Source organism: Lysinibacillus sp. NPDC094177 (genome assembly GCF_050279145.1).
Classification (GTDB): domain Bacteria; phylum Bacillota; class Bacilli; order Bacillales_A; family Planococcaceae; genus Lysinibacillus.
The window spans coordinates 160,306-217,976 of record NZ_JBNNTW010000001.1; the positions used below are offsets into that span (position 1 = coordinate 160,306).

The 57,671-nt window shown below is 36.6% G+C and carries 49 protein-coding genes and 2 pseudogenes (1 of these 51 running past the window's edge); 17 read left to right on the plus strand and 34 right to left on the minus strand.

Annotated elements, in window-relative coordinates; all coding sequences use genetic code 11:
- The 5 genes from ACQKNC_RS00790 to ACQKNC_RS00810 all read right to left on the minus strand — a co-directional run.
- Positions 1 to 298: hypothetical protein (locus ACQKNC_RS00790; protein WP_427423008.1), on the minus strand; the 298-nt coding region annotated here is incomplete at its 3' end.
- 326 nt (positions 299 to 624) lie between these two features.
- Complete coding sequence (locus tag ACQKNC_RS00795; protein ID WP_427423009.1) at positions 625 to 2,055, minus strand: PLP-dependent aminotransferase family protein; 1,431 nt, start codon at positions 2,053 to 2,055, stop codon at positions 625 to 627.
- A 406-nt stretch (positions 2,056 to 2,461) separates the two neighbouring features.
- Positions 2,462 to 3,253: a putative hydro-lyase gene (locus ACQKNC_RS00800; protein ID WP_427423010.1), complete on the minus strand. Its 792-nt coding sequence runs from the start codon at positions 3,251 to 3,253 to the stop codon at positions 2,462 to 2,464.
- 65 nt (positions 3,254 to 3,318) lie between these two features.
- Positions 3,319 to 4,536: an NRAMP family divalent metal transporter gene (locus tag ACQKNC_RS00805; protein WP_427423496.1), complete on the minus strand. Its 1,218-nt coding sequence runs from the start codon at positions 4,534 to 4,536 to the stop codon at positions 3,319 to 3,321.
- A gap of 40 nt (positions 4,537 to 4,576) precedes the next feature.
- The gene (locus ACQKNC_RS00810) at positions 4,577 to 5,341 is read right to left on the minus strand and encodes a LamB/YcsF family protein (protein WP_427423011.1); all 765 of its coding nucleotides are present in this window, start codon (positions 5,339 to 5,341) and stop codon (positions 4,577 to 4,579) included.
- Between the two features lie 276 nt (positions 5,342 to 5,617).
- Here ACQKNC_RS00810 and pxpB point away from each other — a divergent pair, with 276 nt between their 5' ends.
- Together pxpB and ACQKNC_RS00820 are read left to right on the plus strand one after the other, a co-directional pair.
- Positions 5,618 to 6,358, plus strand: coding sequence for a 5-oxoprolinase subunit PxpB (pxpB, locus tag ACQKNC_RS00815; protein ID WP_427423012.1), 741 nt, complete (start codon positions 5,618 to 5,620; stop codon positions 6,356 to 6,358).
- Complete coding sequence (locus ACQKNC_RS00820) at positions 6,349 to 7,338, plus strand: biotin-dependent carboxyltransferase family protein (RefSeq protein WP_427423013.1); 990 nt, start codon at positions 6,349 to 6,351, stop codon at positions 7,336 to 7,338. The genes pxpB and ACQKNC_RS00820 overlap by 10 nt, the downstream gene beginning before the upstream one ends.
- Before the next feature lie 123 nt (positions 7,339 to 7,461).
- Here the strand turns inward: ACQKNC_RS00820 and ACQKNC_RS00825 are convergent, their stop codons facing one another.
- The 5 genes from ACQKNC_RS00825 to ACQKNC_RS00845 all read right to left on the minus strand — a co-directional run bounded on the left by ACQKNC_RS00825 (position 7,462) and on the right by ACQKNC_RS00845 (position 12,861).
- The gene (locus ACQKNC_RS00825; RefSeq protein WP_427423014.1) at positions 7,462 to 8,220 is read right to left on the minus strand and encodes an IclR family transcriptional regulator; all 759 of its coding nucleotides are present in this window, start codon (positions 8,218 to 8,220) and stop codon (positions 7,462 to 7,464) included.
- A gap of 241 nt (positions 8,221 to 8,461) precedes the next feature.
- A complete protein-coding gene (locus ACQKNC_RS00830; RefSeq protein WP_427423015.1) occupies positions 8,462 to 9,712 on the minus strand; it encodes an MFS transporter in 1,251 nt (416 codons plus the stop codon).
- Between the two features lie 658 nt (positions 9,713 to 10,370).
- A complete protein-coding gene (phaC, locus tag ACQKNC_RS00835; RefSeq protein ID WP_423474251.1) occupies positions 10,371 to 11,459 on the minus strand; it encodes a class III poly(R)-hydroxyalkanoic acid synthase subunit PhaC in 1,089 nt (362 codons plus the stop codon).
- A gap of 64 nt (positions 11,460 to 11,523) precedes the next feature.
- Entirely contained in the window at positions 11,524 to 12,306 is a 783-nt protein-coding gene (gene fabG / locus ACQKNC_RS00840; RefSeq protein WP_368635717.1) for a 3-oxoacyl-[acyl-carrier-protein] reductase, read from the minus strand.
- Between the two features lie 51 nt (positions 12,307 to 12,357).
- Entirely contained in the window at positions 12,358 to 12,861 is a 504-nt protein-coding gene (locus ACQKNC_RS00845) for a polyhydroxyalkanoate biosynthesis repressor PhaR (RefSeq protein ID WP_402984489.1), read from the minus strand.
- Positions 12,862 to 13,562: 701 nt separating this feature from the next.
- Here ACQKNC_RS00845 and phaQ point away from each other — a divergent pair.
- From phaQ to ACQKNC_RS00865, 4 genes and pseudogenes are all read left to right on the plus strand, one after another.
- Positions 13,563 to 13,973 (plus strand): poly-beta-hydroxybutyrate-responsive repressor, encoded by a 411-nt coding sequence (gene phaQ / locus ACQKNC_RS00850; RefSeq protein ID WP_427423016.1) that lies wholly within the window; start codon positions 13,563 to 13,565, stop codon positions 13,971 to 13,973.
- A 79-nt stretch (positions 13,974 to 14,052) separates the two neighbouring features.
- Positions 14,053 to 14,556, plus strand: coding sequence for a hypothetical protein (locus ACQKNC_RS00855; RefSeq protein WP_427423017.1), 504 nt, complete (start codon positions 14,053 to 14,055; stop codon positions 14,554 to 14,556).
- A 55-nt stretch (positions 14,557 to 14,611) separates the two neighbouring features.
- Positions 14,612 to 15,016, plus strand: a complete 405-nt coding sequence (locus ACQKNC_RS00860; protein WP_368635712.1) for a MaoC family dehydratase — start codon at positions 14,612 to 14,614, stop codon at positions 15,014 to 15,016.
- 192 nt (positions 15,017 to 15,208) lie between these two features.
- Positions 15,209 to 15,605, plus strand: a pseudogene (locus tag ACQKNC_RS00865) (IS3 family transposase); the annotation flags it as partial.
- Between the two features lie 103 nt (positions 15,606 to 15,708).
- Here the strand turns inward: ACQKNC_RS00865 and ald are convergent.
- The 9 genes from ald to ACQKNC_RS00910 all read right to left on the minus strand — a co-directional run bounded on the left by ald (position 15,709) and on the right by ACQKNC_RS00910 (position 28,662).
- Positions 15,709 to 16,854 carry an alanine dehydrogenase gene (gene ald, locus ACQKNC_RS00870; protein WP_427423018.1) on the minus strand — a complete coding sequence of 382 codons (1,146 nt, stop codon included), beginning with the start codon at positions 16,852 to 16,854 and terminating at the stop codon, positions 15,709 to 15,711.
- Between the two features lie 26 nt (positions 16,855 to 16,880).
- The gene (locus ACQKNC_RS00875) at positions 16,881 to 18,302 is read right to left on the minus strand and encodes an aldehyde dehydrogenase family protein (protein ID WP_427423019.1); all 1,422 of its coding nucleotides are present in this window, start codon (positions 18,300 to 18,302) and stop codon (positions 16,881 to 16,883) included.
- Between the two features lie 126 nt (positions 18,303 to 18,428).
- The gene (locus ACQKNC_RS00880) at positions 18,429 to 19,682 is read right to left on the minus strand and encodes an ArgE/DapE family deacylase (protein WP_427423020.1); all 1,254 of its coding nucleotides are present in this window, start codon (positions 19,680 to 19,682) and stop codon (positions 18,429 to 18,431) included.
- Between the two features lie 77 nt (positions 19,683 to 19,759).
- A complete protein-coding gene (locus ACQKNC_RS00885) occupies positions 19,760 to 21,148 on the minus strand; it encodes an APC family permease (protein ID WP_427423021.1) in 1,389 nt (462 codons plus the stop codon).
- 13 nt (positions 21,149 to 21,161) lie between these two features.
- A complete protein-coding gene (locus tag ACQKNC_RS00890; RefSeq protein ID WP_427423022.1) occupies positions 21,162 to 22,466 on the minus strand; it encodes an APC family permease in 1,305 nt (434 codons plus the stop codon).
- A 307-nt stretch (positions 22,467 to 22,773) separates the two neighbouring features.
- Complete coding sequence (locus tag ACQKNC_RS00895) at positions 22,774 to 24,408, minus strand: amidohydrolase (protein WP_427423023.1); 1,635 nt, start codon at positions 24,406 to 24,408, stop codon at positions 22,774 to 22,776.
- 157 nt (positions 24,409 to 24,565) lie between these two features.
- On the minus strand, positions 24,566 to 25,222 hold the full coding sequence (locus ACQKNC_RS00900) for a GNAT family N-acetyltransferase (RefSeq protein ID WP_427423024.1): 657 nt from the start codon (positions 25,220 to 25,222) through the stop codon (positions 24,566 to 24,568).
- A 580-nt stretch (positions 25,223 to 25,802) separates the two neighbouring features.
- A complete protein-coding gene (locus tag ACQKNC_RS00905; protein WP_427423025.1) occupies positions 25,803 to 27,224 on the minus strand; it encodes an NAD-dependent succinate-semialdehyde dehydrogenase in 1,422 nt (473 codons plus the stop codon).
- A 61-nt stretch (positions 27,225 to 27,285) separates the two neighbouring features.
- Positions 27,286 to 28,662: an aspartate aminotransferase family protein gene (locus tag ACQKNC_RS00910; RefSeq protein WP_427423026.1), complete on the minus strand. Its 1,377-nt coding sequence runs from the start codon at positions 28,660 to 28,662 to the stop codon at positions 27,286 to 27,288.
- A 210-nt stretch (positions 28,663 to 28,872) separates the two neighbouring features.
- On the opposite strand from ACQKNC_RS00910, the gene ACQKNC_RS00915 reads away from it, so the two are divergent.
- Entirely contained in the window at positions 28,873 to 29,784 is a 912-nt protein-coding gene (locus ACQKNC_RS00915) for a LysR family transcriptional regulator (RefSeq protein ID WP_427423027.1), read from the plus strand.
- A 1,417-nt stretch (positions 29,785 to 31,201) separates the two neighbouring features.
- Here ACQKNC_RS00915 and ACQKNC_RS00920 read toward each other — a convergent pair.
- Positions 31,202 to 31,369 carry an alpha/beta fold hydrolase gene (locus tag ACQKNC_RS00920; RefSeq protein WP_427423028.1) on the minus strand — a complete coding sequence of 56 codons (168 nt, stop codon included), beginning with the start codon at positions 31,367 to 31,369 and terminating at the stop codon, positions 31,202 to 31,204.
- A 436-nt stretch (positions 31,370 to 31,805) separates the two neighbouring features.
- Here ACQKNC_RS00920 and ACQKNC_RS00925 point away from each other — a divergent pair, with 436 nt between their 5' ends.
- Complete coding sequence (locus ACQKNC_RS00925) at positions 31,806 to 33,899, plus strand: hypothetical protein (protein WP_427423029.1); 2,094 nt, start codon at positions 31,806 to 31,808, stop codon at positions 33,897 to 33,899.
- A gap of 138 nt (positions 33,900 to 34,037) precedes the next feature.
- Here the strand turns inward: ACQKNC_RS00925 and ACQKNC_RS00930 are convergent, their stop codons facing one another.
- The 4 genes and pseudogenes from ACQKNC_RS00930 to ACQKNC_RS00945 form a co-directional block, all read right to left on the minus strand.
- On the minus strand, positions 34,038 to 35,276 hold the full coding sequence (locus ACQKNC_RS00930) for a DNA polymerase IV (protein WP_427423030.1): 1,239 nt from the start codon (positions 35,274 to 35,276) through the stop codon (positions 34,038 to 34,040).
- Positions 35,277 to 36,001: 725 nt separating this feature from the next.
- Positions 36,002 to 37,457 (minus strand): annotated as a pseudogene (locus tag ACQKNC_RS00935) (IS1182 family transposase).
- A gap of 336 nt (positions 37,458 to 37,793) precedes the next feature.
- Positions 37,794 to 38,594 (minus strand): hypothetical protein, encoded by an 801-nt coding sequence (locus ACQKNC_RS00940; protein WP_427423031.1) that lies wholly within the window; start codon positions 38,592 to 38,594, stop codon positions 37,794 to 37,796.
- Between the two features lie 455 nt (positions 38,595 to 39,049).
- Complete coding sequence (locus ACQKNC_RS00945; RefSeq protein ID WP_427423032.1) at positions 39,050 to 40,447, minus strand: PLP-dependent aminotransferase family protein; 1,398 nt, start codon at positions 40,445 to 40,447, stop codon at positions 39,050 to 39,052.
- A 133-nt stretch (positions 40,448 to 40,580) separates the two neighbouring features.
- Here ACQKNC_RS00945 and ACQKNC_RS00950 point away from each other — a divergent pair, with 133 nt between their 5' ends.
- A complete protein-coding gene (locus ACQKNC_RS00950; RefSeq protein ID WP_427423033.1) occupies positions 40,581 to 41,744 on the plus strand; it encodes a PLP-dependent aminotransferase family protein in 1,164 nt (387 codons plus the stop codon).
- A gap of 150 nt (positions 41,745 to 41,894) precedes the next feature.
- Here the strand turns inward: ACQKNC_RS00950 and ACQKNC_RS00955 are convergent, their stop codons facing one another.
- From ACQKNC_RS00955 to bioD, 5 genes are all read right to left on the minus strand, one after another.
- Positions 41,895 to 42,017, minus strand: coding sequence for a hypothetical protein (locus tag ACQKNC_RS00955; RefSeq protein ID WP_277815945.1), 123 nt, complete (start codon positions 42,015 to 42,017; stop codon positions 41,895 to 41,897).
- 619 nt (positions 42,018 to 42,636) lie between these two features.
- Entirely contained in the window at positions 42,637 to 43,635 is a 999-nt protein-coding gene (bioB, locus tag ACQKNC_RS00960) for a biotin synthase BioB (protein ID WP_427423034.1), read from the minus strand.
- A gap of 311 nt (positions 43,636 to 43,946) precedes the next feature.
- Entirely contained in the window at positions 43,947 to 44,537 is a 591-nt protein-coding gene (locus ACQKNC_RS00965) for a biotin transporter BioY (RefSeq protein ID WP_427423035.1), read from the minus strand.
- Positions 44,504 to 45,907, minus strand: coding sequence for an adenosylmethionine--8-amino-7-oxononanoate transaminase (bioA, locus tag ACQKNC_RS00970; RefSeq protein WP_427423036.1), 1,404 nt, complete (start codon positions 45,905 to 45,907; stop codon positions 44,504 to 44,506). Before bioA ends, ACQKNC_RS00965 begins: the two co-directional genes overlap by 34 nt.
- Entirely contained in the window at positions 45,888 to 46,592 is a 705-nt protein-coding gene (gene bioD / locus ACQKNC_RS00975; protein ID WP_427423037.1) for a dethiobiotin synthase, read from the minus strand. Before bioD ends, bioA begins: the two co-directional genes overlap by 20 nt.
- Before the next feature lie 572 nt (positions 46,593 to 47,164).
- On the opposite strand from bioD, the gene ACQKNC_RS00980 reads away from it, so the two are divergent.
- The 6 genes from ACQKNC_RS00980 (at position 47,165) to ACQKNC_RS01005 (ending at position 51,400) form a co-directional block, all read left to right on the plus strand.
- A complete protein-coding gene (locus ACQKNC_RS00980) occupies positions 47,165 to 47,563 on the plus strand; it encodes a hypothetical protein (protein ID WP_427423038.1) in 399 nt (132 codons plus the stop codon).
- Between the two features lie 121 nt (positions 47,564 to 47,684).
- Positions 47,685 to 48,071, plus strand: a complete 387-nt coding sequence (locus tag ACQKNC_RS00985; protein ID WP_427423039.1) for a CPBP family glutamic-type intramembrane protease — start codon at positions 47,685 to 47,687, stop codon at positions 48,069 to 48,071.
- Positions 48,072 to 48,301: 230 nt separating this feature from the next.
- Entirely contained in the window at positions 48,302 to 48,766 is a 465-nt protein-coding gene (locus ACQKNC_RS00990) for a hypothetical protein (protein WP_427423040.1), read from the plus strand.
- Positions 48,767 to 49,014: 248 nt separating this feature from the next.
- Positions 49,015 to 49,536 (plus strand): hypothetical protein, encoded by a 522-nt coding sequence (locus tag ACQKNC_RS00995; RefSeq protein ID WP_427423041.1) that lies wholly within the window; start codon positions 49,015 to 49,017, stop codon positions 49,534 to 49,536.
- 60 nt (positions 49,537 to 49,596) lie between these two features.
- Positions 49,597 to 50,295: an ABC transporter ATP-binding protein gene (locus ACQKNC_RS01000; protein WP_427423042.1), complete on the plus strand. Its 699-nt coding sequence runs from the start codon at positions 49,597 to 49,599 to the stop codon at positions 50,293 to 50,295.
- The gene (locus ACQKNC_RS01005) at positions 50,288 to 51,400 is read left to right on the plus strand and encodes an ABC transporter permease (RefSeq protein ID WP_427423043.1); all 1,113 of its coding nucleotides are present in this window, start codon (positions 50,288 to 50,290) and stop codon (positions 51,398 to 51,400) included. Before ACQKNC_RS01000 ends, ACQKNC_RS01005 begins: the two co-directional genes overlap by 8 nt.
- Before the next feature lie 109 nt (positions 51,401 to 51,509).
- Here ACQKNC_RS01005 and ACQKNC_RS01010 read toward each other — a convergent pair whose 3' ends face one another.
- The 4 genes from ACQKNC_RS01010 to ACQKNC_RS01025 form a co-directional block, all read right to left on the minus strand.
- Positions 51,510 to 52,550: a beta-carotene 15,15'-monooxygenase gene (locus tag ACQKNC_RS01010; protein ID WP_427423044.1), complete on the minus strand. Its 1,041-nt coding sequence runs from the start codon at positions 52,548 to 52,550 to the stop codon at positions 51,510 to 51,512.
- A 16-nt stretch (positions 52,551 to 52,566) separates the two neighbouring features.
- Positions 52,567 to 53,046 (minus strand): MarR family winged helix-turn-helix transcriptional regulator, encoded by a 480-nt coding sequence (locus ACQKNC_RS01015; protein ID WP_427423045.1) that lies wholly within the window; start codon positions 53,044 to 53,046, stop codon positions 52,567 to 52,569.
- A gap of 246 nt (positions 53,047 to 53,292) precedes the next feature.
- Positions 53,293 to 53,691: a hypothetical protein gene (locus ACQKNC_RS01020; protein ID WP_427423046.1), complete on the minus strand. Its 399-nt coding sequence runs from the start codon at positions 53,689 to 53,691 to the stop codon at positions 53,293 to 53,295.
- Between the two features lie 251 nt (positions 53,692 to 53,942).
- Entirely contained in the window at positions 53,943 to 54,830 is an 888-nt protein-coding gene (locus ACQKNC_RS01025; RefSeq protein WP_427423047.1) for an AraC family transcriptional regulator, read from the minus strand.
- Between the two features lie 111 nt (positions 54,831 to 54,941).
- Between ACQKNC_RS01025 and ACQKNC_RS01030 the strand changes: the two genes are divergently transcribed.
- Complete coding sequence (locus ACQKNC_RS01030; RefSeq protein ID WP_427423048.1) at positions 54,942 to 55,859, plus strand: EamA family transporter; 918 nt, start codon at positions 54,942 to 54,944, stop codon at positions 55,857 to 55,859.
- A 163-nt stretch (positions 55,860 to 56,022) separates the two neighbouring features.
- Positions 56,023 to 57,069, plus strand: a complete 1,047-nt coding sequence (locus tag ACQKNC_RS01035; RefSeq protein WP_427423049.1) for a Cj0069 family protein — start codon at positions 56,023 to 56,025, stop codon at positions 57,067 to 57,069.
- 81 nt (positions 57,070 to 57,150) lie between these two features.
- Here the strand turns inward: ACQKNC_RS01035 and ACQKNC_RS01040 are convergent, their stop codons facing one another.
- A protein-coding gene (locus ACQKNC_RS01040) for a LysE family transporter (RefSeq protein WP_427423497.1) crosses the window boundary here: on the minus strand, positions 57,151 to 57,671 show its 3' portion. It continues 112 nt past the right edge of the window; the window shows 521 of its 633 coding nt (coding positions 113-633); its start codon lies off the right edge, out of view — the gene reads right to left on this strand; the stop codon is at positions 57,151 to 57,153.

The following is a 57,671-nucleotide window of genomic DNA, read 5'->3' on the forward strand; positions in this document are numbered from 1 at the left end:
CACAGATAAAACATTTGTTGCTGTCGCTTCGCTTTCGCACAGATAAAACATTTGTCGCTGACGCTTCGCTTTCGCACAGATAAAACATTTGTTGCTGTCGCTTCGCTTTCGCACAGATAAAACATTTGTCGCTGACGCTTCGCTTTCGCACAGATAAAACATTTGTTGCTGACGCTTCGCTTTCGCGCAGAGCAAGTCTTCCTGCGGGCGAGCGTCGAGCCGCTTCCTCCGCTAGTGTTGTTGCTGTCGTTGCACTTTCGCACAGATAAAACATTGCTGCCGCTACGTTAGCACTCACGCTTTCGCACAGAAAACATCCGCTCCGTGCAGGGTCTCGTCTGTCTCGCTTTCCCGCGGGAGTCGAGTAGCCCTACGCTACAATCAGTTAAAGTGGGAATATAATAGCAAAATAGCAACAAAAAAATCCTTTTTTTCGCTCAATAATAAACCTATTTTTTCCTAATCAACACTCCTCATAAAAAATAATTAGTAATTAGGCTATATCGATGTTTTATCATCCACCTCTCAATGATAAGGGATTTATATTTTTTATAACCATCCACTTGGATGCTTTTTTGACCATCCATTTATCTTAAGAATAAATATTTTTAACCATCCAATTGTCTATATACTATTAAGTGCTTCTGCAAACCTTTTGATTCCTTCATCTATTGAATCTTCATCTTCCTTTGCGAAAGTAAAACGAACAAAACCATCTTTGGATCCCAGTGTAGAACCAGGAGCAAAAATGACGCCTCTTTTAATGGATTCTTCAAGCAATTGGGTTTCATTATAATTTTTAAGTATTTTACACCATATATGAATACCACCTTGAGGAATTGAATATTCCACCTGATCTTTTAAATAAGTATCAAGGCTTTTTACAATTTTATCTCTCCTTTTTTCTAATTCCTTAATTAAACTCTTTATATGAATATGAAAATTTTCTGATTCTAAAAAATCATTCGCTATCCATTGTGTAAAGCTAGAATGACCGAAGTCGATTTGTTGTTTCGCATCGGATAATCTTTCAATCACTGATGTTGGGCCAATAATCCACCCTATTCTTAATCCTGATGCAACAATTTTGGACAAAGAACTAATGTATAATACGTTCCCATTCCTATCCATTGATTTAAGGGTAGAGATTTTATCACCTGAAAAAGCTGTTAAACTATAAGGATCATCTTCTACTACTGGAATTCCAAGCTTTGAGGAGATGTCTAAAATCGTTTCTTTTTTCTTTTTATTCAATAAGGAGCCCGTTGGATTTTGAAAATATGGATTTAAAAAAATCATTTTTATTCGGTGTTTTTTATATAATGACTGCAAATCTTCTGGGTTCATTCCATCCTTATCGACAGGTAAATAATGTACTTGTATACCTACTGATTTGAAAATTGGAAGATTATAATTGTAAGAAGGATCTTCTATTGCTATTGCATCACCAGGCTTTAACAAACATTGTACAATTAAATGTAGTGCTTGTTGCGCTCCTGATGTTATCAGTATTGAAGAAGGATTTGTTTCGATTCCCCGACATTTTTTCACGTGTTTTGTAATGGTATTTCTAAGGATTTCATTCCCCTGTGGATGATCGTATCCTAGGCTTCCAATATAAGAACGTGTTGACGTTATCTCGCTTAAAAAACGTTTTGGGAAAAGTTCTTCTGACAATTCACCGGAAGCTAAATTTATTAATTTATGTTCAACTGCTTCCTTTCTTATTTTTTGCGTTACAGGTTGACTAGGTAAAAAAGAACCCGCCTCAATATACCTATTCCAGCTAGGAATCCGTTTTTTTGTTAAACCCCATATATCTTTACTAATAGTAGTACCACTTCCTCTATTTCTTTCAATTAACCCCATCGATTCTAATTCGTTATATGCATTAACGACAGTACTTCTGTTTAAATTTAAAGCACTAGCTAAATATCTCTCTGAAGGCAATGGTTTATCAGGTGGAAATGTACCATCAGCAATTCCCCTTTCAATATATTCTGCGAGTTGTTTATAGATAGCTTTTTTCGCTTTTCTATCAGGTTTCCAATCCATATATACGCACCTCATTATGTCCTTCAAACTTGCTTAAAATCTTTCTTCTTATAGCAGTGTTATTCCTAGTAAAAGATTATATATTAATATTATTTCAATTGTAATTAACCATCCACTTCATTGCTATTTTAGCCATCCACTAAAAAAATCAATCCTCATTTTCTATTTTATAACCAATGTTACAATAATTGTGAAATCAATTATCCCTCGGCATAATTGCGTCTATTTCTTTACCCTCAAGATCCATGAATTGAACGACACCCTGGCGCTTTTGAAAAAAATCAAAGCTGGTGAAATTTTACGACGAGTAAAATTTCACCAGCTTTTTAGATTTCAGAAATTGGTTCTGACCCAACCTCTTGACGCTTACTTATGAAGAAAATAAATAGATGTCTTCGAACATACCTTAAAGTATACTCAAGCTTGTTTCCTTTATATCAGTGATTAGCATATGACCAGGTGCATGGGTAATTATAATAGAAGGTTTACTTTCCATTGCTACTGCCTGAGGGGTTACGCCACAAGCCCAAAATACTGGTATTTCGCCTGGCTTAATGGACACGGCATCACCGAAATCTGGTTTTGAAATATCCGTAATACCTATTTGTTCTGGGCTACCAATATGAATTGGTGCACCGTGTACATTTGGAAAACGCGAAGTAATTTGGATTGCACGAATCGCATCCTCTGGTGTCATAGGGCGCATACTGACAACAGTTGGTCCTTCAAACACACCTGCTTTTTCACACGCGATATTTGTTTTATACATTGGCACATTACAGTTTTCTTGAATATGTCTTATTGGAATACCTGCTTCAAGAAGAGGTGTTTCAAATGTAAAGCTACACCCTATTAAAAAACCTACCATATCCTCTTCCCAATAATCTGTAATATCTAATACTTCTTCAGTTAAAATACCATCCCGATAAATACGATATTTCGGAATGTCCTTGCGAATATCTGCATTTTTAGCAATTTTTGAAGGTATAAATGATCCAGGTTCTGTCACGTCTAATAATGGGCATGGCTTTGGATTTCGCTGACAAAATAATAGAAAGTCAAAGGCATGCTCCTTCTTCAAAATCACTAAATTTGCTTGTGTAAACCCAATCGACATGCCAGAAGTTGGTTCAGAGATTTCTTGATTGCGAATAAGTTTACGGATTTCATTCGGCTCTAAAGCACTATATGTTGTCATCATCAATTCACTCCTAATAAATTAACCATCCATGAAAAGATGCTCATGGATGGTTGGATGTTAGATTAACTAAAAATTTTTGGAATTTCTTCAATAAATGTATTAATGCTGAGATATCCCATAATAACAACTACAATTGCTCCAGTTACAGTTAACCAACGTGGATGCTTATATGTACCTACAATATCCTTTTTGTGTGCAGCGACTAACATAATGCCAAGTGATAATGGTAAAATCAGTGCATTTAATGCACCTACCAAAATTAACACATTAACAGGCTTTCCAACCAAGGTAAAAGTTAATGTTGAAATGACGATAAATGCTATAATTACCCAATTGTGATATTTCTCAATGTTAGGGTGGAATGAACGAATAAATGAAACGGATGTATAAGCTGCACCTACAACAGAAGTAATCGCTGCAGCCCACATAATCATACCAAACATGCGATAACCAATATTACCGGCAGCTAGTTGGAAAACAGATGCAGGTGGATTGGCAGGATCAATAACTAAACCTTTTGAAACAACACCAAGAACCGCTAAAAATAAAGCAATACGCATTACGCCAGTAATCAAAATCCCTGTCACAGAGCTTTTTGTTACTTCTGGCAAGGATTCTTGTCCTTTGATGCCAGCGTCCAAAAGTCGGTGACCACCAGCAAAAGTAATGTAACCTCCAACTGATCCACCTACCAAAGTTACAATAGCAAACCAACTAATTTCTTTAGGCCAAACGGTGTTCACAATTGCTTCTCCTACAGGTGGTGAAGTTTTAAAAGCAACGAATAGCATGAGTAAAATCATGACACCGCCAGCAATTTGCGCAACCTTGTCCATTGCCTTCCCTGCTTCTTTATAGATAAATATGAAAATTGCAAAAAGTGCACTTATAATGGCACCCATAATTGGATCTACGCCAAGCATTGCATTTAACCCTAATCCAGCTCCAGCAACGTTACCAATATTGAATGCTAAACCACCTATAACAATCATAATTGCAAGGAGAACACCTAATCCAGGTAACACCTTATTGGCAATTTCTTGCCCTCGCAAGCCAGAAACAGCAATGATTCGCCAAACGTTTACCTGTGCGACAATATCTAGAATTAATGAAATTAAAATGACAAATCCAAAGCTAGCCGCTAATTGTTGTGTAAATACTGTCGTTTGCGTTAAAAAACCTGGTCCGATAGATGAGGTTGCCATTAAAAAGGCTGCTCCTATTAACACACTCTTACTTGCTGTTTTCTTAACAAATTTACCTTTTTTCTCTTGCTCGATCGCTACTTCACTAACTTCCGTTTTTTTTGCTACCATTGACTTACCCCTCCTTGATTGCACGTACTGATATTTGATGTTCTGCTAATTTTGAATGAATATATTTTGCAAACTCTACAGCATGTTCCCCGTCCCCATGAATACAAATACTATTTGCCTGTAATGGGATTTCGATTTGCTGTTGTGACAGCACAATTCCCTCTTTCACCATTCTCACAACCTGATTTACAGCTTGTTCCTTATCGGTAATCAATGCATCAGGTTGTTTACGAGATGTTAAAGAACCATCCTTTTGATAGGTACGATCTGCAAACACTTCATGGGCTGTTTGAAGCCCTATTTTTTCTCCGGCTTTTGTTAATTCACTACCTGAGAGACCGAATAACACAAGTGAAGGTGAAATATCATAAATGGCTTGTGCGATTGCCTCAGCAATCGCTGGATTTTTAGCAGCCATATTATAAAGTGCCCCATGTGGCTTAACATGCTGCATGGTTTCATTGTAAGTCGTTAGAAAACCTTGCAATGCTCCAACTTGATAAATAACCATATCATAGGCTTCCTGTGGTGTGATGTTCATCTCACGTCGTCCAAAGCCATTTAAATCCGGTAATCCTGGATGTGCCCCGATTTTCACACCATTAGCAATGGCTAGCTTAACTGTCTCTCGCATGACTGTTGGATCTCCAGCATGGAATCCACAAGCAATATTAGCTGAGGTTACATATTTTAAGATTTCTTCTTGCTCTCCAAGTCGATAACGACCAAAACTTTCCCCTAAATCACAGTTTAAATCAACTCGAAACATCTTCTTCCCCCGTTTTCTTCCCACTAAAGTAGTTATAATGAATACGTTTACAAATAATTTGTACCGATATTCGGAACTTAAGTTTTGAAATTTAAAAAAATCTTAACATATTTTATAATTACTGAAAAGTATAAATTTAAAATTTTGAGAAAGAATATTTTTTTAAAAATTTTCATTTAAATTAAACTTGTTTTCGTTTATTGTTTAAATATAATATTAATAATCCGTTATTTAAAACTGTTATACCGAATTACGAAACTTCAGGAGATGATTTTTATGCTGAATTTAAAAGAGAATGTACATATAAGACCTTTGAGCGATTCTGCACTAGTCATACATGTAGGTGAAGGAATCAGTGAGGCAATTCACAACAAAGTTAAAAATATATTGAATTTATTAGAGAGACATCCATTTGAAGGATTCATCGAGGTTGTGCCTGCCTATAATAATGTGACAGTTTATTACAATCCGATTGAAGTATACTTTTCAAATATAGAAAAAGGAGGCGAAATGCCTTACGAAAAGGTGAAAGCAACCATTCTTTCTTTAATGAACCAATCTTACATAGTTGAAACAACAAAGGAACGTGTCGTAAAAATCCCTGTAGTATATGGTGGTGAAATGGGACCAGATCTAGAATTTGTAGCCTCTTATCATGGTTTAACACCTAATGAAGTCATTAAAATTCACTCTTCTGTAGAATATCTTGTGTACATGATAGGCTTTGCTCCAGGTTTTCCATTTATGGGAGGAATGGATAGACAAATTGCAACACCTCGTAAAGAAACTCCACGGCTATCGATTACTCCGGGATCTGTTGGAATTGCGGGAAATCAAACAGGAATTTACCCATTAGAAACTCCAGGTGGATGGCAAATCATCGGACGAACTCCTTCTCGTTTGTTTCTACCTGAACAATCTCCTCCAACCTTATTACAATCGGGTGATCGAATTCAGTTTGTACCAATTTCGATGGAAGAATATAAGAGTGATTGGGAGATGGAAACATGGGCATAAAGGTATTACAGCCAGGTATGCTGGCAACCATTCAAGACCTAGGAAGATATGGGCTACAAAAGTTTGGTGTAATCGTCGGAGGAGCAATGGATTCAATTTCCTTACGAATTGCGAATTTACTTGTTGGAAATTCGGAAGGAGAAGGCGCTCTAGAGGTGACACTTTATGGAACAGCCCTTTTATTTGAAACTGATGAACTGATCGCCATTACAGGTGGCAATTTACAGCCTACAATAGACGGAAAAGAAGCACCAATGTGGCGACCACTTTTAATTCAAAAAGGCTCTGTTTTAAAATTTAATACTGCGATTAGTGGTTGCCGAGCCTACGTATCGTTTAGTGGCGGAATTCAAGTGCCCAAAGTGATGAGCAGTAAAAGCACCTACATACGTGCTGGAATTGGAGGATTTCAAGGAAGAAAATTGCTGAAGAATGATGTCTTTGAATTAGATAGCCGATCAGAGTTAGGAGAGGATCTTTTTAAACAATTAAAAAAAGAACCAACGCACCTTTCTTGGTCCGCTGATTACACATCCTTTGTTACATTAAAAAAAACGCAAACAATCCGCTTCATAAGAGGCTCTGAATATCAGTATTTCGATGAGGAGAGTATAAAAAAATTCCTTTCAACGCCTTACACTATCACAACACACTCAGATCGAATGGGCTATCGATTAGAAGGAGAGGTTATTCAATTAAAAGAGCCATTTGAATTATTATCCGAAGGGGTTACATTTGGAACGATTCAAGTGCCCTCCAATGGGCAACCTATTATTTTAATGGCAGATCGTCAAACAACTGGTGGATATCCTAAAATAGCTCAAGTGATTTCTGCCGATTTACCATCATTAGCACAAATGCAAGCAAATGGTCGAGTCTATTTTAAAGAGGTCACTCTTGAAGAAGCTCAATTGGCATTAATACATCAAGAAAAGAAACGAAATGAATTAGCATTTGGGCTCCGTTTAAAAAGGTTATAGAAGAGTTAGAAGCTATTCAATTGTCCATAATCCGATTATTTATGTAGTAATATTTTCTAAAAAAGTTGACAAATTTCAGCGCAAAATGGGTAATCTCAAATGACTTTTGAGACTACCCATTTTTTAAAGCTGTTCATACCCCAATTGTTTAGAAATCTCTGCGGTAGCCTTCTTAAGTTTATCGACGAAGATTTCAACGTTTTCCCCTCGATAATTGGTTTCTAGTCCCGCAATACTCATTGCTGCAACGACTTCACCTTTATGATCGTAAATCGGTGCTGCAACAGCAGATGTATAATCTTCTAATTCTGAATGGCTGATTGTATAACCAAGTTCTCTAGCCTGCACAATCGTTTCAAAAAGCCTTTCCTTTTCTGTAATCGTCCCCATTGCAAATGATTTAAGTTCTACCGATTCGAGATATTCCTTTATGTCTGCATCCGGTAAAAAGGATAATACAGCACGAGGGCATGCCCCTGCATAAAGAGGACTTTTTCTACCAATTGCAGTATAGAGTCGAACTTTTTGCTTCGTATCTATTTTCTCAATATAAACAGCATCGTCACCATCACGAACGATTAAATTAATTGCTTCTTTTACATCATTATGTAACTCATTCATAATTGGAGCTGCTATTTTTCGCACATCTAAGCGCATTGATACTAGATGTCCAAATTTAAGGAAGAGAATGCCTAACCTATATTTTGCATCAGTTCCCTTTTCTAAAAATTCCATTTCCTCAAAAGATTTCAACATGCGGAAAGCAGAGGTTTTAGGGATTCCTGATAACTCAATTACTTCTTGAAATGACAGTTCAGTATGATCGATAAATAAATTTAAAATATCCATTGAACGGATAACCGTTTTATTATTATTTGTCAATTTAAGTTTTCTCCTCCTTTTATACTAGATTTAATCTAAACATAATTTTTCTATTCTTAATTAATAATTATACCTAACATCTTACTATTTTTATATACCTTGTAAATCAGGTTGACAAAGGAATAAAAAACAGGAGCAGAGAATGGTTGCTTTCTTCCATACTCTTTACCCCTGCTTGTTATTCTTATTTTGATTCCCTCGATTACTATGCTAGTTAAAAAATGAGGATAATCTTTTTTTGTCATACTTTCTGACGTTTTTCCTTCAATAAAATCACTCCTATCAAACCAACGATGGAGAAGATAACCGGCGTGATGAAACCATAGTAATATCCATCAAATAGATTTCCTGAAGTTGATTGAAAATGGTCCAATATATATCCAAAAATGATGGGTAGCAACACAGCACTTAGAAAGCCGCCCGTATTCGCAATCCCTGAAACAATTCCAGACTCTTCTAGATTAAAAGATTGACGTACAGCTGCAAACGTTAATGCACTTGCCCCATATCCAAAGCCAATGATAAAGAAAATAATAATTAGAAAGACAAAGGAAGGATGCCCTTTAAATAAAAGGAAAGAAAACCACCCTAATAAAACAATGATATGAACGACAATATAAGGTCTTTTAATTGTTTCTAACCGACTTGAAATCCAACTAGCTAGAGGTGCTCCAATAAGTGCCCCGATAAGACCGATCATAATCAGCTGGCTGGCATCTGACCGAGTCATGTCATACATATTCATCCCATATGGTACTGCCCACGAACTGATAAACCCTACATAACCGCCGACTACCCCAAAATGGCAAAAGAATAGAGCCCACGCTTGCGGATTTGAAAATATTCTTCGTAGTAAAACTGATGTTTTTTCACGTTGCACTTCTGCTGTATCAGCTACTTGCTCATCCCCCAAAATTTGTTTTGTTTTTTTTACAAGTACAAAATAAAGGAGAATGCCACATAAACATAAGAGTAGTCCTACTGAGAAAAATGTTACCCTCCAACCAAATAAAAGTATCCATGAGGAGAATGGTACTGTCGCCAATAAGAAACCAAGACTTCCTGTCATGCCCGCCAGGCCAATTAATCGAACAAATTCCTTTGTATGGAACCATTTGGCCAAGATTAGCACCATGTTAACCCATATGGTCGCATCCCCTACCCCAGTTAGTATTCTGGCAAAAAACAGGACAAATTCATGTGTACCCAGACTATAAATAATTGTACCTAAACCTGTAAGAGTAGCTCCAATAATTAGAAAAAAATTTGGCCCAAATCGATCCGCTAAAATCCCCATCGGAATTTGCAAACTCGTGTAGACAAAAAATTGTATACTTGTCAATAACCCAATCGTTGATGCTGTTACATTAAAATCTCGCATCAATTGGTCTGTAATCAGTCCTGGGGCGGTTCGTTGACTCGCCATTAACAAATAAGTAAATAATACAGAAACAAATACAACCCATCTATATCTGCTATTTTGTTTGTCCAATGATTTCTACTCCTATTAGCTTTTTACTATATATATGAAATACAGATAACGTTAAAACCTGTTTTTCAAAGTAGTTTTATGATTTGAATTTGGTTGAAAATGCTTTTAGATCTCAATTTTCAATATAAAGCATAAATTCTTTTTGAAATTTAACACGTCTCCCGACACTTTTATTAACATACTTAGAATCTAAAAAAACAGATACTTCCTTTTCTCGGTCCAACCCACTAAACTGATTCACATAAGGTTGTGAAGTAAGCCGGTTTCCTCATACGAATTCAAAGATTCCAGCGCCCAGACGACTTTCCTTCACTTCTACTATAAAAAATTAGTAGCACAAACCATGGCCTTGGTTTGTCCTACTAATGTTAGTGTGTTTCCGGGGGGCGTTCAGCCGGAACGGAAATCAATGAGCATTCTAAAATCAATACGCTCTTTAATCAAATGTCATCCCCGACTTTTGGTGATGAACCACAATTCAACACCTTTGTAGTTAATCTTTGAAAAACCGAGATAGCTGTATATAGGAATTACTCAAACAAAAACGTAGCAGAAATGACTTGGCAATAATCGCCCACTGTCTTTCTGACTACGTTTTTTTGAATGTTCTTCATGCACAATTTTTTTATTATTTTTTTACGACTAGCACTAAACACCGTTAGATAGATGCTTCTGTTAGCCAATTTTCGATGAATGGATGGATTTCGTTAATTGCTTTTCGGCCAGTTACAACAGATACATGACCTGTATTTACATAATGAAGTGTTTTATTTTTACTTGAAACTTTGTCATTGAGCGGCTCAATTTGTTGTGGTAGAACAATATTGTCACGCGTTGCGACAATATTTAACAAATTGGCTTTGATTTTGGAAAGCTCAACCTTGTGTCCACGGATATAGAGCTCATCTCTAATCAACTTATTTTCTTGATAAAATTCACTAATCCACTGTCTGTATGATTCACCAGGGAACGGAATCCCATCGTTAAGCCATTTTTGCATAAGCTTCCAGTTTAATACGAAATCTTCATTCTCTACTCGATCTGCAAGACTGATGTATGGGCCGTAAACATTCGAAATTGGATTTAGCAGTTTATTGCCATAATCAATCATTTCGAATGGTACATTGCCAAGTGTATCGACTAACTGATCTAAATTGAAGTATCGCTTATCCAACCAATTTGAATAATGTCCAGCATCTTCAAAATCAATTGGACTCGTCAATAAAATAAGATTTCGAATCGGCAAGTGCGGATGAAGTGCAGTAAAAATAGCTGTCATTGTCCCACCCATGCAATAGCCAAGAAGTGAGATCTCTTTTGCCGCAGAAGTATGAAGCACCTTTTTTACAGCACGCGGTATATAATCCAATATATAATCATCTAGTTTCATGTGTCGGTCTTCATGACCAGCTGTTCCCCAATCTAACAAGTAGACATCATGTCCCTGATTTGTTAAATGCTCGATTAAGCTGTTGCCCGGATAAAGATCCAATATATATGGTTTATTAATCAGGGCATAGATCATCAGAATCGGAACTTTATTCGTTTTCTTTAATGCAGGCTGATAACGATATAACTTTGTTTTGTTTTTTGTCCAGACTACTTCTTTAGGTGTCTGGCCAACTTTGGGTTCAGGTTCCCTTGTAATGACTTCTGTCAAACGTCTGAAACGATTAAAACTTTTCTTAGAATCTCCTTGCATTTGATTGATCCAATCTTCTAATTCTTGCGTACCAAGATTCATCATGCGACCCCTCCTTCAGTATCGTTCACCCATAAAAAGAGCTTCTCTAGGAAGCTCTTACCATTAGTTACATATACAATCCGCCGTTTACATTGATTTCTTGACCGGTAATATAACTCGACTTTATGAGGAATAGAACCGTATCAGCAACCTCATCAGTTTGCCCTAAACGTCGCATTGGCACTTTAGCAATTATAGATTCCTTCACATTTTCTGGCATCGCCAAAACCATCTCTGTCTCAATGAAACCTGGGCAAATTGCATTTACAGTAATACCATTCTTTGCAGTCTCCAGCGCTAGTGATTTTGTAAAGCCCAGTAATCCAGCTTTCGAAGCCGAATAGTTTGTTTGACCGAAACCACCAGATTGACCGATAATTGAACTGATATTGATAATTCGTCCATATTTCTGTTCGAGCATATGATTGATTACTTCAGATGTCGTCTTAAATACACTATTTAAATTGACATTAATTACTTCTTCCCATTCTTCAATCGACATCTTTCGGAATGTTTTATCTCTTGTAATTCCAGCATTATTGATGAGAATATCAATTTGGCCGTAACGTTCTAAGACTTCCTCAATAAATTTATGGACATTATCTGCCACCATTACATCTGCTTTAAATGCAAATGCAGTGCCACCCTCTTGTTCAATTTCGTGAACAATGTCATCTGCTTTTCCCGAACTACTTTGATAGTTAATCGCAACTAGTGCTCCATTTCTTGCTAATACCTTAGCAATTTCTGCACCAATACCACGTGACCCACCTGTGACAACTGCTACTTTTCCTTCAAGAGGCTTTACATATTCAGCTGGTTCTAAAACATTTGGTTGCAAATGTACCATAATTGAAATCACTCCTAATTCGTAAATGTTTAAAAAAATGAGAATTAAGTATTATTTCTTTGTGTTTGTATCCTCTGATGTTGATTGTGGTGTCGCCTTTGCCTCAGGCTGTGTTGCTTCAGTTTTCGTTGCAACGATGACTTCACCTATTTGTATTTTTTTATCCAGTTCTGTTAAAGCTTCTAACACCTTGTCGAATTTCTTCTCCAAGTTACCAACAGAACGTTTTAATTGGTTAATCTCTTTTGTCACTGTTTCACTATTTTCATAGAGTTGATGATCAATATCATCGATTTTATCTTCTAGGTTGATGACAAGTGAGGCAACATTTGCGACTTCATCTCGTGTAGGAATATTTGCTTGTTTGAAATAAGCTTCTGTAAAATTACTGATCATTTTATGATATTGCAAATAACTAGATTGGATTTTGCCTAACCCTTCAGAGAAGGATTCTTTTCCAAGTGTATCCTGAATAACGTCATGCCATGCCTTTTCAGTATGTTCGTACATATCCTTCCACATCGTAAAAGGTTCAAATGGAATTTTTTGAGTCAATGAATATCACCTCCTTAAATGAACTACCGTTGAGATCATAACATATATTTTCTATTTTTACAGATTTTTTACTTTTATTTTACAAAAAATTCAAAATATTATTCTTTATGGCTCATCACCAAAAGTTGTGGATGACATTAGTTAAAACGTATGCTATGTATAAAAGTTGATTGGAGTCGAGGCTGGGCGACTCATCGGACGCCTCCAGGAAGCTTTGCTCTGTGCGAAAGCGTAGTGCTAACGTAGCGGCAGCAACAAAATGTTTTATCTGCGCGAAAGCGAAGCGGCAGCGATAAAAGCGCACAGCCGGAACGGAAATCAACCACACGTTTTGGTGATGAACCTTCTTTATGCCTCTAATAAATTGGAAGTCTCATTATAAAATTACCTCATGAAACATTTTACAATCTACACCAAAGTACATGTTTATGTTTCTCTTTATATATTTATGAAAGTAAATTTAAATCTATGATGATTCTCTTTAAAATCAGTTCTTTTGGTGGGTATATAATCTAAGATTTATTATTTTTCTTTTATTAATTGCTTTAATTAGCAGTCGAGTACTACATTACACATTTATAAAAATAGAAAATTCTTCATTATTTTAAAATAATTTACCTCAGATTCCTAAAGTTGACAATTAAAACAGATAGGTGTAATTTACATGTATAAGTATTTTTATATTAGGCAGGTGGATAACGATGGAACATAAACCAGAAAAAGCAAAAAGAAGTAAAACAACAAGTATGGGTACGCCTAAAAATTTTCTTGTACCAATCATGTTGTTACATTTACGTGATTGGAATAGCCATGGCTATGAATTAATGGAGAAAATCATGCAATTTGGGATTGAATCAGTAGACCAAGGGAATTTTTACCGCTTGCTGCGACAACTTGAGAAAGATGCATTAGTAACATCCGAGTGGGATGTTACATCAGGTGGTCCAGCAAAGCGGATTTACTCAATTACAGAAGCCGGTGAACAATATTTGGAAATGTGGGCAGGATCTTTAAGCCATTATCAAAAAATGTTGGATCAGTTTTTCAATTTGTATAATCCCTTTTTCTCCCCTTTTAGATCTGCTTCTCAAACGAAGAATGATGACGACTAACGATAGGATGTTATGCAAAAATTTGCATTCATTATACATTTCATGAGTTTATGGAACCATGTTAAAGGAGGAATTATTAATGGCAACGGTACAAGACAAACAATTTGTAAACCAGGTGGATATGATTTGGGATGGTTGGCTAAACAACCTTAAAGCTGTGCAAAATTTCCAAGAAGATCTGCAACAAAAAGCACTACATGCATTCTCTTACCAAAAGGAACTGCTCAATTTTTCAGTAAAGACATTGAACACAATGGAAGAAGAGTCTAAAAAAGTTACAAAGGATTGGAACGAGAAAGTACTAAGCAAAGTAGAGCAAAGTAGAATCAACCAAGGTGAGCAAGTTTCCGAATGGTTGAACAATATTCAAGATGTTACAGAAAGAGTCCAATTACTTTCATGGAGTCCGAGCCATGCAATGTTGGATTTGTTCATTGAATCACAAAAACAATTAGAAGCGACTATGAAAAAAGCGCTGGAAAGCCAACAAAAAGATCGTACTGAAAATTTTAAGAAAATAGAAGAATTAACTGAACAAATGAAAGCAACTCATAAAGGGATATTAAAGCTTACTAAGTCTTAAAATTCCCTATTGAGTTAACCCCTTTCTACAACATGAAAATGGAGGTTTTAAGAAAGTGCCTAACTACGAAGAGATCCATATAGGCGATAAGGCTAGTTTTACAAAAACTATTTCCGAATCAGATGTCTATCAATTTGCAGGAATAACAGGTGACTTTAACCCAGTCCATGTGAATTCTGAGTATGCAAATCAAACCATTTTTAAGGAACGTGTTGTACACGGAATCCTTACAGCTGGTTTCATCTCAGCAGTACTAGGGACGAAACTCCCTGGAACAGATACAATTTATTTATCACAAAAAGTGGATTTTAAAGCGCCTGTCAAAATTGGAGACACCGTCACGGCTGAAGTCGAAGTCTTAGAGAAAAAAGACCGAAAAAAAATAATTCGCCTACGCACAATTGTCAAAAATCAATTGGATGAAATTGTCGTAGATGGAGAAGCAGTTGTTATGAAATGATTAAACAAAAGTAGACGATTATGTTCCAAGTTTGAGCTGGCACAATCGTCTACTTTTTTGTCGCAATTGACTTCAATTTTCTTCAACCACTAAATTTATATAATATCAGGAGTGTTGTTTAACCAATTTTCCCCACTACTACTAAAGTAGTAAGTTGATTTCCGCTACGGGTTACTCGCTTTCCGCGGGCAAGCATCGAGCCGCTTCCTTCACTACCATGTCTCAGACCGAATCACGCTCGAAATAGCTACGGAAACGATTGAAAAACTGATCCGTAATAAGCGCGCTCAGCTTCATCCAGAGGCCTTTATCCATTCAGATCAAGGGGGTCCCACGCTATCAAACGCTCTTAAAAAAACATGGCTTAGGTCCATCGATGTCACGCCGAGGAAACTGTTGGGACAATGCGCCACAGGAATCATTTTTCGGTCATTTTAAAGACGAAGTAGACTTTAGCTCCTTGAAGACACTTGAGGAACTAAAAGCGAAAATCAATCACTATATGGTCTATTACAATAATTATCGTTATCAATGGAATCTAAAAAGGATGGCTCCTGTGCAATACAGAAACCATCTCTTAGCGACTTAATCTCTTTTTTTAGTTTTGTCCTTGACTTGGGTACCACATCAGATTTACGTTCCCTACCAATTTTCTCCTTCTTTTCATTTCAAATAACATTATTTCTCTTATTCTATTTAACTGCTAACGCCGAAGTTGAATCTGCTGCTAATTCTACTTGTAGATCCGTATATGGTAATCCATGTGCATCAGCTACCGCTTTATATACTATTTTTCCATTTACTACGTTTATCCCCTTCGCTAAAACAGGATTATCTAAAGCAGCTTGGCGATAGCCTTTATTAGCTATTTGCAAACCGTATGGAACAGTTACATTTGACAAGCCCATTGTTGAGGTACGCGCGCAAGCACCTGGCATATTCGCAACTGCGTAATGCACAACACCGTATACTTCATAAATAGGATTACTATGAGTAGTAATTCGATCAATTGTTTCAATAGAACCCCCTTGATCTACCGCTACATCCACTACAACAGACCCCTTTTGCATCGTTTGAATCATTTCTTTTGAAACTAATTGTGGTGCACGCGAACCTGGAATTAGCACAGCACCAATTAACAAATCTGCTGTTTTCACTGCTTCAGCGATATTGTAGGTATTTGATGCAAGTGTACGAACACGTCCTTGGAACATATCATCTATTTGACTTAAGCGTGTAATATTTACGTCTAAAATTGTTACGTTTGCACCTAATCCTACTGCCATTTTCGCAGCATTCGTCCCGACAACTCCAGCACCTACAATCACTACATTTCCAGGTGCAACACCAGGAATACCACCTAAGAGAACTCCTTTTCCTCCTTTGGAATTTTCTAAAAACTGTGCACCAATTTGTACAGACATTCGGCCTGCAACTTCACTCATTGGCGTTAACAACGGTAAGGCACCTGAATCTAATTGAATTGTTTCATAAGCAATTCCAGTAACTTTACTTTCTAGCAAAGCTTTCGTTAATTCTGGCTCTGGAGCTAAATGTAGGTATGTGTAGAGAATAAGATTCTCTTTAAAATATTTGTACTCCTCCTGAATCGGCTCCTTCACTTTAATCACCATATCAACATCCCAAGCTTCCTTAGTCGATTTAGTAATTTGAGCGCCTACATCTAAATAATCTTGGTCTGTAAATCCACTACCTAGCCCTGCACTCGATTCAATTATTACTTCATGACCACCTTTTTTGTAAGCCTCAACACCTGCTGGAGTAATTCCTACTCGATTTTCATTATTTTTTATTTCTTTAGGTACACCAATTATCATTATATTTCCTCCTACCTATTTTTTTATTAGTTTTGGTTTATAACTACAAGTTTCATTTCTGTCATTTCCTCAATTGCATACTTCAGCCCTTCTCTTCCCATACCACTTTCCTTTACGCCACCATATGGTAGATGATCTAAACGGAATGTAGGAATATCATTTATAATGACACCACCTACATGGAGTTTTTGCGTTGCCTGTAAAGCAACATGGATATTATCTGTATAAATACCAGCTTGCAAACCATATTTGGAGTCATTTACTTGGTCAAATGCCTCTTGAATAGATGTAAACTTCATAATAGATACGATTGGTGCGAATACCTCCTGACAGGAAACCTTCTGCTCCGGTTTTACATTTAATAGTACGGTAGGTTGTAAGATATTCCCTTCAGATTCTCCACCAGTTGCAATAATTGCCCCTTGCCCCTTTGCTTCTTCAATCCAACTTAATGTTCGTTTTACATCTTGTGGACTAATTAAGGCTGAAACATCCGTTGTAGGATCTAGGGGATCACCAAGTTTCAACTCTTTTGTAGCTGCTACAAATTTATCTACAAACAAATCATACATTTTTTCGTGAACATAGATTCGTTGAACTGAAATACATACCTGCCCTTGGAATGCAAAAGCACCGGAAACGACACGTGGAATTAATTTATCAATATTAACATTTTCATCGATAATAACAGCCGCATTAGAACCCAATTCAAGCGTTACTTTCTTAAGACCTGCTTGATTGCGTATGCCAATACCTACAGCGGGGCTACCTGTAAAAGAAATCTTTTTCACGCGATTATCCGTGACTAATTTGTTACCAATTAAAGAACCTGCACCAGTAACGATATTTAACGCACCCTTCGGTAATCCTGCCTCTGCTAATAATTCACCAATAAAATAGGAAGTTAATGGTGTTTGACTTGCAGGTTTTAATACAACCGTGTTACCTGATGCTATTGCTGGCCCTACTTTATGAGCTACTAGATTCATTGGGAAATTAAAAGGTGTAATGGCTGCCACGATGCCTAATGGTTCACGAACCGTATAGGCAATGCGCCCGTCTCCACCGGGGGCAGCATCCACAGGAATTGTTTCTCCGTGTATTCGCTTTGCTTCTTCAGCAGCAAATTTATACGTTTGAATTGTACGCTGAACTTCAGCTTTGGCGGTTGAAATAGGCTTGGCTGCTTCTAGTGCTATTAGCTCTGCTGCTTCTTCAGCACGTGCTTCTAATAAAGAAGCTAATTTTTCAAGAATAATCGCACGCTTATACAAAGGCATATTCGCCATCGTTTTACGTGCAGCATCGGCAGCTACTAAAGCTGCTTCTACTTCCTCGACATTTGCCTTCGGTATTTCTGCAATGACCTCGCTACTATATGGAGAGCATAATTCTGTATACTCTGCTGCTTCCACCCAATCCCCATTGATAAATAAATTTTTCCTCATTATAATTACCTCACCTTTCGTATTACAACTTATTTGCCAATACTAATCATTCAGCTACCCAAGCTAGAAGCATTATGAGAGACACTATATTAGTTTGAAATGGATATTCCCAAAAGTTAACGATGATTAACTCTCGCTCCACTTAATAATATAATTTGCCAAAACATTAGTTACTTCTACTACGCTATCTAAATGAACACATTCATCTGGTCCATGCATATTTTCTCCAATTGGCCCAAAGCACAATCCTTGTTTTCCGTAATACTGAGTAAATCGTGCATCATTTCCTCCAGCTCTTCCAACCATTATTACTTTATGTCCCATAACATCTTCTGCATTTTCGATGAATAATTTTACAAAAGGGTTCTCAGGATCTTGGTACCATGGCTCCGTTGACCATCCAAACCACTCTATAACAGGTGGATTTTTATCCATCCACTCATCGCCTAAGACAGATTTCATAATCGTATCTTGTACTAGTTGCTTAATTTCTTCGCGAGTTTCCCCTGGGATAAAACCAATTCTTCCTTCGAGGATCGCTTCCCCTGGAACTGTCGATACCCAGTCCCCAGCTTTTAGTACACCTAAGTTTAAGTGAACGGACTGTCCAGACCCCTTTTCAAATAAATCAAACTTAACATTTTTAGCACGCCATTCACTTAATTCATCCAGCGCACTAAGGATTTTCATCATTTTTGAAATAGCATTTATACCTTCATGCGCTAAACCAGCATGCGCTGTTCTTCCCTTTACGTACACTCGGAAATACATAATCCCCCCATGACTTATTGTCATATTCAAATTATGTGGCTCTGTCGAAATGTACCCATCTGTTACGAAGCCTTCCTCCAAACATGCTAAAGCTCCGCCTCCACCACCAGCTTCTTCTTCTATTACTGAATGTAGCTGAACATCTCCAGCAATTGGATATCCTAAATCAATTAATGTTTTCAATGCGAACCAATTTGAAATCAGTCCTGCTTTCATATCGGCAGAGCCTCGACCGTATAACTTGTTTCCAATAATATCTCCACTCCATGGGTCCATCGTCCAGTTTGAATATGGTTCTGGAGAAACAACATCTACATGCCCATGAATCGTTAATGACTTACCATTGGAGACACCTTTACGTATTCCGATAATATTTTTTCGGTCTTCAAACGGAATACCTGAATCAATAAACGCTTCATGAGCTGAAACCTTCTCATATTTTGGTTCAATCTCATGCAAAATCAAGTTAAGTTCTTCATATTTTTTTTTCATGTATAATTGCATCTCTTGTTCATTACCAACAACGCTTTTTATACGTACGACATCTTGAATTGTTTTAAATAATTCTTCTTTATTTTCTTCTATATACAGTCGAATTTTTTCTTTCAAAGCAATCACTCCTTTATTTACTTCTTGTGTCATTAAAAAGAGGAAGATTATCTAAGAGATTCTCATCCTCTAAATTGTTAATTCAAGACTTTAATCTTTTCTTCATTAAAAATCTCTTTATCTAATGACTCCAAGTCATCAATAGAGTCCATGCTTCCAAGTTCTTTTTTAAAGAATCTTGTTATAAACATCATGTAAATGATTCCGATTATAAGCCAAACGATTCCACCTATAAATGCATCAGCGTGTAAATGATACCAAAGAACTCCAGTAGCTAATGCTCCGAAAGAAGGCATAATTAAGTACTTAAAGGTTTCACTGCCTGATCTCCTTTTCTGACGAATATAGAAATGAACAATAACAGATAGGTTAACGAATGTGAATGCAATTAATGCCCCAAAGTTAATGACTGAAGCAATTAATTCTAAATTTGGTCCTATTGCAAATAATGATACGATTCCCGTCAAAACAATCGTAAAAACAGGCGTTCTAAATTTAGGGTGTAAGTATCCGAAAGTTTTTTTAGGAAGTACACCATTTCTGCCCATAACAAACAGCAAACGAGATGCACTTGCATGAGATGCAAGTCCTGAAGCTACAGTAGCAGCGAAAGCTCCTGCAATGAAAAGCAGTTGGAATAACTTCCCTCCTACATATAAACCAATTTCCGGCAATGTATCATCTACATTTTCGAACACAGAAACATCCGGGAATAATGCTTGTGTAAAATAAGAAGCGATAAAGAAAATACCCCCACCGATTAAAACAGTTAGCAGGATTGCTCTAGGAACTGTTGATGTATCCTTTGCTTCTTCCGTATACATTGTTATTGCGTCGAAACCGATAAACGAGAAAGCTACTACTGTTGCCCCAGTTAAAACGGCTATTAATTTTACATTTTCATGTGATAGTGGATGAATCGTGAATAAAGTACCATCTCCCATACCGTGATAAAGTTGTACAGAAGCAAGTATTATGAAGATACCTATTAAACAAATCGTGAAAACAACGAGTATAAAGTTTAAGCTGGATGTTGATTCCATACTATAAGCATTAATTGCAGTAACTACAATGACATAAGCAAAAACCCAAATCCAAACAGGTACATTCGGAAACAGAGATTCCATATATATTCGAATAATTAATGCATTAACTAAAGGTAATAATAAATAATCTAATAACGATGCCCATCCTACGAGGAATCCTAGGTGAGATCCCATTGTTTCCCGGGTGTATGTATATGCTGAACCAGCAGCCGGGAATACCTGTACCATCTTTCCATAACTAATCGCTGTCAATACCATTACTAACAAGGCGACAAAATACGCCATTGGTACTACACCATTTGTTAATTTCGATACAATTCCAAACGTATCAAAGACCACTGTAGGCGTCATATATCCTAATCCCAGAGCAACAATTGACCAAACACCTAATGACCTTTTGAGCGTAGTGTTATCTGTCATTCATCCATCCCCTTTACATATTTTTAGCTGCTTCATTAAACTGCGACGAATCAATCTCATCTGTTTTGAGCACTGGTGGCTTATACTTAAGACCTTTTGTCATAAATAATAAATAAATAACACCAATTCCTAACCAAACACTACCAAGAGCAATCGAATAAACATCTAGGTTGAAAAGCAAACAAGTTGTAAGTACTGCTCCGATTAATGGAAAAATCAAATAGAAGATAATTCCCTTTAAGGAGCGTTCTTTTCGCTTACCGTAATATAAAAAAACGACGGATAGATTCACAGCAGTAAATGCAAGTAGGGCGCCAAAGTTAATGAAAGACGCGACAAAGGTTAGACTTAAAAACAATGCAGATAATGATAAAAGACCAATTAATAAAATGTTGTTAACCGGGGTTCTCGTTCTTTTATTTAGTTTTCCAAAAAAATTTTTAGGTAATTGTCCATCTCTTCCCATCGCGTATAATACACGTGCAGCACTTGCTTGAGATGCGGACGCGGAACCAAATACAACCACTGCAGTTTTTGCTAGGAATGCTGCTTGTAAGGCATTCCCGCCTACTAAGAAAACAATTTCATAGGAAGCAGAATCAGCATCTTTAAAACTCGTATAATCTGGCCAAACATTATGTGCAAAATAAGATACGACTACAAAACATAATCCACCAATTATTGTTACTAAAGATATTGCACGCGGTATGTTTTTCTCCGGATTTTTTACTTCTTCTGAAAAAGTAGAAACTGCATCAAAACCGAGGAAAGAGAAACATAATAGTGCAGCACCAGCAACTATATACTTAAATGACTCCTCGGTATTAATAAAGGGATCAAGGTTAAATAAAGTGCCAGTCCCGGTTCCAGTTACTATTGATTTAACTGATAAGATGCAAAAGACAATTATAAATAATACTGATAAGCCTATTACAATCATGTTGATATTTGCGCTTAACTTTACACCTCTAACATTTACAAACGTCACAAGAACTATTAATGTAAATATCCAAACATACTGTGGAACTTCAGGTATAGCAGCTGAGAAGAAAATACCAAATAGTAAAAAGTTAACCATTGGTATCAAGAGATAATCCATTAAAATTGCCCATCCCACTAAGAAACCAACATGAGAATTAATAGCTTTTTGCGCATAGGTATAGGCCGATCCCGCAATGGGGTACGCTTTTGCCATTTGACCATAACTATGAGCCGTAAACATCATCACAATTAATGCAATTACATACGATCCGGCGACCATACCATGAGATATTTTAGAGGCTATACCGTATGTGCTAAACACTGTAGTTAAAGCCATAAAGGCCATCCCAGTAACAACAACAGACGTTAAAGAAAGCGATCTAGACAAATTAACTGGATGTTTTATTTTTCTCACTCCCCGAATAGTAATTAAAAAATCTTCCCAGTAAAATGATCAATTAACTAAAATAGTAGGATTGTAGACTGATTCACTATCAATTTCGCCTTAGCGTAATTGCGTCCGGATTTTGAATTGTGCCCGCACAATTCATTCCTTTCAAAATCCGTGACATCCGCCGGAGGCTTTATCTTCATTCAGTAGGTGTTTGGACACCCACTGAAAAGGAACCAAAACCGCATTCATCTCACCACCTGTAGAGGTGGGAGTTTTCTGCTGAATGAAGATAAACAACTTCACCATCCATAATTGTTAACAAAACTTTCGTTTGCAGAATTTCTTTATTTTCTACTTCAAAGAGGTTTTTATCTAGTACAATAATATCTGCTAATTTTCCAACTTCTAATGTACCCAAATCTGTTTCTCTGAATGTGCTGTATGCTGAACCTTTTGTATACGCTTTCAACGCTTCTGCGAGTGTTATCTGCTCTTGACTATTCCACTCATAATCACCAGTAAAGTCTAATCTCGTAATCGCATGGAAAATTTCTTTAAAAGGATCTAATGTTGTTATTGGATAGTCTGTACCAAAAGCAATATACTCCACTGCGTCGTATAACGTTTTACATAAATACGTATAAGGGTCTTTTTCTTTACCGACACGCAATGTATGACTTTCTTTTGGCATCAATGCTAGATGAGAAGGCTGTACAGATGGAACAACCCCCAATTCTTTAAATCTCTTAATATCTGTTGGATGAATCACTTCAATATGCTCTAGCGCATGTCGTGAATCTCTCACACCATTATCCATCCTTGCTGCTTCAAATATATCTAGAGCAAGCCTAACTGCGCCATCACCAATTGTATGGAAGCGAATTTGAAATCCTTCTTTGTCCGCTTTTGTCACCCAGTTTTTGATCGCTTCTACAGGAAAAGCAGTACTCCCTCGTGTAATAGGGTTGTCTAAGTAAGGATCTAACATGTATGCGGTATGTCCAGTTACAACGCCATCAATAAACTGTTTAAGTCCTGCAAGCTGTAATTTTTCGGAATTGTACTTTTCACGCAAGCTTATCGCTCTATCTATATCATCATTTAACTCAGGGTAAAGATGAATTCGAGTCGTAAGTTTTCCAGCTTCATCATATGCCTTATACATATCGAAACTATTTAACTTATCAAAACTACTTGCAAACAAATCATTTACTGATGTAATGCCTAATTGAGCTGATTTTTTTAAGAACTCTTCAAACAATTCTTCTTTCCGTTTATCCGGAAATGAGAGAGCAATATCCACAACTAAATTCATTGCTGTTTCAAGAAGAATTCCTGTGATTTCATTATTCTCATCTTTTTGAATCGTACCATTAGGAGGGTCTTCAGTTTCATTTGTAACCCTAGCATTTTCAAGTGCTAAACTATTAACCCACGAATAATGACCTTCTGCGTGAAAAAGAATAATCGGGCGATTTGGAACTACTTTGTCTAAAGAAAAACGTGTCGGCAAGCATTTCTCTGCCCAATTTGTATGATCCCATCCATAGCCTATAATCCACTCATCAGCATGCACGTTTTCCGAGAATTGCTTTACTAAACTAGCAACTTCTTCTTCCGAATGAGCATCCGATAAATTGATACTTGCATGCGAGAAAAGACTACCAAACATGAGATGAAGGTGCGCATCATGAAATCCTGGCATAATGAGTTGGTTGCCATAATGATATTCCTTCGTGTCTAAACCTATAAATGGTTTTATCTCCTCCATCGAACCTACCGCAATGATTTTGTTACCTTTAATCGCAATAGCAGCTGGCTTTGCTTCATTTTCTAAACCTGTAAATACTGCTTCACTTGAAATAACTTTATCAGCGATAACCATTTATAACTCCTCTTTTTACCTAAGATTTACTTCTAATGGAACTCTTATAACAATCGATTGAAAGCGCTTACACAACTAAAGAAGTTAAATAATCGCAATTAATAATGGGCATCCACTGTTCGCCTATTAAAATAGGCGAACATAACGGACAAAAGACTCATACTAATTTAAGTTTGCAAACCAGATTTTTCCATTCCAAAAGTGTTGCATATTCTAATGACTCAACGTCCCCAGGTAAATAGCCAGGCATTATTTTATTTAGGACGAATCCGTTTTTCATTTGGAATGTTAATACAGGATCATATATTTTTCCTTTCATTACCTCAAGCGCATACTCATCTGCACTCATCTGCTCAGCATATTTATAGTAATTAGGTATACGACCACCAACTAAGATACTTTCTAAGTTAAGTTTTTCACATATCTTTCTTCGACCATCATAGAGATGATGCGCCAATCGTAACCCTCTATAATCTTCATGTATACCAACTTCAATACCATATAGATTTCGTCCATTAGGGTTATGATTTCGAATAAATCCTAAATCACAGATTTCAAAATAGGAGTGACTATCTCCGTAATCTTCAAAATTCACAATTAGACTTAAAGCGGTTCCTACAATTTTACCGTTATATTCTAGACAAATTTGACCTTCAGGAAACAACTCAATCTGACTTTCAAAATGCTCATATTTTAATGCCATATCTGGTCCAAAACACATCAAAGAAAGTGCGGCAACCTCAGCAAGATCCTCTTTTAAAATATTGCGGACAACTATTTCTTGTCCATTATTTTTTAAATGTACTTGAGACATAATAAATCCTCCCTCTTATTTTATTGAAATTAAATTAAAGTTTCAGGTGTGTTGATTAACTAATTTTATCTAATTCTAATGAAAGAAAAGGTTGATTTCCGCTGCGGGAGTCGAGTAGCCCTTCGCTACAATCTATAAAATTGGCATTATTTATACGGTAAATTTTTATTAGGAAGCTGAGGAATAAGGGTGAAATTATTCAATAAACCCCTAATCAACACGCCTGTTAAAGTTCATTACATTATTAATTGTGTAGATTTAATCCACATCCTTTATAAACTAAGTATGCGGAAAGTAATCTTTGGGAGAATGCAGAAAAGTCTACCACAATATATTTAGTTACCTAGATTGAGTCATAACCACAATATGCACTTGATTTAATGTAAATCTTATGCCATGTAAGCACATGGAACGAAAGGCGGCGACTCCTTGGGGATTAGCGAACAACTTGAGATCCCGCAGGAGCGTTAGCGACGAGGAGACTCAAGGTTCGCCCCCAGGAAAGCGTCCGCCTGTAGTGGAATGTGCTGTCAAGTACAGACTTTGATGTAGAGCCCCTAGATTAGTAAAAATTTTTTAATTACTTTATAAAGATCGATACAAACTTCTTCTCCAAGTACTCCTCAAGTCCGTACCAACCGCCTTCTTTCCCCATTCCACTTTCCTTCATACCACCAAACGGAGCTTGCACAACCACTGGAGCTGGATCATTAATACCAACAATTCCGAACTCTAAAGCACGCATCATTCGTAAGCCTCGACCAATGTCTCGCGTATAACAATAAGCTGCAAGACCATATTCAGGATGGTTTGCTCTTTCAACTACCTCTTCTTCCGTCTTAAATGTATAAATTGGTGCAACTGGTCCAAATGTTTCTTCTGTTGTAATCTTCATATTATCGCTTGCATATTGAATAACTGTGGGCTCAAAGAAGTAACCGCTACCATTATTTAATGTAAATACATTACCACCCGCAATTACTTTACCATCATGTTTCACAGCGTCTTCTACTTGACTTTTTACTTTTTCAAGAGCCACTTTATTAATTACTGGACCGACATTTACGCCATCTTCTAATCCATTTCCTACAACTAATTTAGATACCTTTTCAGCTAACTTTCCTGAGAATTCATCAGCTATAGTTTCTGCTACGTAAATCCGGTTGGTGCTGATGCAAGTTTGACCTGAGTTAATAAACTTAGACACTAAGATACCATTAACTGCTGCGTCAATATCAGCATCCTCAAACACAATATACGGTGCGTGTCCACCAAGCTCCATTGATATTTTCTTCACTGTATCAGACGAATCACGGATAAGTTTTTTCCCCACACGCGTCGAGCCAGTAAATGTGATTTTACGAACGTCTGGGTTACTCGTCATCTCGTTCCCAATTTCTTCAGCTGGGCCAATTACCAGGTTTGCAACTCCAGCAGGTAGTCCAACTTCATGAAAGCATTCGAATACTTTTATCGCCGAAAGAGGAGTTAAATCAGCCGGTTTTAAAACAATAGTACAACCTGCAGCAAGTGCAGGTGCAATTTTTCTTGTAATCATCGATAACGGGAAATTCCATGGTGTAATAGCTGCACATACCCCAACAGGTTCGCGAATTACCATTAAGTGTTTATCAGCTGCAGATGCAGGAATTGTTTCCCCATAAATTCTCTTAGCTTCCTCTGCATACCATTCTAGATAGCCGATCGCACCTGCTACTTCACGAGTAGCATCTGGTAAAGGCTTACCATTTTCAAGTGTAATTGTTTCAGCTAATTCTTTTGTTTTTTCTTTCATTAATTGAACCACTTGGAACAGGTAGTTGCTGCGCTCATTTCCAGTTGTCTTACCCCAGAATTCAAATGCTCTCTTCGCACTTTCGATTGCTTCTTTAGTTTCAGTTTTACCACCTGTAGCAACAGTGCTAATTATTTCTCCTGTCGCAGGATTTGTTACATCTAATTTATTTCCTGTATCTCGCCATTCACCATTTATATAAAGCACTAGAGAACCTCCCCTTTTTTAACTATAACCACCACTACTCAACTTACTTTATAGGAATAGTTTAGTTGCGTGTATTTTTAAAAGCAGTAATCGAATCGTCTATAATTTGAATCATTTTTTCAATTTCTTCTTTGTTAATAATAAGCGGTGGCGCAATTGCCACAATTTGGTTATGTGCTCCAAGCGCTCTTAATATTAATTGGCGATTGAAACATGCATCAACTATCGCATTTGCTGGGAAAACAGTTGGATCAAACAATTTTTCACTTGTTGGATCTTCATAAAGTTCAAATGCAGCCAACAGACCAATTACTCTGCAATTTGTTACAATACTATGTTTTTCAGCTAAGTAATCTAAACCTTTTTTAAGTTCTTTCTCCATTTCGTTTACGTGGTCAATAATATTATCACGCTCTAGTATTTCAATGTTTTTCAGTCCAATCGCACAAGCAGTCGGATGGCCACTATATGTGAAACCATGTGGGATAACAGCATCGAATTTAGCAATTGTTTCTCTAATTTCATCATTCATCATGACCCCGCCAAGTTGCGAATAACCACTCGTAATTCCTTTAGCAATTGACATCATATCCGGCACAACATTCCAGTTGTTTACACCAAACATTTTCCCCGTACGACCAAATCCACAAATAACTTCATCTGCCATAAAGAGGATATTGTGCTCGTCACAGATTTTACGAACTGCTTCTAAGTAACCTTCTGGTGGAATATTAACTCCGCCCGCACCTTGTACAGGTTCAATAATAATTCCGGCAATCGTATCTGCCCCTTCTCTTTCAATTGTTCCACGGATAGAATCTGCATAGTTCGGGTCACTTTTATCACCTAACTCGCTGTTTAATAGGTGGGCTGTTGCACGAACAACTCCGTCTATATTTGATGATGCGAACTTGTGGAATGCTGCAAGACCAGTGGCAGTTTGCGCACCTATTGTGACACCGTGATAAGCATTTGTTAGCGCAATAATCTTTCTTTTTTCTGATTTTCCTTTAAGCTCCCAGTAGAAACGAGCTAATTTAATTGCTGTATCATTTGATTCAGACCCACCTGAAGTATAAAATACACTATTTAAATCTCCTGGTGCTAACTCAGCTAATTTTTCAGCAAGAAGAATGGATGGTTCATTTGAAAATCCTTTAAATGATGATGCATACGCAAGAGTAGCTAATTGACTATTACCCGCATCTGCAAGTTCTTGGTTCCCATGTCCTAAATTTACGTTCCAAAGCATTGACATTCCGTCGATGTATTCCACATCATCCGTACTTGTAACTATAACTCCCTTACCTTTAGCAAAGATAATAGGCGGTCCATTATCAATCAGAGCCTTCGGATTTGTAGCAGGATGAAGCAAGTGCTTTTTGTCCAGTTTAGCTAACTCTACAGTTTTTGATTGTTGAGTAATTTTAGTTGTCATTGATAAAACCTCCATTTTTAAATTAATAATTTGCGATTGGATGGACACACTCTGGTATCAACTAACTTCAAACTGAAAAACAGTTCGGATCCAATTTTTTAACTATTCTTAATTATGAAAATAGTATATCTTTACATTTTTATAATGTAAATTATAATATTTATATGACTTCCATATATTTCATGAATACTAAAAGGAGGAGTTATCAAAATGAACCTTCATCGTTTACATTGTTTTATTACAGTAGTTGAGGAAGGTAGCATTACAAAAGCTGCTACTGCACTACAAATGACTCAACCCCCCTTAAGTATTTTAATTAGAAAATTTGAACAAGAATTAAATGTCACTTTGTTTAATCGTTTAGGTAGATCTCTTGAATTAACACCAAGTGGAGTATTTTTATATGAAAAAGGAAAAGAATTACTTGATTTATCTGAGAATACGGAGAAGAAATTAGTCGAGTTTCATGAAGGAATTAGAGGTACTGTGAAATTGGGTTGTACTACTTCAGCAAATCTATTTATTTTGCCAAATGTCTTAAAAATAATTCAAAAGGAAACTCCTAACATAGTTACACATGTTCGCGAGGGTAATACATCATATATTTTAGAAGAACTAAGAAGTCATAAAATAGATATTGGAATTGTCCGTACTTCAGTGAGAGCGGAGGACATCCATACTTCAACACTACTAACAGAACCTTTACTTTTAGCTCTTCCACCCAACCATCATCTATGTGAAAAAGATTCTATTGATATTGCAGACTTGAAAAATGAACGATTTCTTTTAAATACAACATCTTATGGATCAGGTGTTGCTGATGATGTGATCGAGGCATGCCAAAAAAGTGGATTTACGCCTAATGTTGTTTACTGGGGGACAGAAACATTACCAACACTTATGATGGTAATGAAAGACGCAGGAATTTGTTTTGTACCTAGCTGTTTCAAGCTACTTAATTCTCCTGATTTACCGGTACTTAGACCACTAGCAAATCCAATGTTACAAACAAAACTTAATATAATTACACTTAAGGATCGTTACATGACATCAATTTCCAAACGATTTCTTGCGATTACCGAAGAGGTTGCAGAGAAAATGACAAGCATTTTCAATGATTAATGTGATTTAAGTAATGGCGTTCAAGTTAAAATGTTCGGTAGAAAATGCATAATAAGTCTAAATAAGCATTCTCACTTTAACATCAGGAATTAGCAACCCTACGGCTACTAATCGATTAGTAGCCGTAACAATACTTTGGCGGCTGCAATTCAAATAATCCTCAAGCTGATAAATTATTGGAAATGCATAGCCACAATCTTTGTTAAATAACTCTAAATACTTCACGTAAAGAACCATTTCAAATGGTTTTATTATTCCTAACTGAACGTAATAAAAAATATCCGTTGATAGCTGCAGCTACTGTAATAGCATCGCGAACGTTCATACTGCTTTGTGGGCAGTACAACCACATCACCACTTACTGCAAATACACCATGCTTTCTACTTTTAGACAAAACAAAAAAACCTCCACTTTCATTAATGAATTTGAAAGTCTACGAATAGTTAAAATATATAGGGATAAGAAAAGGGATAATCAACAAGAGATTAACTCCCGTTCAATATCCCTAGTCTGTTAAATCGTTGATATGACTACGTTTGTTGCCACTTTATGTATGGAGACGACAGGTGTCGAACCCGAGTCTAGAAACGCCAATACTTCAGCTCCTACAAGTGTATCTTGCCTATTCATCCTATATCCTCCAATCCCCACTCCAATCAACTTATAAATATGGCATACGTTTTACAAATATCTTCCCTAGCTATTATATAGAATAGGCAAAAAGTAAAAATAGATTCCTTTTTGCACTATTGACTAATTGATAACCTCCCCTTCTGGTAACTCCCATCCTTAATCCACTCTTCAACAAAACGGTTAAAAAACTCAGGGTTCGCTAATGAGACACCGTGGCCGATGTTCGATAACACAACACCTTGACGATTAGGATTGCTATACGCAAGATGGAGTGCAGATTCTTTTATGTTGCCCTTCTCTTTTTTCCGACCATTACTAAAATGTTACATTGGACTTTCGAAAAATCATGCGGGATGGAGAAAGTCATATTCTCTTGCAATATTTTAATAAGGGTATCTAATTTTATCTTTGAACTATCTTCATAATATTGCTCAAAATAGTCTTGATCTACATATAACGTTTTAGCTTGAAGCTTGGCGAATGATTTATTTTTTTGTAAGGGAAAAGTCAATTTTATCAATTGTCGAATCCATTTTTCTGCAATTGGGGATGGTGTCACTATAGCACTGTTGATGATGGCAAAATCTATTAATTGCTTCTATCAATTATGCATCCGCCGGAGGCTTTAACTTCATTCAGCGGTTGTTTGGACTTCCCTGAATGAAGTTAAACTAACCATTTGAATAGCAATTTGTGCTCCTAATGAAAAACCGACTACTATGACACGTTTATTTTTTGCTTTTTCTTCTATTATAGTTAGAAGCTTTTTTGCACTATCTTCAATTAAAAATCAGAGGTATTATTTGCCTCTTTATCTATTAATTCTGGTACAACGCCATGATAATTGGAAAAGTATTGGACTTGTTTATCCCACATCCACCCTCCAACACCACCCCTATGAATCAACAATATGAGTGGCTTATGTAGATCTCCGTACTCCTTATAATGCATTACCACACCCTCTTTCTTTGTACTTGTATTCCTCAGGAAATAAACAGATTATTCTAACATTTTTTTGAATCATCACCAAAAACAGTGGATAACTTTTGTTAAAGTGTATGCCATGTATATAAGTTGATTGGAGTGGAGACTGGGTGACTCCTCGGGGATCAGCGTCACATATGAGACCCTGGAGCGAGCAACGCGAGTGAAGCGGCTCATCGGACGCCCCCAGGAAAGCGCCCAGTCGGAACGGAAATCAACCACACGTTATGGTATGTGTTATATTTTTACACATTGTATTTATTTTACTATTTTCAGTGTCATATTTATATTTTCTGCTGCATATATAATACTTGAAACACATTTTGCATTTTTTAACGTAGCATTGTGGCTCTTGGGACTGAGGAAGAAAGACATAAAAATAATAAACATGGAGGTAATAAAAATGGATCAAAATAAAACTAACGAACCAAACGAGTTATTAAAAGCCATTAGCCCTTCCAGTTTAGGCGAATTTCCCCTCGCACCAATTAGTGGCTTATATGCATGGAGTGAACAGCAAATCAGTGAGGAACTTCGCCTTGATGTAGACGGACTCTACCCTCAAATGGTAGCAAGCGGAACTATTATTTCAAGCCTGTCTTCTACTATTCATTGGATTGCCAAATTAACAGCTAATGGTCCAAATACTTGGACAGGCAATATTCGCAACAAATACCTAGATGACATACAATCATTTCCTTATACAAATGTAAAAATACAGGTAACAAGCGGTTCATTGCCTGAACAGCATACTGTCGAAGTCACTTTTCTTATCGGAGGAGAGACAGACAGAACTAGAACCCTCCAGTTTCAATCTCCTTACTTCCACCCTGTGGAATTTGAATTTGATGCTGAAGAAGGTACAACACCCATCACAACCTACCAAACACACGCCCATCCAGACATGCCAACATCTTTGCCTGATGAAACTCTATCAATCGCAGAGGTTTTTAAACGCACTGGTTTTGATGTGAAAATATCAGACAGTAATAATATTGTTTCCAAAGATTATACAGGGACTGATAAAAAGTGGAACACTCAAGAGATGCATGATGCCATGCAAGTATATTGGTCACACTTTGATAATAAGCCACAATGGTCCATGTGGACATTCTTTGCAAATTCGGAAGCTGAAGAAGGCCATGGTCTGGGCGGTATTATGTTTGATAGCATAGGTCCAAATCATCGTCAAGGGACAGCAATTTTTAATAATTCATTCATTTCAGATCCACCTAAAGGTGACCCCGCTCCTGAAGCTTTTGTACAGCGATATCGTTTTTGGTGTGCTTGCCATGAGATGGGACATGCTTTCAATCTCCTGCACTCTTGGCAAAAACACCTAGGTCATCCTTGGGAACCGTTAGAGCGACCTCTTACCCCAGAACCAAAGGCTTTAAGCTTTATGAATTATCCTTACAAATATGATGGCAACAATCAGGAGTTCTTTAAAAACTTTGAGTATCGTTTTAGTGATCACGAGCTTTTGTTTTTGCGCCACGCGCCTGAGCGCTTCGTACAAATGGGTAATGCTGACTGGGCTGTTGATCATGGATTTGAACAACCGATCATTTCTATTCACCCGTCTTTTAATCTTGAATTGAGAGTTAACCGTAAAACACCTATATTCCAATGGTTAGAACCTACAGTTATTGAAATCAAACTAACTAATACTTCAAATCAACCTCAGTTAATAAATAAACATATTTTGTCTGATTTAGATGGAATGTCTGTCATTGTTAAAAAAGATGGCAAACAAGGGCGTCGTTTACTGCCTTATGTTCAATATTTAAGGAACATAGAAAACAAGGTGATTATGCCTGGTGAATCACTGTACGAAACCATTTTCGCTTCCGTAGGGAAAAATGGCTGGTTAATTGATGATCCAGGATTCTATAACATTCAAGTAGCCCTTCAAATAAACGGCAATAACATCGTATCTAACAACTTAAGGCTACGAGTTTTACCACCTACCGGGTACGATCAGGAATTCCTTGCTCAAGACTTTTTCTCTGAAGAAGTCGGTCGGATTCTTGCATTTGACGGCAGTCATTTTTTTGAAAAAGGGAACGATATCCTACGTGAGGTAACCGAAAAACTTAGTGACCATGCTGTTGCTCTTCACGCTCATATTGCTCTTGCTAAACCATTGGCGTTCGATTATCAATTCCTTGATTTCAAAGAGGACTCAGATACAAGAGGTAAAATCAAAATAATACCTGCCCAACCAGATGAGGCACGTAAACAGTTTACTTCCGCTTTAACTGTGCACAAACAGATTGCTGCTAAGACACTTTCCAATATTGACTATCATGAATATATGGAAACATACAGTAAATTTCTAAGTAGCCAAGAAGAAAATAAGGAAGCCGCAGAGGTACAGAATGTCCTTTATCAAACTCTGTCTGAACGGAATGTTCTAGACAGTGTATTACAAAAAATCAAAAATCGTGGCGAAACTTATGGACAAAAGGAAAATGAATCTTTTACAAACATATAAAACCTTTATAAGTTAAAACAACTACTCATAGTTAAATAACATGTCTTCAATCTATATCCAACTACAAAGAAAACCGTCATTTCAAAAAAATTGATTGAAATGACGGTTTTCTATTTAATTTTGACTTAATTATTTCTTTTATTTATGCTCATCCCAAAAGTCCTTACTAAAACTCGTATTTGCTTGATATTTCCCTACTGGTTTGGCAATATCTGACCCCCGCAAAATTGTTCCTTTTCCAAACTTTTGCTCTATTTGATCAACAAGTTTAATGATCGGTTCCTCTTTAATATGCTCTTCAAAGTTAAATAACGTTAGCTGCTGTGTTGTTTCTTTAATATCACTAACATTCGATACGGTGACACCTAGTAATCGTACTGGCTCTTCGTCCCAATGCTTATTAAATAGATACCAAGCATGCTCAACTATATCCTCTTTTGAATGAATCGCGTTATTGATGGACTTACTTCGTGTACATGTTTCCCAATCAGCTGAACGAATCATGATACTTACAGTAACTCCAGCAAGTTTCTTGGCCTTTAATCTGTCCGCTACCTTTTCAGAAAGTGTTGCTATTACTTTATATAGTTCATCTCTATCTGTCGTATCATGAGAAAGTGTTGTTGAATTCCCTACACTTTTCGTATCGTATATTGCTTCTGGATCGACAGGTCTATCATCTTCGCCATTTGCCCTTTGCTTCATACGTAGACCATTTATGCCAAAGTTTTGTTTTAATAAATATTCATCCGCTACGGCTAGTTCTCCAATTGTTCGGATACCTAATTTCCCCAATTTCTCCGATGTACTTTTGCCAACCCCATGCATCTCAATTACATTCATCGGCCACAAAACTGTTGGCACATCACGCTTTCGGAGTATTGTAATCCCCATCGGCTTTTTCATATCACTTGCCATTTTCGCCAAAAATTTATTTGGCGCAATGCCTATTGAACAAGGAAGTTGCAGTTCGTTCCAGATTCTATCCTGTATATTTTGTACGTGTTGCAATACATTTTGGCCTTCAACTATAGGCAGTTGCAAATATCCTTCATCAATTGAAACCGGTTGAAGAATTTCGCTATACTCTTTTAACAAATTAAAAAAAGACTTAGACGCAGCTCTATATCGTTCAAAATTAGGAGGTAGTACAATAAGCTCTGGGCACTTTCGCCGCGCCTCCCCTACATTCATGGTTGTATAAACACCTTTTGCCCTTGCTTCATAACTACAAGTAATAATAATACCTCTACGCTCTTTAGGATTCCCTGCTATAGCTATGGCTTTGCCTTTTAAACTCGGGTCATAAATCTGTTCTACTGAAGCATAAAAACTGTTCATGTCAATATGGAGAATGATTCTTGATTTATTAGCCATAATATCCCCTCCATAAATAACATATTTTCGGCAACATCTAATCGTTTTGATGATGTGTATTTCTTGTTTAGATAGAGCAAAATGATAGGCTTTGTTGAATAACATAGATTCAACACTTCACAAAACAAGAATATTTGTTCTATTTTATCATCATAATAGATGTTTTGGCTATCACTAACCGACATTCCTCACCCATTTTCTCATTGGAAACTGTCTCTAATGCCTGATACTTTCATTTTGTGACATCTTTATTCCATTTCAAAGCAGGCGGATATGTTAATTCATTCGCTTGTTTTATTGATATTTCTTGATTAACGAGCAGATACTTTCTCGTCAGCACCAACTGATATTAACAAAACTAAGACAACAAAAACAAAAATTATATTTTTCATTTTCTTGATTCCGCTTCGTTAATAAAATATAAGAATTCCTACTAACATGAAGGCTAATAGGATTTCTTATCGTTGATTCAAATAATCTGCTTTAAGAAACTTATCTAACTCTAAGACTTGCTAGTGATATTTTAGAAACTAACGTAAAAATTAAAAGGCTGAGAGTATTCAATTAAATGAAAAACTCTCAGCCTTTTGTATTACGGAAACCCAAGGAAAATACTAGGGCACTGAGAAACTTACGTTTTTATAATAGCGAACTTTTTTCTGATAAAAATAAGGTACTTCTTGTTCAATTTTGAACAGGAAGTGCCTTATTTCTGTCTCTATTCCTTACTCATTTTCGTTTAGTAGCTTTAATATCCGTTTCAAATTGACAGCGAATATCGTTGTGGCACCTTGAATTTCCATGCCAAATAGACCCGCAGTCGATGCCGTATCGTACCTGTGTCCGTTTTTTAATTCACTATTCTTCGCTTCTACTTTGTAGCGATTTGCGGCTAATTACTTAAATGCTTCCGTATTTTGAAATGCCTCTTGTTCGGCATGTGTATCTGACTTAATTGTGACAGAATACGTTTTACTTTTTGCGCCTTCTTTATAACAGCCCTCTCTCCTTGGACATACTTTGCATTTTTCAATGTCAAAATAATATGTTTGACTCTTACTCGTTCCTTTTTTACCCGTACGTGCTTTTCTTGTCGCGAGATGACCGGCCTTACAAACAAACATTCCAGCGTCTTTATTAAACTCAAACTTGGCTTCTTCTTTTCGTGTTCCTTGTGTAAGAATAGGATTCAACTTTGCCACAAGCGCGATTTTCTCTTTTTTTGTATATTAGATATTTGCCTTTTCAGAGTAAGTTGCGTCTCCAATAACTGTAGTAATTTTCATACCTGCTTGTGTGCTTTTTTCAATTAACTCTTGAAGATATTTTCCATCGCTTTTTTCACCTGTTGTAATGACAGCCGCTGTATTAATACGTTCATCACTCAACGCGATATGTGTCTTATTTCCGAAGAAAGAAGATTCCGCCGTCTTATGCCCTTTTCGTGCATCCGCATCAGAAGAGTAATTTAGATGTTCTTGGAAATCTTCTACGACTTCTTTTAAAACATTCAGCTTTTCTTTGACAGATGACATTTGTGCAATTTGTGGTTCCTTTTCAATGACTGAAATAACTTCCTTACAGTAAGCTAATTCATCCTTCACTTCGTTAGAAGTGGTCTTTGCGGGGAAATTGTCTTTCAGCGATTCGTCTATTTTATAGACAGCTTTTCGAGCGTTTTTTGATTTCTCTTGTAAAAATTCTTTCGGTGATTTTTGGTGGTAACGTGCTTTTGTATGTGTGGCATCCACAATAATCGTTTGACTGTCGATGATTTTTTTCTCCAATGCGATCTCAACTGTTTTCCCAATGAGCATGTCTAATAAGCTTACGTCTTGAAGACGAAGTCGACGAAATTTTGTAAGCGAACTTGAATCAATGACCGGATCTTCTGGCGCCATATCCAAGAAATATTTGAATGACATATCATACTTTGAACGCTCTACAAGGTCGACGTCTGATACATCATAAATCGCTTTTAATAATAAGTACTTAAACATACGAATTGGGAGAATGGCATTACGTCCATTGTCTAAACAATATTTTGTTTTTAACTCTTCTAAAATGAATGAAAAATCAACCAGTTCATTGATTTGGCGAAGCATATTATCTTTTGGCACAACAATATCGTAGATCGCCATGAATGGACTTAAATGAAGGGGTTCTTTAATTTGAAATCATCGGAGGCACCACCTGTACATTAATTCTTTTATTTATTATAAAGGAAAGCATGACTAAAATAATAGGTTGATACATTTCGTTGTTTGGAGAAGCATCGCTCGACTCCTGCGGGAAAGCGAGACAGACGAGACCCCGCACGAAGCGAAGCGTAGGAGGAGGCTCGGCGCTCGCCCGCGGAAAGCGAGCGGAATGCTTCGGAAAACAACAGTAGAGTCACAGTGCCAAATGAAGAAAGCGAGGTATTCAACGATTAAATCGTTGAATACCTCGCAATGTGAGAAGATATAGACTTTTTCAGTGACCTCGGAAAATACGGGTCTCTTTTCTACTATTCTTTTATTTTTGTGATAAGATCGTATCTCTTTTTGTTTTAGTCAAATAAATGATTAAACTAAAAATTATAATAAGGAAAATTGCGCTCGTTCCAATAGTGCCAAGACCAAGACCACCTTCTTCGCGAGGTTGTGACAAGTAGTCGCCAAAAGATGCTCCAAGTGGACGTGTTAGGATGTATGCAACCCAGAAAGCCAACACTGCATTCAGCTTGAAAGCGTAATGGGCAATCGTAACTGCAGCAATCAAGCCAGCGAATATGAGTCCTGACTTCCAGTAACCTAAGTCCATACCCTCAGATATAAGATCACCTGCTGCCGTACCCAAAGCAAAGGTAAAGAGGATGGCTAGCCAGTAGAAAGCTTCACGCTTTACTGTATAGATGGAATGAATAGACAATGTTTTTTCATTCATATACCAAACCACAAAGGTCACGAATAATGCAATAGAAAAGAAAATTGTAGTCGTCTCTAGAGCGACCCCGAAATTGTCTACGAGGTTGTCAGTGATTAATGTTCCGACAATACTAATAAGCACGACCACGAGCCAATAAATCCAAGGCACGTATTTTTTCGCTTTGAATTGGATGAACAATGTAATAAGCAAGAGTCCACTCATTACTAAGGTCGTATTGGACAAACCCCAGTGTAAGTTAAAATTCAGGAAATCTGCTGCAGTCTCCCCTACCGTAGTTGCCATAATTTTAATGATCCAAAAGAAGATTGTAACTTCCGGAACCTTGCTCAATATTTGTTGTAATGTAGGAGTCTCGGTTTCTTCAGAGAAAATTGAGTTTTTGATCACTTATTCCATCCCCTTACTATATTAACTATTTATACATACTCCTAAACAATTCCATGATTACTGTTGCATGCTAACTAAAACTACATGAAATACTACTGAACAATCATACAGGAATCATTTGGAAATTATATATCTTGATTCATTTGGTGAAGCTTATTTATAGCTTTCACTCTAACAGGTCGTTATGAAAAGTTAACGAAGCTTTTATAAGAAGTTGATGAAAGATTAATGAGCATTTTCTCATTTTCCAACCTTCCAATCCCCATTAATAACCAGCGCCGAAATATACAAAAAAATACACCCTAGAAGGTGTATTTTTATACCAGTAATATTCAGACATTTTTTCCGTCCACCATCATTAAATATAGCTCTTCAACAAAGGTACTTGACTGTACATGTCATAATTCGCTCCTGCGTGGTCATAAATCTCACACTATTCATAAGAATTCCTTACTTTAATCAACAAATGTATAATCACCATCACTTTCAAGTAAATCCTTTAAAACGATTAGTGCTTGTTCAAGCTGATTTTCAGGTGCAGTAATTGCTAAACGAACTGCATTTACCAGCTTGGCATTGCCTACTGCAAAACGTTCAGCTGCATACACTTGCACACCAGCTTTAGATGCTAGCAATTCAAACTGAACGCTGGTGAATTTTTCGGGGAGTATAAGCCATCTGAAAATGCATTCATCTTCTCCTAAAATGTTATATTCCCCTAAATATTGATCGACAAGGGCATTTTGTTGCTTAGCATACAACCGGTGTTTCTCTAGAATTGTTTGTGCAACGCCATCATGAATCATCCTTGCAGTAAGCTCCACCATCATTGGAGATACTGAAATATTTATATTATACAGTGTCTCCATTATTTTTTTTCGCAGCGCTGGAGGTGTAACGATATAGGATAGTCGTAAGCCTGGTGAGATAGTTTTTGATACACTGGCAATATAAATAACCTTTTCGGGTGCATAGGAGGCTATCGGTGCAAGCGGTTTCTCCTTAAGAAAACTATATATCGCATCCTCAATGATGATTAAGCCTTTCTGCCTCGCAACTTCCGCAATCATTTTCCTTGTTTCCATCGACATTGTATGAGTAGTTGGATTATGAAAATCAGGAATAACATAAAGACCTTTTATATGCTCATTTTTACAAGCGTATAATAGCCCCTCTCTTGACATTTCACCGTTTCTTTGTTGGATTGCTACCAGTTGGATACCAAGCATATTTGCAGCTGTTTTTATACCTGCATATGTAATGGGATCTGTACCAATTCGATCTCCTGGCTGAAACAATGCCGCTAACGTTCCAACAATAGCATTTTGTCCCCCTGCCCCAAGCAATACAGGTTGATCCGTTTGAAAGTTGACCTTTTCCAAAAGCTTCAATGCTGCCTCTGTTTGCCACGCATTTGCTTCAGGTCGTCCATACTGAAATAATTTGCTAAAATTAGGATCATTCATCATCTTTTTCATATAACGTGTAATATCCTCATTAGCATGATTTTCTGGCAATACAGGACCCATTTCGATCATCTGAGAAGAATTACTTGTCGGTAGTAAAATTTTATTTGTCGCTGCATCAGATGAAACAAACGTTCCACTACCGATAGAAGCATAAATAAGCCCCTTCTGGCCACAAAGTTTAAACGCTCTTGTTATCGTACTTAAATTAACATCTAAAAAATCAGCTAACTCACGCTGAGGAGGTAACTTTGTGCCTGGTGATAATTTTCCATCCTTTATATCTTGTTCCAGCTGTTCTGCTATTGCTATATATAACGGAGCCGAACTTTTGCTAATATTCGGCTTCCAACTCATTGGATATTCTTCAAACGAATTAACTGGCATATTCTAAGCTAAGCTCCTTCTCTCTAATTTTTTGCATACAATATTTAATTGTCTTGCATACAATGATAATATTGTATGCATATGATGACAATGATATAATTTTTAAAAAATCAGAAAAAAGGACCGATAAATTATGGAATTTTCAGAAAAAATTTTAAATACCCCATCTTCATTCATCCGAAATATTTTGAAAGTCACTGAATCAGATGATGTTATTTCTTTCGCAGGGGGGCTTCCGAACCCAATTTCTTTCCCAATCGAAGCGTTACAGGCATCTGCAAACCATGCCATTTCGGAAAACGGTAGCCGTCTATTCCAATATTCTTCTACACAAGGTTATGCTCCTTTACGTGAGTACATTGCTGCAAAATACCAACGTGTACACGGACTAGACGTACATGCAGACGATGTATTTATTACTACAGGATCACAGCAGGCTCTTGAATTAATTGGGAAAGTACTAATCAACAAAGGTGATGGTATCGTTATCGAGGAGCCTGGTTACTTAGGTGCCATTCAAGCCTTCACATTAAGTGAGCCAACCTTCTATGGTGTAACACTCGAAAATGATGGATTAAACTTAGAAGAGTTAGAGAATGCACTACAACAACCCAATGTAAAATTCGTTTATACAGTTCCAAATTTCCAAAACCCAACAGGACTTACGTATTCTAAAGAAAAACGTCAGCAAATTTGCGAAATCATTTCGAAATATGATGTAGCGCTAATTGAGGATGATCCATATGGAGAATTACGCTTCCAAGGTGAGCCACTACCATACATCGGTGCTGGTAAATTAGAAAATAGCATTTTGCTAGGTTCTTTCTCTAAAACGGTTACACCAGGAATGCGTCTTGGCTTTATCATTACAAAGAATAAAGAATTATTGCAGCATATCGAAACAGCGAAGCAAGCAACTGACCTACACACAAATATTTTCTCTCAATATGTCATTTATGATTATCTAGCAAACAATGACTATATGGAGCACGTTCAGAAAATTATTTCGTTATATAAAAATCAAGCTGATGCCATGCTAAATGCGATGGAGGAGTTTTTCCCAGCACATGTGGACTACACACGACCAGAAGGTGGAATGTTCATTTGGGCTACAATGAACAATGGAGCTTCGTCATTAGATGTCTTCCAAAAAGCGATGGAGCAAAAAGTTGCTTTCGTACCTGGTGACCCATTCTACACAGCTAAAACTGGTGTTAATACGATGCGCCTAAATTATACGAATGCAACACCTGAAGTCATCCGAGAAGGTATCAAACGCTTAGCTAGCATTTTATAAAGGGAATCTTTAATCCGTGGGGTGTTCTTTCCCCACGGATTATTAGTTTTAGTTTTTGGATAACAAATGTAAGATAATCAGTACAACATAAAAAGCAACCCTTTTCGTGCGCTATAGCGTCGAAAAGGGTTGCTTCGTTCAAATCTGAAATTATTTTGTATATGTTAAAACTGCATTTTTTTTGAATTTAGCTAAAGCTTGTGTTGCCTCATTTTTGTTTGTATACTCAAAAATTCGAACGTCCTTTTTATCAAATACTGTAATAACCCACATAATAAAATCTCCCTTCCAATTTTGTTTTTGTAATATAACAACCACCGAAAACTTTGATACTTTTTAAATTGTTTTATAACAATTCCTTACCTGATTCTTATTTTACGCCGATTTTTTTAAAAATAAAGTATTATGTGAAGCCCTTCACAAACTGTTCAATTTCAAAACGCTTTCATTGAACAATTTGTGAAAACCTGATTTTTCTAGGCATAAGAACAGTTCTTTTCATTTTAGCATCCGTCACTTTTTTCATTAATATGCCAATCGTAGAGTTTCAACTGTGCTGAGCACTTGGTCATGCTACCTGAGCAGTTTTTCTTGATAACCCGAGCACTTTCCCCTCCTACCTGAGCGTTTCTCCATTGAACCCGAGCACTCTTCTCTTTTACCTGAGCGTTTCTACTATTTTATCCTTCCAACAGAAAAAACCGTATGTACGCCTTTTCCACGACGCACACACGGCTTTCCAAATTCGATGATAATTAAGTAGTAGTAGATTTTTATTTCATAAAGTAAAACTTTAATCAGTGGAGTTTCTTTATCCGCCACTGATTATTAGTCTTCACCAATCGGGCTTTTACGGGCAGCTCATTACTGCCCGTTAATGCGGGATAAGTTTTTATGAACAGAATGCTTCTTCTTGCTTCGCTGATAATTCAATTTCAAATCCTAAATCCTCAAGCATACGATAATCACTGTTTGCTTCTTGGCCTTCTGTTGTTAAGTAATCGCCAACAAAGATGCTGTTTGCTGCATATAGACCTAGTGGCTGAAGTGACCCAAGATTGACTTCACGACCACCAGAAATACGAATTTCTTTTGTTGGATTAATATAACGGAACAACGCTAAAACTTTTAAACAATAGCGTGGATTTAATTCCTTTGTCCCTTCCAGTTTCGTACCGTCAATCGCATTTAAGAAGTTGACAGGGATAGAATCCGCATCTAATTGATGAAGTGCACGTGCAATATTCACGACATCCTCTTTTGTTTCCTTCATACCAATAATGGCACCTGAGCAAGGTGATATTCCATGCTTTTTCGCAATTTCAACAGTATTAACACGGTCTTCATACGTATGGGACGTTGTAATATAGGAGTGATGTCGTTCAGATGTATTTAAGTTATGGTTGTAACGATCCACCCCTGCTTCTTTTAATTGCTGTGCCTGTTCTTCTTTTAATAAGCCTAGACAAGCACATACTTTTAAGCCATACTTCTCTTTAATTTCTGTAACAGCTTCACTTACTACATTGACATCCTTTCGAGTTGGCCCACGACCACTTGCCACGATACAATACGTACCAATTTTATTGTCAAATGCTCGTTTAGCTCCCTCTAAAATTTCCTCTTTCGTAATGAATGGATATTTTTCAATCGGTGCTGTTGATTTAGATGACTGTGAACAATAGCCACAATCCTCAGGACAATAACCGCTCTTGGCATTCATAATCATATTTAATTTTACTTTTTTCCCATAGTAGTGCTTACGAATAGCAAAAGCGCCGTCCATTACCTTCAATAGCTCATCATCATCACTATTTAAAATAGCAAGAGCCTCCTCATTGCTAATAATTTTCCCTTCAATAACTTCCTCTGCTAACTGTAACCAATTCATTAAACATTCTCCCTCTCTACATGCATAATTTTTTATCAATTATGCCTCGGCATAATTGCGTCAGGAATCGGCTTTGTGCTTAGGCCTGCACGAGGGCCGACACGATGTCGGTCATTTCGGAAATGCCACAGGACGTGGCGTTTTTATCGATGCAGGTCAGTTAGCCGTTATCGCATGGATGCGATGATTTTAGGCTAACATCCTCTAAGAACTCCTTTCCGATTCCGTGACATCCGCCGGAGGCTTAACTTCTTTCAGCGGATGTTTGGACACCCACCGAAAAGCAACTTCAACCCGCATTCATCTCTCACCTATAGAGGTGGGATACTTTTGCTGAAAGAAGTTAAAGCTCTTGCTGAATTAAATACTTTGTAAAGTCGCTCAGCCAAAAATGCAGAAGCTAATGCTAAGCAAAAATCTGCAACAATACTGTTTAAAAAACCAACTACGAAAATATGTGACCAACTCGTTTTCATGTGTAACCAAAAATTCAAAGACACATATAAATACGGAACTGCCACAGCATAAATAATAATAAGCCCGACAATATTTGCACTGATAAAATGTTTTCTCGTTGGAGTATCCACTCTTTCAATCATGAAACCAATTACTAAAGCAGCTAGTGCAAAGCCGATCAGGAAGCCAAATGTTGGTTGCAATACATAGGTGATGCCCCCACCTTGCGTAAAAACCGGCAAGCCAACTAAACCAACACCTATATAGACAAGCTGACTTTGAAATCCATTGCGACTGCCGAGCAAGCAACCTGCTAAAAAAACAAAAACAATTTGTAAAGTAAAAGGAACTACAGGTAGCGGTATTTTAATAAATGCTCCAATTGCGGTTAAAGCGGCAAACATCGCAATCATCACGAGTGACAATGTTGATTGTCGTTTGAACAACTTACTCCCTCCCACTCCTCAAAAAATTGCAGAACCGTCTCTTTTGTTGTATCAATCATAAAACGCATTTCATCATCAGATATGATGTATGGAGGCATGAAATATAATATATTGCCAAGAGGACGAATCAATAAGCCTTTTGACAAGGCACGTTTATATATTTGATAGCCGATACGTGCCTCACTTGGAAGTGGCTCCTTTGTTTCACGATTGGCGACAAGTTCAATAGCGCCAACTAGTCCTACCTGTCGATATTCGCCAACATACGGTATCTCTTCAAATGCCTTCATAGCTAGCTTTCGCATACGTTCACCTTTGTTTTGTATCATGTCGATAACACGTTCCTCTTCAAACATTGTCAAAACTTCTAGGGCTACGCGACAAGCCAGTGTATTACCAGAATAGCTATGAGAGTGTAAAAACGCTTTCATCGTGCCATAATCATCATAAAAAGCGTTGTAGACATCATCAGTTGTTAAAACAGCTGATAGTGGCAAATACCCACCTGTTAAACCTTTTGACAAGCACATAAAATCTGGAGCAATTCCCGCTTGCTCACAGGCAAATAATGTACCTGTTCGTCCAAAACCAACTGCAATTTCATCTGCGATTAAATGAATATCGTATTTTGTACAAAGTTCTCGTAATCGCTTCAAATAGATTGCAGGATACATTTTCATGCCAGCTGCTGCTTGAATGAGTGGCTCAATAATAACAGCTGTAATTTCTTCATGGTGCTGACTAAGCTCTTCCTCAACAAATTGTATACATTGAGCTTGACAGCTTTCAGGCTTCTCCTTAAAAGGACATTGGAAGCAATCTGGCCCTTGTGCACGTATGGTATCCAATAAAAGTGGCTGATACACTTCGTTATACAACCCTACTCCTCCAACAGATAGGGCACCAAGTGTTTCACCGTGATAAGCATCCGTTAAGGCTAAAAAACGCTTTTTCGTTGTTTTTCCAGTTTGCATATGATACTGAAAACTCATTTTTAGTGCGACTTCAATAGCTGATGAGCCGTTGTCTGCAAAAAATACTTTATTTAAACCGTCTGGCGTTAAGGCTACTAATTTTTCTGCCACCTTAATTGCAGGTTCATGTGAAAAATTCGCAAAAATTGCATGTTCTAATGTAAATGCTTGATCGCTTAATGCTTGACTAATACGAGGATTCGCATGTCCAAATAAATTAACCCACCAAGAAGATACGGCATCTAAATAGCGATGATCATTTTCATCGTAAAGCCATACACCTTGTCCTTTTTTAATCACAATAGGCGGAAATTGCTCATAGTCCTTCATTTGTGAGCAAGGGTGCCAAACATGCTGTAAATCTCTCATCTGCAATTCAGTTAATGCTTGTTTCATATTTGACCAACCTTTCAAACAATGACGTGTGTGAAATAGAGTAGTCAACAATCTGCGAAATTTCCCCTAGCATAGGAATCGTCGCAAATGGCAAATTATGATACTGTAGAATCATTTTCACATTATCTTGTTCCATCTTACTTCCAATGTCTCCATTAAATACAATGCCAAGAACCTCAACATTTCGAGTATGTAAAGCTTCAAGAGTTAGCAATGTGTGGTTAATCGTTCCTAGTGTTGTTCGTGTGACAAGAACAACTGGAAGCTTACTTTGAACAATTACATCAAGGAGAGTAATTTCTCCATATGTATCTAATGGAACAAAAAGTCCCCCTGCTCCCTCACAAATTACGACATCGTATGATTGCTGTAACTTCTGAATTTGCTTTAATAGATGCTCTACATTAATTTGCTGGCCCTCCAGTTGCGCAGCAAAATGTGGAGATGCGGCTTCCTTAAACGAATAGCCATTTAAATTTTCTGGCTCCAGTCTTTGTAATGAATACTTTTCATACATTGCTGTATCGTAGTAATAGCAATGCCCATTCTCACAAACTTCGCCAGTTTGCACAGGCTTATAAGGTGTTACTTGTAGATCCTGCTGTTGTAATTGACGCATCAGTAATGTAGTGATAACCGTTTTACCGACATCTGTATCTGTCCCAACAACCCAAAAATGTTGCATCGTTAACCTACCCCCTCTTTTTAAGTTAACCGTTTACAAATTTTAAGTTAACACATTTAATTTTATTTTGTAAATCCTATTTCCACATTTCTTCAAAAACAACCCTTTTCTTTGTAGAAAATAGAGAATTTTGTGATAACTCGATAATTTTTTTCAACAACAAAAACACTAGATTCTTACCTTGAGGTAAAAACTAGTGTTGGTAAATGTATATTTTTCAAAAATTAATTAATATTTTTGTCCATTAGCCTTCGTTACTATATCGCTGATCCGGAGTCACCCAGCCGGAACCTAGATCAACTTATACATCGCATATGTTTAACAAATATCATCTTCAATTTTTGGGTGATAGCCAATAAATAATAAACGTACTCGGATATTTTTGTATTCAATTTGTTTTCCATGCGCATATAAAAAGTAAAATTTGTACTTTAGACCAATTTATATGTTTTGATCCTATGAAACTTTAGTGCAGAATAAATGTAACAATGACAAAAAAATATAGAAAAAGATAATAGTTTATGTTTAGATATTATTAGTAAATATTTCCTTTATAGTGAGAGTGTTCCCTAATGTCCATTCTAGTGCAGTTACTCGTTTTCGGAATAACAGGTTCGTTAGTATATTATGGTGTTTTCTATGGAACACCCATGTTAATAAAAAAGGGTGTTCCATTAATTTATGCTTTTTGGTTCTTTCTGTGGTTTCCTGTAATGAGTTTATTTCCAGTATCATTATTGCTTTATCATTTAGAGGGAAATGCTTGGACATGGCAAAATTTTTTGGAAAGGCTTCGTTTCAATCCTTTAACAGAAAACGATTGGTACTGGGTTGTGGGAGCGATTGTTTTTACAATAATCTCTGACCAATTTCTTGAACCTGTAGGTAAGTTTTTTGCGAGACTTCCAATACTTGCCCCACCAAGTTATCTTCCAGCTCCATTTAATCCAATCAATTATGCCTCGGCATAATTGCGTCTGGAATCGGCTTTGTGCTTGCACAAAGCACTCCTTTCCGATTCCCTGACATCCGCCGGAGGCTTTAACTTTTTTCAGCGGGTGTTTGGATACCCGATGAAAAAAGTTAAAAAGAATGGAATTGCCTCCATCTGAATTTTTTGGTGTTTCGCTTTACGGTAATTGGAAAATGATAACCATATTTATTCCCTTACACCTTTTTGCTATGCTCAGTGAGGAACTAATGTGGAGAGGCTTTTTCCTACCTATCCAACAAGAGCTTTTCGGGGATTGGGCTTGGGTAATAAATGGATTACTTTGGGCTTGGGTTGTTCATGCTTGTCTGAAGTGGCATTTTATCAATATGCTTCCTAGCATGCTTATTGCTCCATGGATTGCACAGTTTACTAATTCAACATGGGCTTCTTTTGCAACCCATGCAATTGGAAATAGTTTATTATGGATTTTGTTGTTAGTGGGAATAATAAAAAAATCTAAACCTCAAAATTTAAAATCAATATAATTTTATAAATCAACTTTAAAAGCCTTGTTACATAGTATATGAGCAAGATTATTATATAAATCTACCTATTTTCATACTAATCCTTTATCAACTATATAAATTTGTCTTTTAGCTAGATTTTCATCATTCTCTAGAATATCCATTAGTTTCATTTATTTTCCGAATATTATCAAAAATTTAAAGGATTTTACTCTTCGTTCGTGGTATTAAAACTAAACGGGGGTGGCTGAATGTTTGGTATTTTTAAAGAATCAGAAAAGATTATTGATTCTTATGATCATGTTAGTTTTATTTTAAAATCCTTGCTTACATACGAGCTAAAAGACTTACCTATTCGCTATGAATTTTGGTATCGAGTGGCTATTCGTCAGGAAGAATTGCGAACGTTAAATACTGAGCATCGAGCAAAGATCTCTATGACTACAGCAGTAGGACGCTTTCACCAAACACAGTACGAAGGAACGAAACAAAAGTTAGCAAAGCTTGAACGTCTAGCAGATATGTATAAATCGTTTTGTATTGAGGAAGAACGAGAGGCATTAAACCATAGACTCCATTTCCATAAAGAAGCGATTTCCGAGCTATACGAGCATGTTCAAAATAAAGAGCTATATGTGTATTGTGATGCTGTACAGCAACAATTTTGGGATGCAGTCAGTGAGGACATATTAAATGCCATTGCCCACCTAGATTAAAAGATGGGCAATGGTAAGATTTCTTCTTTTTATCTAATTCCGGTCGATTTCATCTTAAAATATCAATTGAAATAATAGCGGTTTGATCCTAAAATTGACCGTACTTTTAACCCATCCCTCACAGTAACCTTCTACGCTTTTGTGCTTTTCTTTCTTTAGGATTCACTATTTTAATACATTCGTATAAATTAATAACTTATGGTATTTTAAATAACACAAATGTATTGAAATTAATTTGGTGGTTTTTTATGATTGCCTGGATTATTACTGCGGAGATTGCCTTTTGGATTGTTATTATTGTTGGGCTTATTTGCAGATATGTTTTAAAAAGGCCGAAACTGAGCATTTTCTTTTTTGCACTAACACCTGTTATTGATTTGTTACTTGTCATCCTCACTACGATGGACTTAAAATCAGGTACTCCCGCTTCTACATTTCACGGAATAGCAGCCATCTATATTGGTGTCTCCATAGCCTTTGGTAAAACGATGATTACATGGGCTGATCAAAAATTTCAACAGTGGTTTTTAAAATCTGGTTACAAAAATGAGCCATTAACTGGAATGAAAAAAGGTATGCATGAAATGAAATTGCTTAGTCAGCATATTGTTGCCTTTTTAATTGGTGCTGGATTATTGTATGCCATGTCTCTTTTCGTTGGTTCAAATTCTGATACAACTTCAATATTTCAAGTAATGAAAGTTTGGGGTATTGTACTTGCGATCGATGCCGCAATTAGCATCTCATATGTTATATTTCCGAAAAAGTAATAGGCCAAAACTTGAAACATTTTCCTCTTCCGTTCGTAAATAAACAAAGAGAGGAAGTGAATGACAATAGATATTAATATACATAAAGGTGGCTATGTAGAAAAAGAAGCCATTATTTCAAACATTCAATTTCAAGTAAACAGTGGTGAGCTTGTTGGATTAATCGGTTCCAATGGGGCAGGCAAAAGTACAACCTTACAAGCAATGATGGGTGTCCTACCAATAGTGGACGGTCAAGTGACAATAGGAACCTATGGCTACGTACCCGAAAGGCCCATTTTGTATGAGTATTTTACATTATGGGAGCATATAGATTTTTATTTGCGTGTAGCTGGTAAAGAGAATTCTTTAACCAATCGTGCGAAAGAATTACTGAAAATTTTTCAATTGGACCATAAGCTACACGATTATCCAACAACGTTTTCCAAAGGGATGCAACAAAAAGTGATGCTTATTTTAGCGTTCCTTGACAAGCATTCTAACTACATCTTAGATGAACCGTTTATGGGACTAGATCCACAGGCAATGCGTAAGCTCTTAACGATTTTAGAAGAATTAAAAGCGCAAGGTGCCGCCATTTTAATGAGTACACATGCACTCGATACGGCAGAAAAAATATGTGATCGTTTCATTTTGATTGATCATGGGCGAATTTTACAGCAAGGTACACTCGCATCATTACGCTTAGCGGTGGAACAAGACAAAGCATCTCTTCTTGATATTTTCGACACACTGCTTGAGGAAAATCACCATGACTAATTTAGCGCAGCAACGAAGAAAATTAGAACGCTCTCACAATTTTAAGCTACTGGCAAGCATTATCGATTGGACAGTCGCCTTATATATTGTTGTGCCAGCTCTAGTCATTGGCTTTTTTCTTTATAAAGACTTTATCTTAAATATAAGTACATCATGGGTCGTACATATTCCGCTAGCCCTCTTTATTGTACTGTTATTGATTATTACATCTATTGAAACTATTCGTACTTATTTGCACCGAGCCGATCGTCTTTTTTTAATCCAGAACCGAAAACAAATGATACGGTTAAAACGCTCTGGGCTTTCTTGGACGTTAAGTAAGCACCTAATTTTTCTTGTTTCTGCCATTGCCCTTTTAGCACCCATTTTCATAATCGTTCATCATGTAACGATAGTAGAATTACTTATTTTACTTCTGCTACTATTTACAACTAATTTTACAAACGCAGTTTTACAATTAAGGCTTCGTAAATGGCAACAGCTACTCAGTAAAATTTTTATGTGTATTCTCGGTACAGCTTCCTTTTTGTATGTACCTATAATTATCACTGCACTTATTTATCTAATTCTTCTTGTTTATAGCACAAGCTATTATAGTAGACATTTCGTCTATAGCACTAAATATTTTGATCAGCAGGTAGAGCTCGATCAAGCAACTTTTTATAAATGGCAAAGTCTTTTATTTCGAATTACTCCTGAGCTTCAAAGTCAGTTAGTACCGAAATTAAAAAAGCCTCGCCTACTATGGAAAAATTCAAAGCGCATGTTTCGTCGTTCCGATTATTTTATAGAGGAACTAGTATGCAAAACCATGCTTCGCCAAAAACAGTATCGCTTAGGATATCTTCGTTTTTTATTGATGGGTATCGGACTCATCTTTATTGTGCCATCATGGGCGAAAATTATCGTGCTCGGAATTCTTTATTTTACTTTACGCTCAGTTATGCAATCGGTAATCCAGCAAATTTTGGAGCATAAAATTTGGACAATCTTTCATGTATCCGATGAACAAATTCAAGCAGCTAGCAGTCGATTGCTAAAAGGATTCGTAGATTTTCCATTGTTGTGTGTCCTTATGATCCTAGTTATTGTTTCAGTCTTGTAAATAAAGACTCATAATATGAGATTGATTTCTGTTCCGACTATGCGCTTCCTGACATCCCGACTTATAGATTAAACAGGTGCCAGCTTAGTTTGCTAGCACCTGTTGTTTATTAATATTTATTATCTTCCATTCCTTGTAGAAGCATTTTTCTAAATTCCTGTGCCTGGTCAGCTTTAATAGCTACATTGTTATATCGTTTTTTAAGCCCCAGCATGAAAGTCACTTCCACAGGCTCCTTCATTTTTAAAATAAACTGTGGATATGCCGCGTCAAAATCACGTGCTATAAAATCAATTGTATCTTTGGATAATTTTCTTTCCAACTGTTCTTTATCCTCTATAAGTTCTTCAATCTGATCAAAGCGAATTTCTGCCCGTTTCATCAATCCTAAAGACAAATACAATTTATCAGTTGTTACATAGACAGGATTAAAACGAATTGCCTGCATATCCGCAATAAAAAATAAAACAGAGTATACATTAAAAATAAGCAATAAAATTGAAAGAACCATTGATTTCTCGTGTAACCACCAATGAATCCCAATTGTTTCAATGGCTATTCCATGGATTAGCATAATGATAAAGGCAATATAGCTCGAATTTTTATGTAAGGTTAAACCAGGACGCTCTTTTCTCTTCCAGCTTGCAAGTGCATAGTAAAATACTAAAAAATCAGCGCAAAGCATTTGGATAATAGGATGCTTCGGTGCATGTTTTTCAACTGCTCTTGGAAATGAGAACAAATCGGGTAAAGTAGTTGATCGTACATCCGTTAGAATTCTCGGTATGTAACGAACAAGCGTTGCAACTAGTAAAATTTCTAATAAAATAATCGTACCTTCAATCGCAAACCCAGCCCAAGTCACCGCAACAAATGGCTGTAGATGTTCTATTGGAATAATAAAACGTGCTGCCATACAACCAGCCGCTGCTAAAATAACCGCTTGTTTTAAAGAAAACTTTCCTTTATACAGCAGAAATAAAACAGGCATAATAAGAACAAAATCAATTAATGAGCCAATAACAACTCCATTTGTTTCAGATGGTAAAATTGATAAACCAAGTCCAGTGTTATAAAGCGTGTAATTGCTAGCAAGTACGACTAACAAAAATGCTAACCATATATTTTGCTTTTTCTTTAGTGCAATCATGTTAAATCTCTCCCTTTTACAAATGAATATCATTTATTTCATTAATAATTCCTTCTTTTAATACAATTTGATTTAGCTTTTGAACGACCTCTTTTAATTGCATGATCTCACTTAACTCAAGCTTTGAATAATATCTTGAGATAACAAACCGTTTTATTTCTTCCTCTCGTTCAAAATACTTAATACCTGAAGTATCGAGACTTACAAATATTTCACGTCGATTTTCAGGATTAATGCTTCGAGATACATATTGCTGCTCTTCAAGTTTACTAACTAGCTGACCGACAGCACTAGAAGTTATATTCATATAACTTGCAATCTGTCCAATCGTCACTCGGCTATTTTTTTTAATAAAATCTAATAAAATTATTTGTTTTGGGGATAATTCATCACTTAATAAATTTTGATGTAACTTTATGAAATGGCTATCCATTGAATAAATAGCTTCATTTATTTCCTCTACCAGCTTATATATAAGTTCTTCATCTTTTGTCATCACTAATTCAATCCTTTAAGTAAAGTTAATAGTAAAGGTATCTTTACTATTAACTTTACTTTATTTTATATGGTTATTATTGTCAACTGTTTCAGCGATAAAGTGCAGTATTTAATCCAATACATTCAATAATTTTTCACATATCTTAACGAAATCAGAGCAAATTTAAAAGAAATAATACTACTGTTAAGACATTAAGAATGGCAAAATAAAAGACCTCAAAATTAAGAGGTCGTTAGTTGTTTATTACTCTTCTACAATATTTAACTGTTTGTAATAGTTCTCTACAATTGGATGAATATCTGGTTTTGAATCGTAATAGGTATTGTCAATTTTATTTAGAGTGAATTTAAATTCTTTTTCGCCATCAAAAAGAGCAATACCATATCGCCAGCCTACACGTTCTTCTTGATTATCTTGTGGTGTAAATTCAATATCTTTAATCAGATTTAGGAATTCACCAATTTGCTCTTGCTTCGTTATCGTTTTAGAATATCCAGTTGAACCATCTTGAATGATTATTTTATCTACATTTATTATTTTTGCATCCTTGAAAAATTCTTCTAATGATTGTTTTTTTTCATTAAAACAAGCAAAAAGTAAAACTAGTAATACGAATAAAATCAGGAACATAGATTTTTTCATTCATCCACCTCCAAGTTTTTCCTACTACCTATTAAAAGGATTAAATTACAAAAGTTACACCATAGTAACAGGTAGATATTACTATTGATTAAACTGATTTTAGTATCAGAAAAATTCAATATTTGTAAATTATACCAAAAATAACATTAATAAAGTGCGATTCATTGCAAGCACAGGTATTCCCCTCTCTTCAGCGGATATCCTCATGCTTGCGTAGGCCGCTTCCGCTTCTTCTCCACTTCTAAATTCTGCTATGCTTTATTAAAAAACTGTTTACGATAAGCATGTGGAGAGTATCCTGTATATTTTTTAAATTTTTCAATATAGTAACTTACTGTACTAAAGCCTGTTGTTGTAGCAATTGTAGTGATCGATTGCTCACTATCACGTAATAGCTCCATACTTTTGCGAAGTCGATAGTGTAATAAGTATGTGAATGGTGTCGTGCCAACCATTTTTTTAAAAAAGCGACTACATTCTGCACGACTTAAAAATACATGTGCAGCTAAATTTTCTAAAGATATCTTCTCCTGATAATGAGCGTGTAAATAATCTAGCATATCCTTTGCTCGTTCATGTTGGACAATAATTGCTGGATCTAGTATTTCTTCTGTTAGCATCGATTGTGACAAAATAGTTTCCCAGAGGACTATTAGCTCTCTCCATACCTTTAACTCATAAAAAATGGCTTGCTCTTGCAGTAATTTCGCTACGAATTCTATTTTTTGCGCCAATTGGTCAGAAAGCTTTACAAAGGGCAATCTGTTGCTCGTTATATATGGCAATACATATTTAGTAGCAAAAATACTGTCCTTATGTCCGCCCAATAATAACGGGTCAACGTTAATACAAAAAGTTGTAGCCCGCTCTATTTGAAAAGGCTTTGCTTCATGTAAACCTGATGCATTGACAAATAGGCCCTCTCCCTCCTCTAGCACAAAGACATCTGCTCCTACTCGGTATTCCACACGACCACTTTTTACATAGACAAATTGAATTTCCTTATGCCAATGTAACGGTAAAAAATCCAAACTATCTAGTCGCAAAACCGTCTCATATAGGGCAACTGGAAATTCTTTCGTCCCATGTATCGTTAGTTCTTGTAAATCCTTCGCAATTTTAATGTGTGTTAACGCCAACGCTTAGTTCACCTCAATATATTGATATTTTTAATCCTATAAATCGATATTTCTTGTAATTAACATTCATTATAATTGCTTTATATCGATAGTTTAGGAGATGTTTTAAAAATGAATCAATCGGCACAGAAAAATCGTACTCTTGGTTTTATTCTCGTCATTTTAGGGGCAAGTTTTTGGGGTATTGGCGGTACCGTCGCACAAAAGCTGTTTCAGCAGGAAAATATTGAGGTTGGCTGGCTCGTTTCCAGTCGACTTCTTTTAGCTGGTCTATTACTCATTACTGCCTATAAAATTACACATCGTAAAGAGTCTATTTTTGTGGTGTGGCGGACAAAGCAAAATGCTTTTAGACAAATTTTATTTAGTTTACTTGGAATGCTGGCAGTTCAATATACGTATATGATGTCGATTTCTATAGGCAACTCTGCTGTTGCGACATTATTACAATATTTAGCACCACTCTTCATTATGGCCTATTATTTAATAACAAAGCACAGTCAATTGACAAAACAGGACGGGATAGCTGTGACACTAACACTTGTTGGTACTTTTTTATTACTAACAAATGGCTCCTTGTCTACACTTTCTGTTCCTGCAATGGCAGTGTTTTGGGGGATTTTATCTGGTCTTTCGGCTGCTTTTTATACGTTATATGCCATCCCACTATTACAGCAGTTTCACTCATTACTAGTTGTAGGCTGGTCAATGCTTATTGGCGGGATTGTGATGAGCTTTTTCCATCAGCCATGGCAAATTAACATGTCAAACTGGGCATTTTCAACAATTGCTTACTTTTTGTTTATCGTTATTTTTGGGACAATGCTAGCGTTTTGGTTTTATATTGCTAGTTTGCAGTATTTATCGCCAAAAGAGACTAGTTTACTTGGAAGCCTTGAACCTCTAACAGCCGTTATTACAAGTGTGCTTTGGCTTAAAATTGCCTTTGGGGGCTTTCAGTTTATTGGGACAATGCTTATTCTCTGTATGATTTTATATCTCACAGTTTTTCAGAAAAAGCATTCATAGGAAAGTTTAACTAAATTTAGATAATCCTAAAAATTTTAGTCTTAAATTCCTATATCGAATTATATAATTCATGAATCCATACATAAAATTTACATTATTTATATATCTTTTTTCCTTGTCTGTCCAGTATACTGAAAATACCATCATTCAAGGGGGAATATTTATGGATAAAAAGGTTATTTTTTTCGAGGTTCGTGGTGGCTCAGATAAGGGCCAAGACGGCTATCGAAAAGATACCATGCCAATGGTGAATGCACTAAAACAACGTGGACAGGATGCAGAAGTCATTTTCTTTGATGTGACGAAAAAAGAGGAAATTTTTAATTACGTCAAAGAGCATGGTATTGCCTATGTATCACGTATTAATCCAGGAAACTTACAGCATGAAAAAGAGTACTTTGAGATGTTGCGTGAGCTATGTAATGAGGGTGTCATCGGTATGCCTCATCCTGATGCAATGATTGGCTATGGCTCTAAAGATGTATTATCAAAGCTTTCATCTACGAATTTAGTGCCTGATGATACATTTGCTTATTATTCAATTGAAGCATTTAAAGCTCAATTCCCTACCTCTCTTGCAATTACCGAACGCGTCCTAAAGCAAAATCGTGGATCGACGGGCGAAGGTATATGGCGAGTTAAATTGGTTGAACCTCTTGCTGAGGGAATTACAGAAGTACCACTTGATGCGGAGATTAAATGTACAGAAGCAAAGGATAATCATGTGGAATATTGGAAACTTAGCGACTTCATGACGTTCTGTGAACAATACATTACAGGTCCAAATGGCATGCTAATAGATATGCGCTTCCTGCCTCGTATTACTGAAGGCGAAATCCGATTATTTATGTTACGTGATAAACCAGTTCAGGTAGTACATAAAAAACCAGCAGATTCCGAGGATGCATTTAGTGCAACACTGTTCTCAGGGGCTCAATATCGCTATGACGCTCCAGAAGACTGGGAAGAGCTTGTCCAAAACTTTTTAACTCAACTACCACTCGTAACTAGTTTACTAGGCAATTATGCTTTACCTCTCATATGGACGGCCGATTTCATGCTTGATACAAACGAAGCTGGCGAAGATTGCTATATTTTAGGGGAAATGAATTGTTCATGTGTAGGCTTCACTTCTGAACTCTCTTTAGCACATCAAGTAGCAGAGGAAATTCTAGCTTGTATCCATGAAAATGCCGAAGTCTCAGCGTAAAGTGGACTTTAAGCAATGGTGCTTTTACTGACCGTTAATACAGGATAATTGAAAAAGTGCGATCTTTTGGGATCGCACTTTTCATATATATATCTTAATAGCTTGTATAAATTCATAGATAAAATATCCGGCAAAGCAAATTAGTAATACACCCGCTACCATTGTAAGCGACTTAATGACCTTACGACTCATCGCTTTACGGGTAACTGAAACAATAGTCATCAAGCCAATATCATGCAACAATATGCCACTCAGAACCCCTGCAGCGATCACTAAAAAGTTTGCTGACTCTCCTTGCCCATAAGATTTAGCTAGTACAACACCGAAAACATTTACCCAAAATACTAGATTTCCCGGCGAAATTGCAACTAGTAAACCATTACGATAAGAAGTAAAAAACGATTTTGTCACTTTCTCTCCGGCAAGCGTAATATCATGATCAGCATTTTTGATAGAATCCAGCCCTAAAAGGAATAAAAAGCCAGCCCCTATTATCCACATAGGAATTTGAATGATAGGCATCGCTAAAATGGACGCTAGTCCCATATACAATGCAAAAACTAATACAATATCAATTGTCATACCACCGAGCCCAACAGCCC

What these genes read in the sequence shown, in the direction of transcription:
- ACQKNC_RS01015 (WP_427423045.1), bottom strand. Translation starts at nt 53,046, where the DNA reads ATGACAAAAGATGAAGAACTTATATATAAGCTGGTAGAGGAAATAAAT.
- ACQKNC_RS00930 (WP_427423030.1), bottom strand. Translation starts at nt 35,276, where the DNA reads ATGGCTAATAAATCAAGAATCATTCTCCATATTGACATGAACAGTTTT.
- fabG (WP_368635717.1), bottom strand. Translation starts at nt 12,306, where the DNA reads ATGGTACATTTGCAACCAAATGTTTTAGAACCAGCTGAATATGTAAAG.
- ACQKNC_RS00855 (WP_427423017.1), top strand. Translation starts at nt 14,053, where the DNA reads ATGGCAACGGTACAAGACAAACAATTTGTAAACCAGGTGGATATGATT.
- ACQKNC_RS00800 (WP_427423010.1), bottom strand. Translation starts at nt 3,253, where the DNA reads ATGACAACATATAGTGCTTTAGAGCCGAATGAAATCCGTAAACTTATT.
- phaC (WP_423474251.1), bottom strand. Translation starts at nt 11,459, where the DNA reads ATGATGAATCTTGGTACGCAAGAATTAGAAGATTGGATCAATCAAATG.
- ACQKNC_RS00900 (WP_427423024.1), bottom strand. Translation starts at nt 25,222, where the DNA reads ATGTCTCAAGTACATTTAAAAAATAATGGACAAGAAATAGTTGTCCGC.
- ACQKNC_RS00875 (WP_427423019.1), bottom strand. Translation starts at nt 18,302, where the DNA reads ATGAGGAAAAATTTATTTATCAATGGGGATTGGGTGGAAGCAGCAGAG.
- pxpB (WP_427423012.1), top strand. Translation starts at nt 5,618, where the DNA reads ATGCTGAATTTAAAAGAGAATGTACATATAAGACCTTTGAGCGATTCT.
- ACQKNC_RS00795 (WP_427423009.1), bottom strand. Translation starts at nt 2,055, where the DNA reads ATGGATTGGAAACCTGATAGAAAAGCGAAAAAAGCTATCTATAAACAA.
- ACQKNC_RS00810 (WP_427423011.1), bottom strand. Translation starts at nt 5,341, where the DNA reads ATGTTTCGAGTTGATTTAAACTGTGATTTAGGGGAAAGTTTTGGTCGT.
- ACQKNC_RS00950 (WP_427423033.1), top strand. Translation starts at nt 40,581, where the DNA reads ATGGAATTTTCAGAAAAAATTTTAAATACCCCATCTTCATTCATCCGA.
- phaQ (WP_427423016.1), top strand. Translation starts at nt 13,563, where the DNA reads ATGGAACATAAACCAGAAAAAGCAAAAAGAAGTAAAACAACAAGTATG.
- ald (WP_427423018.1), bottom strand. Translation starts at nt 16,854, where the DNA reads ATGATAATTGGTGTACCTAAAGAAATAAAAAATAATGAAAATCGAGTA.
- ACQKNC_RS00955 (WP_277815945.1), bottom strand. Translation starts at nt 42,017, where the DNA reads ATGTGGGTTATTACAGTATTTGATAAAAAGGACGTTCGAATTTTTGAG.
- ACQKNC_RS00885 (WP_427423021.1), bottom strand. Translation starts at nt 21,148, where the DNA reads ATGACAGATAACACTACGCTCAAAAGGTCATTAGGTGTTTGGTCAATT.
- ACQKNC_RS00820 (WP_427423013.1), top strand. Translation starts at nt 6,349, where the DNA reads ATGGGCATAAAGGTATTACAGCCAGGTATGCTGGCAACCATTCAAGAC.
- ACQKNC_RS01005 (WP_427423043.1), top strand. Translation starts at nt 50,288, where the DNA reads ATGACTAATTTAGCGCAGCAACGAAGAAAATTAGAACGCTCTCACAAT.
- bioB (WP_427423034.1), bottom strand. Translation starts at nt 43,635, where the DNA reads ATGAATTGGTTACAGTTAGCAGAGGAAGTTATTGAAGGGAAAATTATT.
- ACQKNC_RS00920 (WP_427423028.1), bottom strand. Translation starts at nt 31,369, where the DNA reads ATGCATTATAAGGAGTACGGAGATCTACATAAGCCACTCATATTGTTG.
- ACQKNC_RS01010 (WP_427423044.1), bottom strand. Translation starts at nt 52,550, where the DNA reads ATGATTGCACTAAAGAAAAAGCAAAATATATGGTTAGCATTTTTGTTA.
- ACQKNC_RS00910 (WP_427423026.1), bottom strand. Translation starts at nt 28,662, where the DNA reads ATGACAACTAAAATTACTCAACAATCAAAAACTGTAGAGTTAGCTAAA.
- ACQKNC_RS00945 (WP_427423032.1), bottom strand. Translation starts at nt 40,447, where the DNA reads ATGCCAGTTAATTCGTTTGAAGAATATCCAATGAGTTGGAAGCCGAAT.
- ACQKNC_RS00890 (WP_427423022.1), bottom strand. Translation starts at nt 22,466, where the DNA reads ATGGCTTTAACTACAGTGTTTAGCACATACGGTATAGCCTCTAAAATA.
- ACQKNC_RS00895 (WP_427423023.1), bottom strand. Translation starts at nt 24,408, where the DNA reads ATGGTTATCGCTGATAAAGTTATTTCAAGTGAAGCAGTATTTACAGGT.
- ACQKNC_RS00995 (WP_427423041.1), top strand. Translation starts at nt 49,015, where the DNA reads ATGATTGCCTGGATTATTACTGCGGAGATTGCCTTTTGGATTGTTATT.
- ACQKNC_RS01030 (WP_427423048.1), top strand. Translation starts at nt 54,942, where the DNA reads ATGAATCAATCGGCACAGAAAAATCGTACTCTTGGTTTTATTCTCGTC.
- ACQKNC_RS01035 (WP_427423049.1), top strand. Translation starts at nt 56,023, where the DNA reads ATGGATAAAAAGGTTATTTTTTTCGAGGTTCGTGGTGGCTCAGATAAG.
- bioD (WP_427423037.1), bottom strand. Translation starts at nt 46,592, where the DNA reads ATGCAACATTTTTGGGTTGTTGGGACAGATACAGATGTCGGTAAAACG.
- bioA (WP_427423036.1), bottom strand. Translation starts at nt 45,907, where the DNA reads ATGAAACAAGCATTAACTGAATTGCAGATGAGAGATTTACAGCATGTT.
- ACQKNC_RS00925 (WP_427423029.1), top strand. Translation starts at nt 31,806, where the DNA reads ATGGATCAAAATAAAACTAACGAACCAAACGAGTTATTAAAAGCCATT.
- ACQKNC_RS00915 (WP_427423027.1), top strand. Translation starts at nt 28,873, where the DNA reads ATGAACCTTCATCGTTTACATTGTTTTATTACAGTAGTTGAGGAAGGT.
- ACQKNC_RS00990 (WP_427423040.1), top strand. Translation starts at nt 48,302, where the DNA reads ATGTTTGGTATTTTTAAAGAATCAGAAAAGATTATTGATTCTTATGAT.
- ACQKNC_RS00985 (WP_427423039.1), top strand. Translation starts at nt 47,685, where the DNA reads ATGGAATTGCCTCCATCTGAATTTTTTGGTGTTTCGCTTTACGGTAAT.
- ACQKNC_RS00980 (WP_427423038.1), top strand. Translation starts at nt 47,165, where the DNA reads ATGTCCATTCTAGTGCAGTTACTCGTTTTCGGAATAACAGGTTCGTTA.
- ACQKNC_RS01000 (WP_427423042.1), top strand. Translation starts at nt 49,597, where the DNA reads ATGACAATAGATATTAATATACATAAAGGTGGCTATGTAGAAAAAGAA.
- ACQKNC_RS01020 (WP_427423046.1), bottom strand. Translation starts at nt 53,691, where the DNA reads ATGAAAAAATCTATGTTCCTGATTTTATTCGTATTACTAGTTTTACTT.